Consider the following 45,552-nt stretch of genomic DNA (forward strand, 5'->3'; position numbering starts at 1 on the left):
CCGCGGCGCCACCCCCAGCCCCTCCGGCGCCGTTCGCCGTGGGCACGCCGGCCCCGCTCGGGCCGCCCCCCGGGAGGCCACCAGGGCGGCCGACGCTCCCGCCGGGCGATTGACCCTGGCCCCCGCCGGGCGCGCCTCCCGACGGTGCGCCAGACCCTGCGCCGGGCGCACTACCCGGACCGGAGTTCTCCATCATCCGAGACCGCAGCGACGCGGCACCCATCGCGCCCATCGCGCCCATCGCCAGCGCCCCGCCCGCTCCGCTGCCGCCTGTCGCGGCCACTTGGGACCACGAGAAGAAGCGCATCATCGCGGGCATGGCGATGACGGCCAGCACCATGATGAGCAGCCCGATCATCATCGTGGACAGGTCGTCGCTCTCGCCGAACAGCTTGAAACCGATGAGGTAGATCAGGGCGGCGATCGGCTTGTAGAAGATGAGTGTCAGAAGCCATGGGGTGATGCGCTGCATCCACACCTTCGTCGAGTCATTGATCGAGCCGGATGCCGCAAGCGGGAGCAGGACGGCCAGAACGACAATGCCCGCTTGTCGAATAAACGCAATGGCCCATTGGATGGCGGCAAGTATCACGCCGATGAGGGCCAGGACCAGGAAAAGGAACGGGTTCGTCGCCAGCCCGACGGCGAATATCTGCTTCATTCGTTCGGTGTAGGCGTCGACGCCCTGGTCGACCAGGTATCCGGCGAACTGATCTCCGGCGGTCAGTGCCGCGGCGATCAAGCCGACGCCAATAGTGGTGATGACGGCATAACGGATCAGGCCGAGACCAACAGCGACGGCCGGGTCTTTCTTGCGGGACACGGTCATGCGAATAGCCTGAAACAGCACGGAGCCGACTAGAACAGCTGCGGCGATCGGCAGCGTGTAGTTCTGGAGTTTCTCGACTTCGCCGACGTCGAGGCCCGTCGTGGGTGTTTTGATCCACCATGTGAAGGCCTTGCCGATGAGGTCCGCCGCCGCCTCGCCTGCTCGGGATGCGATCTTCTCGAAGGCGTCCTGCGCGACCTGCTCGGCGTGGCAGCCGACGTCGACACCGCAGCCGCCGAAGGGGCTGACCTTGTCCTTCAGCTGCTGCACCGCCTGGGTGCACTGCTCGAAATAGGGTTTGGTCGGATCGCACTCAGGCATGGGGTTGGCCTGCCAGCGGCGTGTAGCCGTCCGTGGAGTTGACGATGCGAGGTCGCGGGGTGGGGACCTGCAGTTTCCAGTCGCCCTGGTACCAGTAGACGGTCCGGGTGAGCTCGGCGTATCCACCGAGCTGCGTAGCCTGCGGCGTAGCGGCGACGATCGAGATATCGAGGGCCCTGGCCGCGACGGAGCCATCGATGATCTTGTAGTAGTACTGCGTGGGGAATGTCGAATCAGGAGTCCCCTGGCGGACGACGGTTGGCAGCGCCTGAAGCACTCCGTCGATATCACCGACGCACTGCTGCCGCAGGGTCGGCTCGTACACTGCCGGGCCGAGAGCGGGCGAAAGACGCGCATCGATATTGATGGCCGCGATCACGGCACCGAGCTCGTCGTCGCTGAAGCCGGACGCGAGACCGTCGGAGATCATTCGCGGTCCGTGATCGCTTGAGACGGGAACAGGTTGAGTGCCGGCCATCTCCCATGAAATGGACTCGGCCTGGTCGCCCTGCTCGGCACGCGGCAGCGTTGCGCTCGAGGTCCCGCGATGGCCAAGAACGAACGCGCCGGCCACGATGACGACCACAGCGACTACCGCGAGGACGATGAGTAGCGGCCGTCGACGGCGAGGCTTCCCGCCGTATTCTCCTACGATGTATGCCACCCGTGCACTCCGTTCGATTCCGCCCAGGGGCTGGCTAGATGGTGAAGACACCCACGAGCGTGGCGGCAGCAGAGGCGAGGGCGAGCCCAGCAATCACCCACATCGATCCGGTCAGTCCTTCTGCTGCGTACTGATTCCTGTTGCGGCGGCCGATGATGATCTGAATCGCGCAGATCAGCAGGCCGGCGACCCCGCCGACGAGCGCGCCGTACTTGAGCCAGCCCAGAACGGTGTTGGTAATAGAGCCCAGTCCCGGAGGTTCGGTTGCTGGCGGATTGGGGACCTGGGAAAGAATGGTGTGCCACAGCGACATGAAGGGTGCTCCTCAGGGGAATGCCGGGTGGTGGAGTGAGGCGAACGGAGGCGGAGAGTTCCGCGTGGAAGCCGCGCGCTCCTGAGCGGATACGAGGTACTCGACGAGGTGCTCGACGGCATCGGTGAACGCGCGCAGGTGCCTGGCCCCATCGGTGGCCAAGACGTCGCGGGCCTGCTCGTATGGGGCGTCCGTATCTCGCCACTCGCTGACGAACGGCACGACGACGATCCCTTGGACGTGGGGCTCGGTCATGCGCAGGCGGGACCGGGTGTTGGGGCCCACTCCCGCGGGGGTGTCACTGACGACCGCCAGGACGGGAGGTCGTGGGGCGGCGGTGATCGCGCGCTGTGCACACCCGGCGGAGTAGAGGGTCGACCGGCAGACCATCACGTCGACGGGCGCTCCGCCTCGGTAGATGCCGCAGTCTTCGGCGCGGAGCGCGGTCGCGATCGTCGATGTACCCACACCGCCTGCGACGCCCGCAACCTGCGGGATGTGGAGCCGTGGCATCAACGACGACCCTCCTTGGGTACGGATTAGTGTGAAGAAAGACTATACAGTTGGGGGCATACAGAGGAGCTGACTTCGAGCATGAGGCGGAACATGGGCACGGATCACGCACGGCCTGGACGGTCCAGATGGCGCGGCCCGGTGGTGTGCGTGCTCGTTGTCGGCGCCCTCGCGGTCGCCGCCTACTTCGTCGGGGTGGCCAGTTCTGGCAGCTCCGCTGCAAGCTCCGGCGATACGGCCGCGTCAGTTCCGCAGAGCGACGGCCCTCTCCAAGCCGCGTTCCCGCGCTCTGATCCGGTGACCAGTGCGATCGCGTGGCTGCGCGCATCGCGGGAGCTGAGTTACCGGGACGCCAGCCCGACCGAGTGGATCGACCGGGCGTTGCCGGTGGTCACAGGCGAGCTGCAGAGGCAGTATCAGCAGGCTCGCACCGGGTCTGTTGGCGCAGACTGGGATGACTTCGTCGCGGATCACTGCAGGACCACGGTGGAGGGGCCGGCCGGGGTGATTCCAGCCGAGGCGCCACGGACTGCGAGCGTCGTGTCCGTCCAGGTGACTGGGAACCTTCGGACCAGCTGCGACGTGCAGAGTGCGGCGGTCCCCCCGGTCGAATCGGTCGCCGCGACGATCGAGCTCACGCGAAGCAGTGATGGGCTGTGGCGAGTTCGCCAACGACTCTACTGAGTACGATCGTACGGGTACCACGACGACGTCTCCTCTGATTTGTCGCAGCGCCTGACCGCTCCGCAGTCAGGCAGCAGAGCCCACGCGGCTGAGCGCCACCGCGTGCTGCATCTCGGCCAAGGCTCCGATCAACCGGGGGCTGCAGTCCTGGTCTGCGTCGAGCTCGCCCATCGCAAGCACGATCTGGGTCGCCGTCGCCACGAGCGCCGCGCGAAGCTGGAGACGCCGCACCTCATCCTGCCGCTCGGCGGGCGTGATGCCGGGATCGTCGACCGCGGGGGAGAGGGCGACCGTAGCGGGTCTCGACTCGTCTCGGATCCCGGCTTGCGGCATCAGGTCGTCCGTAGTCGGATACCGCATGAGTTGCTCCTTCGGGTTCACGAGTTCTTCCCGGGCTGCTGCTGGGGGCGAGTGGTCATTTCTCGATGGGCGGGTCGAGGTCAACGGGTGACTGCTGTTGCTCGGCGGCCGCGGGCGACACGTCGCTCGTGTCGGGGTACGAGGTTGCCGAGGACCGGACGAGGGCAGCGCGGCGCGCCGCGACCAGCTGGCCGAGGTGCGCTAGCCAAGCGCTGCGGTAGGCCTCTGGCTCGTCCCCGCGACCGTCCCAGGGGCAGGTCTGCTCGGCCAGAGCGGTGGCCTCGAACGTGACCTCGTCGACGAACTGGCGACCGCCGACGGCCATGGCGTCGCCGATGAGCTCGTCTTGGAGGTCGGGCTCATAGGGCTCACTGATGTCCATCGGATCATCCCACCGGTGCCCCGGAGGCCCCCGCAATGAAGCCGGCCATCCGGCCCTGCGGGGTGTTCATCGCGTAGTCATAGGCCTGCTGCGCGGACGACCCACTCGATGTGCCCCCCGAGCTCGACCCGCTCGAGCGCCGCGATGCAGACGCGGAGCGGGGAGCCGGAGCATCCGAGTCGCTGTCCGAACGGGAAGCGTCCGAGCTGTCGCGTTCCGGTGGAGGCGACGGGTTGCGCGACGAGGCTTTCCCGGTTCCTGCGGTGTCGGACCTGCTCGATGAGCTGCTGTTTGCATGCGTCGGCGTCGCCTGCCGGTTCACAGCACGGACCGGTTTGGTGACTGCCTCAACCACACCGCTAGGGGGGCGAAGACCAGCCGAGGCCGGTGCCTGAGCCGACCTGGGTACATCCTCGCTGGCGAGGATCGTCTGGTCCCGTCGGGCGCCGGAGTTGGTGGACGGGGGTGCCGGCTGGGGCGAGGGCGGTGCTGGCGCTGGCGGATGATTGCGCAAGTCGAGGACCTGTTGCGTCAGAGGAGTGGTCTGGTCGACCGGATCGGGAACCGGGCTGAGCTGAGCGGCCACGACACCTTGCTGTAGCCGATCGATGTCGGCTTGTCGGGCCGCACGTTCCTGCAGGAGCAGGTCACGCCGCGCGGTAAGCGCGTCGCGTACATAGAGTTGATCGGGACTCAACCGGCCAGCGGGCGGCAGGCTGTTGAGTGTGGCGGTCACCTGTGCGATCTGCCGATCCAGGTCGGCAATCGCTGCGCGCGCCTCTGCGAGCTGATTCAGGGTTGCAAGCTGGCTCTGAAGCGCGGCGCGCTGCTGCTCGAGCATCGTCTTCCGCGTCAGCATCGCCCGGACCTGTTCCGGCGTTCCCGCGTACAGCTGGGCGATCTGCGTGTTCCACACGGCCTCCGTTGTCGCGATCGTGGCGAGCTGTCGGTCGATCGAGCTCAGCGCCACGCGAGCCTGGGATTCCCAGGACGCAGGGGCGACGGGTCGGGGTACGTGGTCGGAGTTGAAGGAGTCGACGCGTTCGTGGATCACGAACAGGCCGCAGGTGGCGAGTACTGCAGCGGCTCCCGCGACCGCAACGAGACGTCGCGCTGGACGAGGGCGCAGCCTGTGGACCACTCCGGAATCGGAGAGGCTCAGGGATGCCTGCTCAACGGATGCGGCGCGCGGTCCAGCGTCCGTGGACGACAGCGGTGGCACGGAGTCCTCGACCGCGGTGGAGGCGGCCGCCCGTGCCCGATCGCGTGCGTGGTGCTCCGGTGAGCAGTATCGGCGCGGTGGACGCCCATCCAGCGACCTGGGGACACTGGTCTCACACCCCGGAAGGGCGCACTTGGGTGTCCTCTCGCCAGCTCGCGACTCATCTTCCAACATCGTGGCCCTCACCCCCGATCAGCGCGAACAGCACGAAACCTGCGTGAACGACGTTCCGCCCTCGGCAGGGGACCCGTCGCCAAGCGGCAGCGGAGCAGGATTTGCCCCTGTCTTTCCGTGACCGTTCGACTACGCTGGCGAACATAGCAGACGTCAGCGAACACTAGGTAGCGAACGAACATGTCAGCGAACACTCGTGGCCTATGTGTTCGCTCTGACGCTCACAGCGGGAGTGGTGGCATGCGAGTCGAGGGAGCCGATGACTGACGGGAGCGCCTCAGCGCGCCGGCCGAGTACGTTCGCCGAGAAGCTCAACAGGCTCTTCGAGGTGATGCATCCGGTGGGCGCCGGCCCGTTCAGTACGAGGGAGATTGCTGCGCGAGTGAAGGAGCAGGGCGGGTCGATCTCGCCCGCATACCTCTCTGAGCTGCGCAATGGCATCAAAACCAGTCCAACGCTGGACCGAGTGATCCAGCTCGCACAGGCGTTCGGGGTTAGCGCGGGCTACTTCACCGACCCTGAGGTGGCTGCACGGGTCGACGCCGAACTCGACAAGATCGAGGCCCGACATCGCGACCGGCACCTGATCGAGCTGGCCGAGCGGACCGCTAGCCTCGACGACGGCGATCGTGCGGCGCTGGCTTCACTCGTTGAGGCGCACCTCCAGAAACGCCGACAGGCGCGCGGCGACGGCGCGAGCTCGTAGAACGGACCGTCGATGGCTCCGGAGCCAGGGGGACTGTCCGGTAGCATAGCGAACGATTAGCAAAGTTGTTCGCTGAAGCGAACGCGGACCCTGCCGGTACCGTCCTACTTCTCTGCCGGTACTTCGCGCTTCTGCCAGCGCGGCGGAGGTGAGCCACATGAGCGCTAACACTCGACTCAGGGAGAAGGTCTCGCGCCTGCTCCGAGAGAGGGCTCCCGGATGGACCTGGCGCGACCTCAACGCCGCTCTCCGCGCTGCAGGAGTCCGGCTGGGCTGGCTCGACGAGGCAATCGCTGGGCGTACTGAGACGCGCGATGGAGACGCGCTCGAAGCCCTCGCGGGCCTCTTTCGAGTCCCGGTCCAGTACCTCGACGATGACGACTTCGAGCTCCGCGTTCTGCGGTTCTGCGGCCCGTGCCGGGTTGGAGAGGTCGGGACGAGTGACCTCGAAGCGATCCTCGTGCCTTTGGCGCGCGCGGTCGCCCGCCACTCACAGTGAGGCCGAGTGGCGACTGGCAATCCGCCTCACCTGAACGACCTAGATCAACGGCAGACGCCGAGCGCGTCGAGTAGCGACTGATAATCCTTCTGGTGGTTTTGGCGCACCTCCGCCCTTCTGGCCGTCAGCGGCGATCAGAATAGTTCGCCGCGATTTGTACGTGCCCGCGCGAGAGGAAGACTTGAGAGCGTAATGAACAGACGATCGCTACATAGGCTCGCGCGCGCGACCGTGGCTGCGCTGGACTTGCGACCGCCGCTGGACATCGAGCTGTTAGCTGAGCGCTTCGGCGCGCACCGCGGAAAGGCGCTCGATCTGGTTCCAGCCGACCTGCCAGTCGATGCGGCGTTCGGAATCACCGGTGGTGACGAGTACTGCGACGTGATCATGTATCAGCAGCAGACAACACGGACGCATCAGGTGCACATCATCCTTCATGAGATGGCCCACCTTATATGCGGGCATCCGCGCCTAGCCGTAAACCACACGTTCAAGGCGCCATCCCGAGATGAATTCCACGAAGTCTCCGGAGATATGATCGATTTGATCTTCGGCCCTGTTCCGAAGAAGCCGGGAGCAGTGCGTTCGGGCACGCCTACCGTCTACGACGACCCGATCGAGTGGGAGGCCGAAACTATGGCAACTCTGCTGATGAGGTGGGTTGAACTCCCGAGGGAAACGTCCTGGGGGGCCACGAACAAGCGCCTGGAATCAGCGCTCGGAGACCCTGGAGTCTGGGCGTGAGGACGGCGCCTGCGATCCTCGTCGTAGGCGTTCTCGTCCTGGTCTGGCAGGGCTACCGGCTGCGCCACCGTGCCGCGAGCCTGGGATCATGGGCCATCACCATTGCTTTGTTTGCGGTCTGCGGTTCCGTGGCGTTGCGAATCCTTGCTGAGCCCGGAAAACTCCTCGCCACGCTCAACCCGGCAATTCGCATTCTGCTCGTCAACCTCGTCATCGTTGCGGCGACCCTGGCCTTGCATCTGTTCTGGCTCCACATGGCGCGCGAGGTCGTTGATAGCCACAAGGTTCGGATGGCCATCGGGACCGCTGCCGCGGTTGCTCTCCTGCTGACTGTCCTAGTGATTGGGATAGTCGCGTCCGGCTCTAACTTGAACTACGAGAGAACGAGCCTGCAGGGACTGCCTGCTGCGCTGTTCTATGTCAGCGCTGGTACCTATTTTAGTTGCATCCTGATCGGATGTAGCGTGTGGATGTTCAGGCAGTCTCGCAGAGCAGCGGGGCATATCCGGGTCGGGTTCGCACTGACCGGAATCGGCAACGCTTTGGGCGGCGCCTTTTGTGTAGTAAACGCTATCTTCGTCGTGATTGTCTACTTCGGTGGACCACACCTCAGAGTCCCGGCGATGGTGGCAACGGCCGTGAACTCGATCGCGGCGCCTTCCATCGTGCTCGGGTTCATGCTGCCGACCCTCGTCGGGCGGTTGAAAGCTTTCAGCTACTGGTGTTGGCAGCTCCGGTCCTACGTCGGGCTCCGGCCCCTGTGGGAGGCGGCAATGGCGCTGCACCCTGAGTTCAAGCTCAAGCCCAAGCCCTCCGGTCCACAAGGCGGAGGCCAGGCCACCGAATCCGAGACAGAGACCACGAGCCGACGGCTGCGAGGTGTCGATGTCGATTACCGCCTGCATCGACGACGGGCCGAGTGCTACGACGCCCTGACTAAGGTCCGCGATCATCTTCGCGGCGACGACACGACCAGTCCAGCGGCGCTTGCTCTCGTCGAGGTCCTCAAGCAGCACCCAGACCTCGGCCACCTGGCAGAGCAGGAACAAGTGTCGACCAGCGCAGCAGTCCGTAGAGACACAGACCGGCTCGTAGAGATCTCCAGGGCGCTCGGCCGAGTAGGGTCGGCACAGCGTCCACAATCTCGGGGGAGTGGAGCGACGCGATGACAGACATGCTGATTCTGGGCGGCCGGGTGTTGATTGGCCCGCCCGGCGCCTCGATCGAGGACGGTGCTGTCCTCATCCGTGGGGAGAAGATCGCTGCCGTGGGGCCGCGGGCGGCGGTCCTCGCGGCGGCGGGCGGCGCCGAGACGGTGATCGACTGCTCGGCTTCCACCCTGCTTCCCGGACTTATCGACGCCCACGCCCACCTCGTGCTCGACGGCGGTGCAGATCCTGTCAAGGCCCTGTCGGCTGTCCGAGGAAACCGCGCACAGCTGCTAGCCACAGCAGCAAAGCACGCGGAGGAGGCCCTGCTCGCCGGAGTGACAACCATGCGCGACGCCGGCGACGTGGAGGGTGTCGCCGTCGAGCTGCGTGACGAGATCCTCACCGGCGCACGCCGCGGACCCCGCCTTCTCGCTTGCGGCGCACCGGTGACCACGCAAGGCGGGGACGGGGCCTTCTTCGGCGGTGAAGCGACAGGAGAAGTTGGTGTCCGTAAGGCGGTCGAGGCTCGAGCGGGCCTCGGGGCCGACCACATCTCCCTGATTGCCAGCGGCGGTCACCTCAGCCCCGACAGCCCACCGACGTGGCAGGCCACATACAGCCAGGCAGAAATGGTCGCCGCCGTCGACGAAGCCCATCGCGCCGGCCTGCCGATAACGGCCCAGGCGCACGCATCCGACGCGATCGAGCGCGCGGTACTAGCAGGAGCCGACATCATCGGACACTGCAGCTGGGTAAGCGGCGAGCGGCAGGTGACGCGTAGCTCTGCTGTCGCTGCGAAGATGGCAGCCCTGGGCACCTCGGTGTGCATCGTCGGTTCTCGACGATGGCGCCTGGTTGTCGAGAACATGGGCGAGGCGCGCGCCCGTGAGGCCTTCTACGACCGCTTGCCCTGGCTCGACAGCCTGGGGGTCAGGCTGCTCATCGGGACCCGCGCCGGCACAGCGAACGCGCCCTTCGGGGACATCGTCAGCGCGCTGGAGATGTACGAATGGGCTGGTCTCCCTAGAGAGCGCATTCTCGAACTCGCCACGGTCGGGGCTGCGGCTGCACTCGGGCTCGCCGACATCACCGGCCGCCTTGAGCCAGGCCTGTGCGCGGACCTCATCGCGGTAGATGGTGATCCACGATTGGCCCTCGACTCATTGCGCACCCCACGCCTTGTCATTGCCCGCGGCGAGCTGTCTGCTCTCCAAACCGCCGGGTGACGAATACCAAGGCGAGCACGCCCTCGTCGGCTGGCGGACATGCACTCCGGCAAGGCCGCCAGTCGACGATAGCGATCGCGGTGACACCAGCGCGGTGCGCGAGGACCCCACCGCGGGCCTACCCGCCCACGCGCGAGCGCGGCTGTGGAGGGCGGTTCACCGGGTGCCTGCCTGGTCGGCGGCCTGGTAGAGCGCGGCCGCGAAGCCGCCGATCGGGATGCCGGACAGCCGCCCGCTGGTGCGGTCGACGTAGCTGGTGACCGCGGTGACGGTGCCGGCGCCGGTGGCCGGGTCGAACCGGGTCAGCCACGGCCCGCCGGAGGCGCCCGGGGTCATCGCGCACGGCATCTGCAGCGCACCCCACTGGTCGTGGTTGATCGTGACCGCGCTCGACGCGCAGCGACGCAGGCTCAGCCCGTCGAACGGGGCCTCGGCGGGATACCCGAGCACCGTCACCGGCGCGCCCGGGGTGGGCCGGGTGAACGTGATGGTCTGCGACCCGGCGACGGCGGCCACGGACCGCCCGTCGCGCGGGGCCAGGCGCAGGAACGCCACATCGAAGGTCGGGTCACCGGTCTGGGTCCAGCGCGGGTCGACCCAGGCCCGCTGCACCGGCCACCGCCCGTAGGGGGTGGTGTCGCCGGCGCGGCCGGGGATGAGCTGGCCGAGCGGGAGCCACCCGGGCGGGCCGGGCAGTTCCGCGGCCATCGGCCCGGCCGCGGGCCAGTACACGCAGTGGGCCGCGGTGACCGCGACGTTCCCGGTGCGCGAGCCCACGACGGTGGCCGTGCATGACGTCGTGGCCGACAGCAGCTGCCCCACCGACGCCGAGCGCGGCGCCCGGTACAGCGCGCCACGCGAGTCGTCCCCGCCCGCGCCCGCGGCCGCGGCGGCGTCGAGGGCCGGCCGGTGAGTGCTGTCCGCTGGGACCGTCCCGTCGCGCACGGGGCGGGCCTGCGGCGGCCCGTACCGGCCCGACGGCGAGGCCAGCGGCGCCACGACGCCGTCGGCGTGGGCAACTCGGACCGGACCGGCAGCATGGAGCTGAGTGGAGGGGGCAGCGGCGGCGACGAGGGCCGACCCGCCGACCGTGAAGGCGGTTAGGGCCGTTAGCGCGGCGCGGCGCGGGTCGAGCGCCGGCGGGGGCGAGACGCGGTCACTGATCCTCCGCCGAGGATCCCGGCCGCGACCCCGGGCCGCTCGATGTCCCCGGGCCGCTCGATGTCCCTGAGCCCAGGGCGGTGGTGACCTGGGGGAAGACGCCGGTGACGTTGCCGAGCAGGGTCACGCCGGGGTGCGCGGCGGGTGGGGTGTTGCCGTCGCCGAAGGTGTTGGCGCGCACGGTGATCGCGCTGAGGGAGTCGGTGTTGTAGGTGATCGCGCCGCGCTTGTTGCCGCCGAGCTTGTTGCTGGTGATCGTGACGTCGGAGAGCTGCCCGCTGGACTCGACCCAGAAGTCGATCCCGGCGCCGACGTTGTCGCGCACCACGTTGTCGCTGATCGTGATCCCGGACAGGCGGCGGGTGGTGGAGTAGTTCTCCACGGCCAGCCCGATGCCGGACTTGCTGGCTTCGGTGGCCCCCCACACCTGGTTGTGCGCGACGGTGAGGTCGTGGGCGGAGTCGAGGTAGATGTTGGGGCCGCGGTTGGCCCAGACCTGGTTGTCGTGGATGAGGCCGTCGGCGGCTTCGTACTTTGCGTCGATGCCTTCCTCGCCGTTGTCGTGCACGGCTGAGCCGACGATCTCGAAGGTCTTCGTGCCGACGATGGAGATGGCCTCGTTGCTGGCCGAGGTGCCGCGGGCGTTGTTGCCGTGCACGTTGGCGTCCTGGACGAGCACGTCCTGGCCGTTCGACAAGACGATGCCGCCGTCCTGGGAGTCGGCGACCTCGCAGCTCCGCACGACGATGTGGTCGATCTTGTCGCCGTAGATGCCGTGGCTGGCCGAGCCCTTGATGGTCAGCCCGACCAGCCGGACCCAGGAGCGCCCGTCGAGGGAGACCAGCCCGTTGCCCTCACCGCCGGTGATCACCACGCTCGCGCCGGGTGCGGCGGCGATGGTGAGCCACTTGCCCGGCGCGCCGTCGCGGGACACGGCAAAGCCGGGATAGGTACCCGCAGAGACCTGCACGGTGTCACCAGGCTGAGCCGCGGCGACCGCGGAGCTGATGTCGCGGTAGGTCCCGCCGGCGCCGACCGTCAGTGTGCGGCCGCCACCGGGAGCCCCGTCGTCGATGCCCTTCGTCGGCGCCGTCCCCGTGCTGGTCCCGGTGTCGCTGCCGGTGCCCGCGCCGCTGCTGCAGGTGGCGGGCGCGCTGAGCCCAGCCTTGACGAGCGCGTCGTGAATGGCCTTCGCGCGCGGGTCGGTGGCAGTGGCGGTGGCCGCGGCGAGGTCGGCAGCCGCCGCACGCCACCCACACGACGCCGCGGAGGTGTTGAGGATGGCCAACGGCGAGTTCTCGGTCGCGCCTGCGGGCCCGGCGCCGGTAACGAGCCCGAGCGCCACCAGGCTGGCGATCACCCCGGTGCGGGTGACGTGGCCTGACCGATCTGCCGTTTCCGCGCTGCTGCAGCCGCGGCGCACGCGCACTCGCATCACAGACCGAGGCCAAGCACGACGAGGTCGAGAAGGAGCAGCACGATCAGCGGGCCGACCATGGCCATGCTGAGTCCACTTGATCGGGATGGGGTCACTGCAGACCCAGCTTGCGAGAGCATGCGGGCCACGCCGAGTAGCCGCCGCGGTCGGCCTTGACCTTCTCCGCCACCGCGATCTGCTGCTCACGGGTGGCCTGGTCCGCGCTCGGCGCGTACTGGTCACCGCCGTAGGCCTTCCAGGTGGCGGCGTTATCTGTAGGTGGCGAGAGTTTCCGCAGGTCGTTCGGGTTTTGCCGCGTGGGGCAAGTCCGTTCTGTGCGGTGGTGGTGATCCGCGCGCTCCTTCCTCGGGCGACCCGAGGTCGTCGTGGAGTTCACCCATTGGGACGAGGTCTTCCCTATGCACGGATGGGACCTGTACGACGACGCTGCCGCTGTGGTCGGGACGGAGACTGCTACCGGTCTTATCACCGACACGCGTGACCTACTCCAGTACAGACAGCTCTTCGACCGGCTGGAAGCCTTGGCGTCTAAGGGCGACGCGCTGACGGCAGCGCTTGCCCGCCTGCGCTCCGACTACGCCAGCCTCGGCTGAGTAGCAACATGCAGTCCTGCAACGACGCTGCGAGGTCGGGCTACAAGGTCAGATCGGTGGCGGCACCGCCGGGCACCAGGTCACGCAGCAGCGCATGGAGCTGGTTGATCAGCCGGGTCCGGTGCGAGACCAGGTTGGCGCGACGCTCATCGAGCAGGGCCAGCGCGGTGCAGAGGTCCTTACCGGTGATGGGTCGGGCATCCCCGGCCAGCGCGGCCACGCTCGCCGCGGCGGCGGCGTCGATTCACACCGTTCTTGCGTCGTCCACCGCGGGACAGCTCCCGCACCCGGGCGGTGGCCGTGCACGGCACGTCCTCGACCTGTTCCTCGCGGGCGACCAGCCATTGCGCCAGGTGTCGGCCCAGGCCGCGGGCGTTCTCCACGGCCCATCGACGGGCCTCGAACCGGGTCGCCCATCGCAGCAGCTGTCGGTAGCCGGCCAACGTGGCGTCGACCTGCAGCGACGCCAGAACGCGGTGGGTGGCGGGGCCCAGCGCGCTCGCTGTATGAGTTCGTGTGTGGGGGGTCGATTCCGATGATGACCGTGACGTCCTCCGATCCAGCGCGACGGGCGGTGGGACCGCGGACGACATGCCGACTTCCAGCTCCGTCGACACGGGGAGCACACCTCTGTCGAGTCAGACCGCAGCCCCGTGGACGCGGGTCTTCTCCTCAAGTGAGGTAACAGATCCGGGGCCGCCCGGCCTCCGATCTGCTCAACCGCCGGAGGGCGACGACATCCGGCCAGTGCGCGGCATCGCCACGGCTTTCCCGCCCCTCCCGTTTAGCCGCTCGTTGCGCAGCTCCCCGCGGCGGACCTTGCCGGCGTCGCTCCGCAGTGGATGGTCGACGTATTCGACACTGCGGGGGACCTTGTAGGCGATGAGGCGCTCCCGGAGGAATGTCGCCAGATCCTCTGGGGGGACTTCCCGCGGATCGGCCTCCAAGACGGCGTGCACCACATTGCCGCGGTCGTCGTCTGGCAGCCCAATGACCGCCACCGACCGAACCGCCGGGTGCTCGAGGATCGCCGCTTCCACCTCCGCCGGATAGACGTTGACCCCGCCGCTCAGGACCATGTCCTGGAGCCTGTCCGCCATGTACAGGTAGCCGTCGTCGTCGAACCAACCGACGTCGCCGAGAGACTCCCAGCCGTCCTCGGTCGATCGTGCCTCGGCGCCGATGTAGCGGTACATCGGTGTCGCGCGTGCCGGGTCACCCCGCAGCCACACCTCGCCCCGCTCGCCCGTCCCGAGCGGTTCGCCCCGCTCGTTTCCGATCCGCATCTGACCGACGACCACCCGCCCGACCGATCCCGGACGCTCGAGCCATTCGGACCCGGTGATGAGAGTGAGCGCCTGCTGCTCGGCAGCCGAGTAGATCTCGACGATTCGCTCCGGCCCCAACCAGTCGATCCAGCGACGCTTCAGCCAGGCGGGGCAGGGCTCGGCCATGTGCCAAACCGACTCAAGGGACGATATGTCATACCGGAGCCGGGCCTCGTCGTCCAGGTTGATGATCCTCTTCATCATCGTCGGCACGGTGTAGAGCACGTCGGCGCCGAACTCCTCGACGGCCGCGAGTGTGCGCTCCGGTTCGAACCGCTCGAGGACGACGACGAGGCTGCCCGCGATCAACGCCTCGCACGCCCACAGCACAGGACCGTTGTGATGGAGCGGGCCGGGCACCACGACCACACCGCCATCACGGAAGCCACGGCCCCACATCCTCGGGACACGGGGATCGAAGAGTGCCGGGTCTCCCGAGACGATCAACTTGGGGCGCCCCGTCGAACCGCCCGAGGTCGCGATCTTCCATGCGGGCGAGACCACGTCTGGCAGCCCCGGCACAGGACTCCCGTCGAGGAGATCCCGGTGGTCGATCCCCACATGGGGACACCCCGCCACACCTGCCGGCCAACGGCTGATTACGGCCCGCGGCGCCGCCAGAGCGACGATCGCCTCCAGCTCGGTCCGGGGGAGCTGCTCGGAGACCGCCTGCGGGATCGCTCCCGCCTTCCAGCACGCCACGTACGCGACGAACCACTCGACACAGTTCGGCAAGGCCACCGTGACGACGTCACCGACCACGACCCCCTGCGCGAGGAGCCGGTGGGCGAGCCGGGTGCTGGCCTCGTCCAGCTGCGCCCGTGTGAGTGATTCTGGTCCGCAGACGACAGCGAGCCGATCTGGATCGGCGATGGCCAGGTCGGAGAGCCGCCGGGGGTACGACACAGTGCTCACGATCGGTTCTCACCTTCGGTTTGACGGACGGAGAGCCACGATGTCAGCGTGGCGAGGTCCGCAGCCAGCTGTTCGGGTCGGTCGTCCTTGACGTGCTCGATCAACGCGAAGCGGTCGCGGCCCCACAACCCGGGCTCCCGGGAATGCCGCAGGATCTCGCGCCAGAGGTACCGCCACGCGACGAGCGGGTAGCGGTCCTCGTAGCTGCGCCACGCGAACAGATGCAGGTGCGATACCCGAGCCGCTACCGACCGGTACTCGGCGACCAGGTCCGCCACCGACCCCGGCCCATCCGGCTGCCAGTAGACGAAGAAGCGCGGGTCGTCGATCTGCCGCAACAGCGCGGCGGCAGACTCCGCCGTCGCCGTGATGGTCTGGCGATGGTATTCGAGCGACGCCGTGAAACCCCGACCGGTGATCAGCGGAACGACCGCGCGGACGCCGTCCACGACCCGGCGGCGCTCGTCCGACGCCGCGTCCGGGGTGATCCCGAGCTCTCCCCAGATCCGGATGTTGCCGACGCCCAGCGCCTCGGCCACATCCAGGACGGGCCCCAGCTGGTGGAGAACATCGGCGGTGCCGGCCTGCAGGTACGTTCCGTAGGAGACGCACTCGATGCCCGCGTCGCGGCACCGCTCGGCGAGCCGTTCCGCACCGGCAGCGTCGCCCGGTGGGACGTGGACGTCGGCTCCCCACTCGATGCCCGCCGCACCGCTGCTCTCGGCGAGACGCACCACCTCGTCGCTGGACAGCTGCCGCAATGCGATTGAACAGACCCCCGGCCGGACCGCGACCGACTCCCGCATCCCGTCTGCCACGTCTTACCTAGCCTTCCCGGCGGATTGCGGTACGGCCGCTGCAACGTCAGGATCGATCGGCGGGTAGTGACAGGCGGTGAAGTGCCCGGAGGACACCTCCCTTACCTGTGGTTCCTCCTCGGAGCAGCGCGACTGGGCAGCGGGGCACCGGGTACGGAAACGACAGCCGCTCGGTGGCGCGATCGGTGAGGGCAGCTGACCCTCGACGAGCGGCACAGGCTGCCGTTCGTGGCCCGGGTCGGCGACCGGGATGGCCGAAAGCAGAGCCGAGGTGTAGTGGTGCGCCGGGCGGGCGTATACCGCCTCGGCCGGTCCGACCTCGCACACCTTGCCCAGGTACATCACCATGACCCGATCACTGATGTTCTTCACGACGGCCAGGTCGTGCGCAATGAACACCAGGGTAAGGCGATAGCGCGCCTTCATATCCTCGAGCAGATTCAGGATCTGCGCCTGCACCGAGACGTCGAGGGCCGAGACCGGCTCGTCGCAGATGACCAGCTTCGGGTCCAGTACGAGCGCGCGGGCGATCGAGATCCGTTGGCATTGCCCACCGGAGAACTGGTGCCGGCGACGTGACACCACGGAGTCGGGGTCGAGGCCCACTGCGGCCAGTACTTCCCAGACCTTCTCGGTCTGGCCGGCGGCGTTCCCGCGCCGCCAGATTCTCAGCGCCTCGACCACGATGTCCCCGATCCGGCGCCGGGGATTGAGCGACGACACCGGGTCCTGGAAGATCATTTGGAGGCGAGGCCGTACGCGGCGCAGGTCCTGGCCCCTTAACGACGTGAGCTCCTCCCCCTCGAAGACCACAGATCCCGAGGTCGGGCGGCGGAGCTGCATCACAGCCCACCCGGTGGTGGACTTGCCGCAGCCGGACTCGCCGACGATACCGAGGGTCTCGCCCTCCTGGACGTCGAAGCTGACGCCGGACACCGCGTGAACCGTTCGACCACCTGCCGAGGGGAACTCGACGACCAGGTCCTGCACCCTCAGGAGCGCGTCCTCACGCAGGTGCGCCGTACCGCTGCCGGCCATCAGGTCGTCGCCGACGGCATCGGAACGCGGCCCGAGACGGTGTCATGGGCGTTCCCGGGCGGCCCTGCTTGTTCCGCCTCGGCACCCAGCGGGAACCAGCAGCGATAGCGGTGGCCGGGGTCGACCCCTCCGACCAGCGGAGGTGCGTCCTGTCGGCACCGGTCCTGCGCCGACGGACAGCGTGGCGCGAAACGGCAGCCCGGCGGACGGTCGAGGAGGGCAGGAGGTCGACCGGCGATGGCCGCTAACCGCGTGTGGCTCGGGTCGTCGACCCGCGGAATCGATCGCAGCAGTGCGTCGGTATAGGGCATGCGGGGCGTTCGGAACACCGACCGTGCCGGACCCTGCTCCACGATCTGGCCAGCGTACATCACTGCGATGTCGTCGGCCCGACCTGCGACGACTCCGAGGTCGTGCGTCACCAGGATCATCGCCATGAACCGCTCCGACTGCTGCTGCTGGAGCAAATCGAGGATCTGACTCTGCACCGTGACGTCCAGTGCCGTCGTCGGCTCGTCGGCGATGAGGAGCCGCGGGCCGCAGGCGAGCGCGATCGCGATACCGATCCGCTGCCGCATGCCGCCCGACAGCTGGTGCGGGTACTCCCGTGCGCGACGCTCCGGCTCAGGGATCCGGACGGACCGCATGAGCTCGACAGCTGCGTCGTCGGCCGCGGATCTCGTCATCCGGCGATGCGCGCGCAAGACCTCGGTGATCTGGCGGCCCACCCGCACGACCGGGTTGAGCGACGTCATCGGGTCTTGGAACACCATCGACATCTCGGTGCCCCAGATTCTGCGCAGCTCCGACGGCTGCATCTGGTCCAGCCGTAGACCGCGGAACAGCACCTGGCCGCTGCACTCGATATTCGCACGGGGAAGCAGCCCCATGATCGAGCGAGCGAGCATCGTCTTGCCCGAGCCGGACTCTCCGACGATACCCAGCGTCCTGCCCTGTTCGAGCTGAAAGGAGACGTCGTCCACCGCCCAGGCTGTTCCTTCCGACGAGCGGAATCCGGTGCGGAGTCCGTCGACCTGCAGGAGAGGACCTGTATCCCCCGGCGCCGAATCGTCGGCGGCCGCGTCGTCGGTCAGCGACACAGGGTCGGCCGCGACTGGTGTGTTCCTCATGGCGCCCGCCGTCCCTATCCCGCGAGCCACATGCGGTCGAAGAGAGGGCAGGTGTCGGTCACCGGGGTGTAGCCCTGCACGTCGTCCTTCATGTTCAGCACCTGTATGTACTGCGCCCAAATGATGGCGGGCTGGTCCGCGATGATGACTTTCGCAACATCCTGGTAGATCGTGCGACGCTGATCCGGGTCCTGGGTGGATCGCCCAGCCGCCAGCAGCCTGTCGACCTCCGGGTTGCAGTACTTGATGTAGTTCCGCGCCGATCCGCACTGGTAGGTGTCGGACAGGCTGGGCTCGGGCGAGATGAACGGCCGGTAGAGACTGAACATCTGGTAGTCGCCGCCCGGCAGCCCCGCGACGTACGCCGTGCCGTCGAGGATCTGGATGTCGACCACCAGGTTGCGGTACCCGGCGAGCTGCGACTGCACGGCCTCAGCCGACTGCCTGTCCGGAGCATCGAAGGTGATGGTGAATGTGAGGGGTCCACCGTTCTTCGCCGCGTACTCGTCAAACATGCGCTGAGCCGCCTCCCGATCGAACTGCGGCCATGAGAGGGCGGGATCGAAGAGCTGCGACGACGTCGCGAAGAATGGTCCCGGTGCCAGGTCGGCGTTCTGGAAGCGGATGTCGTTGAGCGTCCGGTAGTCCAGCGCCGACGCCACCGCCTTGCGCGCGAGAACGTCGTTGAACGGCGCCTTCGCATTGTTCAGCGCCAGCAGCCGGCCTCCGCTCTGGTCGGTCAGCCGGGTGACGACGCCGGGAGTCTGCTTCGCCTGTGCCAGGTACTGGGGCGTGGACAGGTCCAGGTCGGCCTGTCCGGCAGCGAGTGTCTGGAACCGCTGCTGGGCGTCCGCGACCGTGCGGATCTCCACCTCGTCCAGGTACGGGTAGGGCGCATTCCAGTACGCGGGGTTGCGCTCCAACGTCATGGTGCCGTTCTTCACCCACTGCTTGAGCACGAAGGGACCGGCACCGACGGGCTGGTTTCCGAAGGCGGTGGCATCGGCCTGGATGGCTGTCGGAGACCCGATGAGGGTCAGCGGCGATCCGGCGACGAACGACGGGAAGGTGCTGTTGGGCTGCTTCAGGACGACGCTGACGGTAGTGGGGCCCGCGACGGTGATCGAGTCGATCTTGGATGCGGTGTCGAGGCTGCCTGCGGCGTTCTGCGGGTCACGGAGCCGGTCCCAGTTGAACTTGACCGCCTCGGCGTCGTACGCCGTACCGTCGGTGAACGTGATGCCGGGCTTGAGCGTGAGGGTCCACCTGATGTTGTCGCTCGACGTCAAGGACTCCGCTGTCTGCATGACGGCCTCACCCGTCTTACCGTCCGCGTACACGAGAGCGTCGAAGATCGGGAGGGCGCGCACGGCCTCGTAGTTCTGGCTGTTGATGACGGTGAGCCGCAGCGGGTCGAGGCTCTTGACGTCGAACGCCGTCAGGTACGAGACCGATCCTCCCCTCTGGGGCTCACCCCCCGCCTGTGTCGCACGGGAGTCGGAGGGTTCACCGCCGCCGCACCCCGCGAGCAGGAGTGCGACGACGAGCATCAGGACGGCGAACGTCCCGCGCATGCGTTGAGGAGAGAACATCGTCGGCCTTTCCGGGTGAATCGCTGCTGGGACGCGGCGAAGGTCAGGTGTCGGTGGGGCGCCCGAGCCCGAACCGGCCTTGAAAGTGGTCCCCGATGACGTTGAAGGCGAAGATCGTCGCGAGCAGGACGGCAGCAGGCAGGAAGACGAGCTGCGGGTCGGTGGCGAGGTAGCCCTGGCCGGATGCGATCGAGCCACCCCAGCTCGGGTTCGGCGGTGGCACACCGAGACCGAGGAAGCTCAGCGAGCCCTCGGTCACCATGAGCCAGGCGACGACGACGAACGCGTACGACCCGACGGGGAGCACCAGGTTCGGGAGGATCTCCCGGAAGAGGGTCCGCACACTGCGGGCACCGAGCACCTTCGAGGCGACCACGAACTCACGGTCGGCGTAGGAGAGGGTGATGGCGCGCGCCAACCGCGCAAACGGTGGCACGGAGATGATCGCCAGTCCCAGGCCCAGGGTCCACAGATCGGGTCCGAGGACCGCGGTCATCGCCAGCAGCAACACAAGCCCGGGAACGGCCAGGGCGGCATCGAGCACGAGGTCGATGACCTTCGCCGCACGGACGTAGAAACCTGCTATCAGGCCCAGAACACAGCCGGCGGTGATGCTGAGCAGCACCGCCCCGACGCTCACGGCCAGTGACACGCGGGCCCCGACCATCAGCCGCACGAGCTGGCTCCGCCCGAACTCGTCGGTACCCAGCAGGTACACGGCATCCGCACCGGGAGGCTGTCTCGGCGGTCCGACCGGGATGTCGTAGTGGGGCAGCGGGAGCCAGTCGACCACAACGGCGGCGAGGACGACGAGCGCCAGCCATGTCGCCGCGAGCACGACGGGGAGCCGCGCACCGCCCGCGCGACGGGCCTTCCCACGCCCCACCACCGTCGCCGCCCGGCTGATCCGTGCGGCGGAAGTCCAGACACTCATGCCGCTGCCCTGTTCCTGAGTCGGGGGTCGATGACGGTGTAGAGCACGTCGACCAGTGCGTTCACCAGGACGTAGCCCAGTGCCACGAAGACCACGACACCCTGGAGCAGGGTGAAGTCTCGCGACTGGATCGACGTGATGAGGAGGTTCCCGATGCCAGGTAGGGCGAAGAGGACCTCGACGATGATCGTGCCCCCGATCAGCCGCGCGAGGATCAGCCCGACGACGGTGAACAGCGGGATCAGCGACGGGCGCAGTGCGTGTCGGAGAAGCACGTAGGTGCGGGAGAGCCCCCGCGCGTGCGCGGCGAAGACGTAGTCCTCACTGAGGGTCGAGATCATGGCCGATCGGAGGACTCGGGCCACGACGCCGGTCTCGTAGATCGACAACGCGACGCCGGGCAGGAGCGCGGATCGGAGGTTGTCGGACAGACCTTCGCTGATCGGTACCCATCCCGTCACTGGAAGGAGATGGAGCCGGACGGCGAACACGTACGCCAGCAGCAGGCCGGTCAGGAACGCGGGAGGGGAGATCATCAGTGACGTCGCCAGGAGGCCTGCCCGGTCGACCCAGGTGTTCGCGCGGGAGGCCGTCCAGATCCCCAGCGGAACCCCGACCACCAGGGCGATGACGAGAGCGATGGCCGCGATCTCGAGTGTGACGGGCAGCCGCTCGAGGATCGTGTCGAGAACCGAGTCGTTCGTGATGACGGAGGTCCCGAGATCTCCCCGCACGAGGTCGGCCAGCGACTCCACGTAGCGGAGGAGGAGCGGATCGTCGAGGTTCCACTGCTGCCGGAGCTGATCCAACTGCTCGCTGGTGGCGCCCTCCCCGAGGACGACCGACGCGGGATCACCCGGGATCAGATCGACCATGATCATCGTCACGAAGCTGACGATGAAGACGACGCCGAGAAGATGGAGAGCTCGACTGGTGACGGCGCGCAGCATTCTCACCTCGTGACGGGCAACCGGAGCACAGCCCCGCACGAGGTCGCGACCGCTGAGTTCGGAGAGCACTCGCGACCCGGGGGGACGGGAAGAAGAGAGCGCTAGGCCCAGGCGCCGTAGCGGCGGAACGCGCTCGTGTAGTCGATGTCATGGTCGCGGTAGCGCTCCGCGACCTGGAGCTCGGAACTGTCGAGCGGGGTGCTCAGCTGTGCGGCCGTCGGCGCGCCGATCCGCTTCGCCACATCGACAAGCGTCTCCCGACTGAGCCGGAACAGACGCACCCCGTTCTCACCGGCCATGCCCCGGGCCACCCCGACGTCCAGGCCGGACAAGGCGTCACGGAGTGCGAGATGCGTGCGATTGGGCTCGGCCGGGTCCTCACTGAAGGCCCACGTACCTTCCCGGTGCGGGTAGTCGCGGCCCCACACGACGTTGTCCGCGTACCCCTCAACAAGGGCGTCCTCGGCCTCGAAGTGAGCCATGAAGCTCGCTCCGATGAACACGTTGCGCTTCATGTAAGCGCTGGGCAACTGCGGAACGGCGTCCCGCATCATCGGCGGCCCTGCCATCCACGCGGTGTCCATGTCGGCGATCGTCGGACCCCACCACTTCCCCGGCTGCTCGGTAAGCATCAGCCGCACGCCCGGATGACGCTCGAAGACCCCGCCGATGACCATGCGTTGCATACCCCGCCGCGACGGCCATCCGCACTGCTCGAGCTGAGCCAGGGCGAGAGAGTGCGGCAGGGACTCGGAAAAGCCGGGTACCGCCGCGCCCGCGTGGGTGTTCAGCACGATCCCCGACTCCTCGCACACGCGCCAGAACGGCGTCCACGCCGGCGAGTCGTACTGCGGACCGTCCGAGGGCGCCATGGCGGGGAAGTTCACCGTGCGGATCCCCACCCCGGCAAGCCACTCCAGCTCGGCGACCGCCGCCTCGATGTCCCACATCGGCAGATGACCCGCACCGATCAGGCGCTCGGGTGCCTGTGAACACGACTCCGCCAACCAGCGGTTGTAGAGCCGGATGCCTACCGCGTTCAGTTCGAACTCCCGCGCCGACCGGGCCGTCTGGGACGACTTCGCCACCCCGGACAATCCAACGAAGTGAAACGGGAACGGGTCGCGACTGAAGCTGCCGTGAAAGACGACCTCGGCCGCCACGCCGTCGGCGTCCATGTCGGCCAGTCTCACGGCCATGTCGTAGTGCCCGGCCGTCAGTCCGTTGAGCTCCTGGCGCCGCCGCCGACCCGGCGACTCACCCTGCATGCTCCCGTCGCCCTGGTTCGTGCGCATATATTCGGCGAGGTCGTCCTGGTACTCCGCCGGGCAGTAGTCGCGCAGATCCTCGAATCGAGGACTGACGTGGCTGTCGGATGAGACGATGATCGCGGCATCGTGCGCTTCCGGAGTAGGCGTCACCGCCGATTCGTCGAGCAGGCTCGTCATCGAACTCCCTCTCCCGTTTTCTCAGGCAAGCGGTTTCCAACACTGTGACAGCAGGTACGTGTGACGTCAAGCGCTCAGATTCAGCGAGCTTTCCGGGCAGGTCAGGCCTAAATAGGGGCTCTCAGCTGCTGATATGACGCGCGTTACGTCCTGGTGAGAGATGCTCTGGATCGCGCGGCCGAAACCTCTCGTCCGCGTGCTGATGCCGAGTCCTGGCGCGCGGAGCAGCAGGAAAGCGCTACACTGATGGCGATCGATGCGCCGGAGACCGCGCCAGTCATGCCGATCGGGGGAGGTGTCGATGACTGACCGGCTGGACGGATCGGTCCGGCTGGAGGACGTCGCGAAGCTCGCAGGGGTGTCCTTGGCGACGGCGTCGCGCGCCCTGAACGGCAGTACCCGCCGGGTGCGTGACGATCTTCGGGAGCGTGTACTCGACGCAGCGATTGCGTTGCAGTACACCGCGAACGCCCACGCGCAAGCCGTCGCCCGCGGTCGCAGCGACGTCGTCGGACTGTTGGTTCACGACATCGGCGACCCGTTTTTCTCCTCCATCGCGGCCGGGGTCATCCAGGCCGCCGACCGTGAGGGCCTCCTGGTGACGCTGGCCAGCACCGGCCGGGACCCAGCGCGCGAGCTCCAGTTCGTCCGGGCCCTACGCGGTCAGCGCGCGCGGGCGGTGATCATCGCCGGGAGCCGAGTCGATGAGCCGGCACAGATGGCCCAGCTCGCCCGCGAAGTGGCGAGTTACCGTGCCGGCGGGGGGCGCGTGGCCATGATCAGTCAGAACCGGCTCCCCGTCGACACCGTGATGCTGGAGAACCGCGCGAGCGGAAAGGCGCTGGCCAAAGCACTGGTCGGGCTGGGCCACCGCAGGTTCGCCGTGCTCGCCGGTCCTGCCGAGCTGTTCACCGCCCGGGACCGGCTCGACGGCTTCCGCCAAGGATTGACCGGGGCAGGAGTCTCGCTCCCCGCACGGCACATCATCCGCTCGGACTTCACGCGCGACGGCGGATACGAGGCGCTGCAACAGGTGCTCGACGCGGACCTGGATGTCACCTGCGTCGTGGCTGTCAACGACGTCATGGCGGTCGGGGCGATGGCGGCCCTGCGAGCCCGCGGGCTTCGATGCCCCGCAGACCTCGCCGTCGCCGGCTTCGACGACATCGTCACGCTGCGCGACGTCACACCCTCACTCACGACGGTGCGGTTCCCCCTCGAGGAGATGGGCAGCACCGCCCTGTCCCTGGTCGTCGGGGCCGAAGGCGTGAGACCCCGACTCCATGCTGTCGAGGGCCAGGTCATGATCCGGGAGAGCACCCCGTCGTTGGGCTAGCAGCCCGCGTCGTGGCCACCCGAAGCCGATCGTCTGTCGCGACTGTGAGTGCCTTCCAAAATGCGGGAAGCGCTTGCCTCCGACGCGGGGCCGCACCCGCTGAAGGCGGCGCCCCGCCCCACCCCGCCATTCCCCACGGGACGCCCCTTGTCGCCGCGACGACGCTGCTGCATCACCTACATCCTGAGCCCACCCGACCAGCGGCCCTTGGGTTGACATCGCTCTTCCTGTCTCGGCTGCTTCGGGCATCGCCTCCCCCGTCCCGCCCCTTCCGGCGCCCGGCACCCCCTCTGTCAACACCCAGTTTCCCAAGTGTGATTGAGGTTCTGCCGCGTATCACCTACGGTTGGCGGAGAGCGCTTTCCTAACCAGGACGGGATTCCACATGACTCAACGGTCCTTGGGCGTCGTCATGAACGGCGTGACCGGACGGATGGGACTCCGCCAGCACCTCACGCGGTCGGTGCTGGCGATCCGCGACCAGGGTGGCGTCGAGCTGTCCGACGGCAGCCGCATCATGCTGGAGCCGCTCCTCGTCGGCCGCAACAAGACGAGGGTCGCTGAGATCGCGGCGGCCTACGGCCTCAGCCGGTGGACGACCGACCTCGACGGCGCGCTCGCCGACGACACCTACCCGATCTACTTCGACGCGCAGCTGACCAGCGTGCGCGAGGAGTCCCTCACTAAGGCCATCGCCGCCGGACGTCACATCTACACCGAAAAGCCGACCTCCGACTCGCTCGAGGGTGCCCTGCGCCTCGCGCACCTGGCTCAGGACGCCGGCGTGAAGAACGGCGTCGTGCACGACAAGCTGTACCTGCCGGGCCTTCTGAAGCTCAGGCGGCTCGTCGAGAGCGACTTCTTCGGCAGGATCCTCTCGGTCCGCGGAGAGTTCGGCTACTGGGTGTTCGACGGGCGCGGTCAGGCCGCGCAGCGCCCGAGCTGGAACTACCGCAGCAAGGACGGTGGCGGGATCGTCTCGGACATGTTCTGCCACTGGAACTACGTGCTAGAGAATCTCTTCGGCCGTGTCGAGGCGGTGACGGCTAAAACAGCGACACACATCCCCGAGCGCTGGGACGAGAACGGCGAGCGCTACGACGCCACAGCCGACGACGCGGCGTACGCCATCTTCGAACTCGCCGGCGGGGTCGTCGCGCAGCTCAACTCGTCGTGGTGCGTTCGCGTGCACCGTGACGAGCTCGTCGAGTTCCAGGTCGACGGCACGCTGGGGAGCGCGGTCGCGGGGCTGCACCGCTGCGTCGCACAGTCCCACGCCCACACCCCGCGGCCCGTATGGAATCCGGACCTGGTCGAGACACAGCGCTACCGGGATCAGTGGCAGGAGGTGCCGGCGAACGCTGTCATGGACAACGGCTTCAAGGCACAGTGGGAGCAGTTCGTCCGCCACGTCGTGGAGGACGCACCCAACCCGTACGACCTGTTCGCCGGCGCGCGTGGCGTCCAGCTCGCCGAGGCCGGCCTGGAATCCTCGGCATCCGGCTGCCGGGTCGAGCTGAAGCAGCTCGTCTGATGGACACGGTCATGCTTCCCCGCTGCGACGGAACCGTCGTGGAGCACGTGCTCCACGACCCGGTCCCCTGGGCGCGGCCGAGTACGCCGCTGCAGAGCCGCATTGCGTTCGCGGCCGCGCACGTCGTTGCGGATCCCTTGCGCGACAACGGACCGGGCAGACCGGTCTGCCTCGACTGGGACAGCACGCTGGCATTCCGGAGGCACCTGTGGTCCTACGGACTCGGTGTCGCGGAGGCGATGGACACCGCGCAGCGCGGCATGGGCCTCGACTGGCACACGGCGCAGGAGCTCATCACACGCAGCGCCGCGGAGGCGCGTTCGGTCGGCGGCCGGATAGCCGCCGGTGCCGGCACCGACCATCTGTCGTCCCCGCCGTCCGGCCTCAGCGAGGTCACCGCAGGCTACGAGCAGCAGCTGAAGGTCGTCCAGGAGGCCGGCGCCCAGGTGATCCTCATGGCCAGCAGGCAGCTGGCGGCCCTTGCGACCACCCCTGAGCACTATCGGGCCGTCTACGACCGCGTTCTGTCCCGGGTGGACGGGCCGGTGATCCTGCACTGGCTTGGGCAGGCGTTCGACCCCCGGCTCGAGGGCTACTGGGGCTCGTCGGACATCGGCGTCGCCACCGATGTCGTGCTCGACCTGATCCGCGACCACAAGGCGCAGGTGGACGGCATCAAGGTGTCGCTGCTGGACGCCGAGCACGAGGTACGCCTGCGGGCGGCGCTGCCGGAGGGGGTGCGCCTCTACACCGGCGACGACTTTCACTATCCCGAGCTGATCTGGGGAGACGGGTCTCACGCCAGCGACGCGCTCCTCGGCATCTTTGCGGCCATCGCGCCCGCGGCCTCCGCGGCGCTCCAGGCGCTCGACGCAGCCGATGACGCGGCGTACGACGCGGCGTTCGGACCGACTCTGGCCCTGGCCCGGCACGTCTTCGGCGTGCCCACCTTCCACTACAAGACCGGGATCGCCTTCCTCGCGTGGCTCTCGGGCCACCAGCCGGGATTCACCATGGTCGCTGGCCTGCAGAGCGCCCGCAGCGTGCTGCACCTGGTCGAGGTGTTCCGGCTCGCCGACGAAGCCGGACTGCTGCCCGACCCGTCGCTCGCGGCGGGCCGGCTGCGCTGCTGGCTTGAGGTGAACGGGGTGCACACATGACCGGCGGCCGGGGATCCGGGCTGGCTCGCCTGTCGCTCAACCAGAAGACGACAAACCGGTGGTCCGTGGCCGAGGCGGTGCAGGGCTGCGTGCGCGCGGGACTCCCGGCCATCGGGTTGTGGCGCGAGCCCGTCCACGAGATCGGGGTGCTGGCGGCGGTCCAGCTGGTCACCGACGCCGGGCTGCGTGTCTCCTCGCTGTGCCGCGGCGGGTTCCTCACCGACCCCACGGCCACCGGCCGGCAGGCGGCGCTGGACGACAACCGCCGCGCGATCGACGAGGCCGCGGCGCTGGGCACCGACTGCCTGGTGATGGTGGTCGGCGGGCTGCCCACGGGTTCGCGCGATCTCCCGGGGGCGCGTCACTCGGTCGTCGACGGTATCGCTGCTCTCGTGCCCTACGCCCGGGAGCGCCGGGTGCGCCTGGCGCTCGAGCCGATGCATCCGATCTTCTGTGCGGACCGCGGGGTGCTCTCTACGCTCTCCCAGGCACTCGACATCGCCGAGTGCTTCGCCGCCGACGAGGTCGGGGTCGTCGTCGACACCTTCCACGTGTGGTGGGACCCCGAGGTCATGACGCAGATCGCGCGGGCGACCGGGCGCATCGCGAGCTTTCAGGTGTGCGACTGGATCACACCCTTGCCCCCCGACGCCCTGCTCTCCCGGGGAATCATGGGCGATGGGCACATCGACTTCCGCGGACTGCGTCGGGCCGTCGAGGCGGCAAACTACCTCGGCGATGTCGAGGTCGAGATCTTCAACGCCGACGTCTGGGACGCCGATCCCGACGAGGTGGTCGCGACCGTGACGCAGCGCTACCTCGACGTCGTCCTGGACGGCTGACATGCGCATCGTCATCGCGCCCGACTCCTTTAAGGGCTCCGTCTCGGCGAGCGCTGTCGCCGCGGCAGTGGGCCACGGGTGGAGGGAGGTGCGGTCCGGTGACGAGATCGTCCACATCCCGCTCGCGGACGGGGGCGAGGGCACCCTCGACACGATCGCGTCGAACGACCGCGGTGCGCTCCGTCGCACGCGGACGGTGACCGGGCCCGACGGACGGCCCGTCGACGCCGGGTGGCTCGAGCTCGACGACGGCACCGCCGTCGTCGAGCTCGCCACGGCCTGCGGCCTGCCCCTGATGGGACGGCTCGACCCGCTCGGAGCCGACACCACCGGCCTCGGCGAGCTCCTCTATGCGGCCACCGACGCAGGTGCGTGCCGGTTGATCGTCGCGCTGGGCGGATCCGCCTCCACCGACGGTGGTACTGGAGCACTCACCGCCCTGGGCGCCCGCTTCCTCGACGCCCACGGCGATCCTCTGCCTCCCGGCGGAGGTGCGCTCGCGGCCCTCGCCGACGTGGATCTGTCAGGCCTGCGACCGGCGCCCGCCGGTGGCGTTCTCTGCCTCGTGGACGTCACCGCTCCGCTGTTGGGGCCGTTCGGGGCAGCCGCCGTGTTCGGACCGCAGAAGGGTGCGACACCGGACGACATCACCACGTTGGAGCAGGGGCTGGGCCGGCTCGCCGCCTTCTTCAGGGGTGCGCCGGCCGCGCCCGGCAGCGGCGCCGCGGGCGGGACGGCCTACGGCCTGGCCAGTGCCTGGGACGCCCGGCTGTCGGGAGGCGCAACCACGATCGCCGAGTTCGCCGGGCTTCGGCGGGCCCTGGAGGGTGCCGATCTCGTCGTCACCGGAGAGGGGCGACTTGACACCCAGTCTTTGATGGGAAAGGTCGTCGGCCACGTCCTCGACACCGCGACGGGTCTCGGCGTCGCCGCCGCACTCGTGGTCGGGCAGGTCGCCGTGCCACCCCCGCCCGGTGTGCGCAGGTGCGTGGAACTAGCCCAACTCGCGGGCACCGCGGCGGCTGCACAGGACGAACCTGTCCGCTGGCTCACGGCGGCAGGACGACAGCTCGCCGCCTCGGTACCCATGGGCAAGGGGTAGCCGTGTCGGGCCTGCTCGTTACGCTGACGCTGAGCTTCGGGGTCGCCTTCGTCGCAGAGCTGGGAGACAAGTCCCAACTCATGGCGATGATGCTCGCTACTCGTGATCGAGCTCGGACAGTGCTCCGGCGTCACGCTCGCGACAACCGCCGTCCAAACCGTGTCCGTCACGATCGGCTACGGCCTGGGATCCGTACTCCCGATGGGATCGATCTCCGTCGCGGCCGCGGCGCTGTTCCTCGGCTTGGGCATGTGGATGTCGGGAACATGTCGCACGTTGCTGCTCCGACGGGCGTCACTACCGTCGCCGAAGTCGCTGACCAACGCCGTCTTCGTCGCGTTCTTCGTCGCAGAACTCGGTGACCGAACGATGATCGCGACGATCACCCTGACGGCGCAGTACGACTGGCTCGGGGTCTGGCCGGACTCGACGCTCGGGATGGTCACCGCCGACGCCCTGGCGATCGCGGTAAGCCGCCGGCTGGGTCGAAGGCTTCCGCAACGGATGGTCATCGCAGCCGCCGGAATCCTCTTCGGCGGCTTCGGGGTGTGGCTGGCACTGGACGCCAGCGGTCAGCTCGGCGCGACCCATCCGTTGGTAGGCGCCATCGCGCTCCTCGCTCTCGGGGCCGTCGCGGTAGGTGTTGCGAGCATCGCGATCGTCGTCACAGCCCGGATGCGCTCACCGCATCCGGCCGAGGCGCGCCCGGGTCCGTCACCGGACAACGAGTGGCCGGTAGGCACTCCCGTACCTCGCCTCCACGCCCTGTGAATTCGCCAACGGCGTGCGACCAACTCTGTCAACAGACGAGGGGAACACTGAACGATGAATGGTGCCGAGATCGCTGGGCTGGTCCTGAGGGCCAGCGTCGGCTCGACGATGGTGGCTCATGGGATCAGGCACGGCCGGAGCCTCGAGGGCACAACGCGGTGGTTCGGCTCGATCGGATTCGCACAGCCGAGACTGCAGGCCGTGGCGTCGGCAGCCGTCGAGGTCGGCGCCGGGAGCCTGCTGCTCGTCGGAGCGGCGACTCCGGTGGCGGCGGCCGCAGTGGTCGGCACCATGGCCGTCGCCATGCGGTCGGTCCATGCCGAGAACGGGTTCTTCATCACCGCAGAGGGCTACGAGTACGTGCTGACTCTCGCCGCCGCGTCCACCGCGGTGAGCGCCCTCGGCGCCGGAACCGCCAGCGTGGACCGCTGGTGGGGCCACGGGAGCAGCTCCTCCGGACTGCGGCGGGCGGTCTTCACCGTGGGGCTGGGGCTCGGCGCGGCCGCCGTACAGCTACGGCTCTTCTGGCGACGTCCTTCGCGTCCCGCGGTCGCCAAGCAGCGCGCGACCACTGAGACACACGTCGAACCACTCATGCCGACACCCGGAGTCTGCGGGTGACGACTGGCATCATCCCAGCCCGGCCGGACCACGGGCCGCCCTGCTCCCCCTGACCGAGGACTGACACCGATGGACACCTCGAAGATCGAGAGCGCGATACGAGCGCTGGCCGACGACGCCGAACTGCTTCGCCGGTTCCAGGACGATCCGCGCGCGATAGCATCCCAGATCGGGCTCGACGTCGAGTGGGCCGAGACGATCGCGCTCGGCGACCGGTACCGTCTTCAGGCCGCCGGCGTGGGCGCCGCGATGAGTCTGCGGGTCGCACAGTGGTTCATCGACCGCCTGAACGACTCGGCTCTCACTCGACGCACCCGACAGGAACTCAGCCAGTCACCAGCGCGCCTGCCGGTCCCCGCCGAGGTCGTCTTCGCCGGAGGGTGCTCGCACGTACCCGCGCCACCGACGTCTCTCGGTTCGGCCGGCTCGGAGGCCATCAGGCGGCGAAGGGCCGCATACGACCGGCTGGCAGCGGACATCCGCGCAGCCGATCCAGAAGTCATGATCGTCGTCGCAGAGTCTCGGGCACCCGGCTTCATCACCGGTGCATTCGTCATCGGAACGGGTTCGACGATCGGCGCGTCGACCACAACGTCTGATCCAGCACTGGCACTGTGCGGGGATCCCACCTACGCACGCGCCCTGGTCGACGCCGTTCGGGCCGAGGGACTGGAGGTCGAGGAGTCCAACCGCGTCGGGCTGGACAAGGACCTCCTCAGTCCTCTGCACATCCTGCTGCCCGAACCGGAGCTACCTGTTATCCCGATCATCACCCAGCCTGAACGGGGCTTCTCGCCGTTCGGCGCCCGGGCGTTCGGCGAGGTCCTCCGGATCGTCGTCGAGATGGCAGGACGACGCGTCGCGATCCTGGCGACGGGCGGCCCGTCGCGCAGATCCGACCGCGCCAGTTTTGGACAGCTCGCCCCTGAGTTCGACAGGTTCGTCCTGGACATGCTGAGGACCGGGAGAGGCGTCGAGCTCGGCGACCTCGAGCCGTACGCGCTGCTAGCCAACGGACGTCATGAATTCCAGAACTGGTTGGTGATGCTGGGACTCGTCGGGCCAGGAGTTGCGGCCGAGATCTACGCCTACGAGCCGGCCGGACGCGGTGACGACGAAGGCGGGTGGACCGTCGTGAACATGATCCTTCCGCCGAAGAAGTGACAAGGGCAAAGGAGTGACGGGGCGGCCACGAAGGCCGGAGCCCTCGGGAGCCGGATGCTCACCAGTCGACATCGATGTATTGCGTCTTGAGGTATTCGGAGATCCCTCGTACTCGCCCTCACGTCCGAGCCCGACTGCCTCATGCCGCGGAACGGGGCTGCCGGGTCGGACACCAGCAACTGTCTGGCCGACATCATGACTGGTGCGGGCCGAGCCGGGCGTGTTCGGGCTGGTGGCCTCGGACCCGACGGTGTCGCGCACGATCGATTGGCTCGCCGCCGACGCGGATCGGCCTTGGACAAGGCGGAGTCGAGACCAGTAGCCCGCATGGTCTCGGTCAGCACCACCGCCCCGGCGTGCGACACGACCTACGTTCCGGCCCCAATCGGCATCGGGACGCGGGTAGAACCCACTACTGTTGCTCACCTGGAGGGGTGCTGCTGATCGCGGCGGATATGGACCTTCGACAAGTCGCATCCTCGCTGCTCAGGAGCACCCTGCAGCCGCTCGACACACCCTCCGCCGAAATCACCCGTGAAAGCCCCGGGTTAGTCGGCAAGCTCAGGGCGAGACGAGCTCGGGCTGGCCTGCGGGCGAGCCGGCGTGGATCCACCGGCCGAGCCGGTCGCGGGAGAACAGCTCGTCGACGACCATGAACCCGGCGCCCCGAAGGCCCGCCCGGTCGTTCAGCGGCGATCGCGCGATGCGGAGGTCTCTGGTGGCCAGGGGCAGGGACCGGCCGTAGACCGCCTGGCGGATGGCGGCGATTAGCAGGTCGCCCGAGTCCGCGACGCCACCCCCGACGAGGACGAGCGAGGGATTATAGAAGTTGACCAGAGTGGCCAGCACCTCGCCAATCCGGCGCCCGGCCCCGGCCAGGAGCTCCACCGACTGCGGGTCGCCGAAATCAGCGCCGCGGGACAGGTCACGAGCCGTTAGCTCGCCGGACCCGGCCAGCTGATCGGCCAACCAGGCGCTGCGACCCTCCTGGGCAGCGGTCGCGGCGTCGCGGGCCAGCGCGCTCCCGCCGGCGAGCGCCTCCAGGCAGCCGGTATTCCCGCACCGGCACACAGTGGTCGTGTCATCGCTGACGGCGATGTGGCCGATGTCGCCGGCGCAGCCCTCCGCGCCGCGGTGCAGCCTGCCCGCGGAGATCAGGCCTGCCCCGATCCCGGTGCCGACCTTCACGAAGATCTGGTTGGCCACGCCGCGCCCGAGCCCGGCCCGGTACTCGCCCAGCGCCATCAGGTTGACCTCGTTGTCCACCCACACCGGACTGGCGTAGCGGCCGGACAGCCGGTCCCGGATCGGATAGGCGTCCCAGCCCGGCATGATCGGCGGGGCGACCGGCCGCCCGGAGGCGAACTCGACGGGACCGGGCACCCCGATCCCGATACCCCAGACCGGGCCGCTCTGGAGCCGGTCGAACAGCACCTCGAGCCTGCCGATTGTTGCGTCCGGGCCCCGTGCGACGTCCCACGGCTCTTCGTAGTGTTGGAGGAGCCTGCCCGCCAGGTCAGTCAGTCCGGCGCCGATGCTGGTGGCACCCAGCTCCGCAACGAGGACGGTGCCGAGCTCGGCGCGGAATTGCAGCTCGCGTGGCGCCCGGCCGCCGGTGGACGGCCCCAGGTTGCTGTCGCTCAACAGGCCGCTGCTGATGAGCTGGCCGACCCGCTGAGCAATGACCGTGCGGCCGAGGCCGGTTGCGCGGCTGAGCTCCGGTCGCGTGCGGAACTCACCCGCCCTGACGTGATCGAGGACAGTTACGAGCGTGTCGATCTGGTCGAACGCGACGCCCGTGTCACCGGTGGCGGTGCTCATGGGGTACCTCGGTCCTCCTGCAGGCGGGCGGTCGTACTCTACGACATCGAGCGATCACTCAGGCCTCATCGAGCCACAGCGCGGCCACCGGGCAGCTGGCCACGGCCTCGGCGACGTAGACCCGCTGGTCGTCGAGGACGTTGACCCGCAGCACCCGCACCACCCCGTCGTCGTCAAGGCCAAAGACGTCGGGAGCCGCGGCGAGGCAGTTGGCGTGGCCCTCGCACCGCTCGGCATCGGCCCGTACGGACGAGGTCATAGCTTCCCCTGTCCGCCGGGTACGGTGTCGCGACCGAGCACGACCTGCCCGTCCTCGACCGCGACGGGGTAGGTCCGCAGGCGCAGGCGGGCCGGATCGGCAGGGCAGCGTCCGGACTCGACGTCGAACTCGTAGCCGTGCCACGGGCAGCGCAGGACCTCGCGGTCGGCGGCGGGCTCGTACTGGCCGACCGCCGAGCCGTCGACCATGGGTCCGAGCGTTCCCTTGGAAAGTGGTGCCCCCTGGTGGAGACACGCGTTGCGTAACGCGTGATACCGGCCGTGCCGGTCCCGCAGCACGACGACGCTCATCGCTCCGTATTGCACAGCGCGCATCTCACCGGGGGCCAGCTCGTCGGCGCCGAACACGACCTGTCTCACGGGAGCAACCTCGGCCCGAACGCCGCAACGGCGTTGCCGCTGAGGATCTTCTGCTGTAGCCCGTCCGGCAGGCCGGCGGGCAGGGCTCGGCTCGGGGAGTCGGAGTCCCAGTGCGGGTAGTCGGTGGAGAACACGAGCATGTCCTCGGTCTCCATCTGGTCGAGCAGGCCGAGGAACTGACGCTTGGACAGGGTCTCGGCCGGCTGGGTGGACACGCGCACCTGGGCGCGCAGTATGTCGCTGGGCTTGCGCTTGACCCAGGGAATTTCCACGCGCAACGAGCGGAAGTGCTCGTCCATCCGCCACATGAAGTGCGGGATCCAGGTGAAGCCGGACTCCAGCACGACGACCTTGAGCTCGGGGAAGCGGTCGAAGACGCCGTTGCAGATCATGCTTGCCAGCTGGCACATCATGGTCTGGGGGATAGCGGTTGCGTGCCACTCGATCTGGTAACGCGGATAGCCCAGCGCGCTGCGGGTGTGGCCGCAGTGGTGCAGCGTGACGGCGAGGTCATTGCGTACCGCCGCCTCGAAGATGGGCAGGTAGTACGGATCGCCGTACTCCCGGTCGTTGATCGCGGGCAGGAAGGCCTGGACGATCTGCGGGTGCTGGCCCAACCGGTCAATCTCGCGCGCCGCGATCTGCGGATCGTGCGAAGCGACGTGGATCGCCCCGCGCAGGCGCGGCTCAGGATCAAGCCACACGGCGATCTGCCAGTCGTTGTACGCGGCGGCGAGGTCGGCGGCGAACTCATGCCAGCCCTGCATCGTCGACGGCCGGAAGTCGCCGTTGAGGATTCCCACGGTGATCTGCTCGCCCTCGAAGAGGTGCTTGCGCATAAGGTTGAGGTCGGAGCCCCGCATGGACTTGTCTTCGAGCATCCAGTCGATGCGGGTGCCGTCCTCGCCGCTGAGCACCACGTAGGGTAGCGGGTTGGCCGGACCCTGCCATCCGTACTGCGTGATGTGGTTGTGCCACTTCGGGTCCAGGTGCGGCAGCAGGTCCCGGATCGACTTCAGGCCCTCGTGAACGTCGGCGTCGACGATGGTCGGCCCGCCGACTACGGATCCTGACTGGCTCATGAGCTCGCTCTCCTCGGTACGGTCGGTCGGTGCGTTCTCATCGTGCGCCCTCGGCCTCCCCGGTGGAGGGCGCCCCGTGCGGCCCGCCCTCCACCGGGGCGAGCGCTGCGATGTCGGTCTGGTAGGTCTCCCTGGCGACGTACATCGAGATGACGCTGATCATTGCCATCAGGCTGATGTAGACGGCGACGGGCCATAGCGAACCGCCGGACCAGGCGACGAGTGCGGTGGCGATGATCGGTGCGAGCCCGCTGGTGAGCACCGGCCCGATGTGCGTCCCGAGGGACGCACCGGTGTAGCGGACGGCGGGGCTGAACAACTCGCAGAACAACGCGCCCTGGACCCCGTAGGTCGCGCCCACACCGACGGCGTACCCGACGATGATCGCGATCCACAGCGCCCAGAGCGATCCGCTCTCGAGCAGCCAGGTGAAGGGAAAGGCGAACAGCAGCAGGAAGATCGCACCGCCCAGGTAGACGGGACGGCGTCCAATGCGGTCGGACAAGGAGCCGAACAGCACGTAGGTGATCATGGCGAAAATTGCGGCAACCATCGTGGCCAGCAGGACCTGGGTGTGTTGCAGGCCGCGCTCGGCAGTGGAGTAGGCGAGCACGAAGGTCAGCAGGATGTAGGAGAACACGCTCTCGCTGGCCCGGATTCCGATGGTGAGCAGCACGCTGCGCCAATGGACGCGGAACACCTCGACGATCGGGAGCTTCACCTGGGCGCGTTCCTTCTGCACCTTCTCGAAGACCGGCGACTCCGTTACCTGGGTCCGTATGTAGGTCCCGATCGCGAGCAGAACGATGCTGACGAGGAATGGGATCCGCCATCCCCACGAGAGGAACTGCTCCTCGGGGAGCGTCGCGCTGAGCGCCGAGACGCCAGTGGCCAGCACAAGGCCCAGCGACACCCCGACGAGCGGGAGACTGCCCCAGAACCCGCGCCGGTCCGGCGGCGCGGACTCGACCACCATCAGCACTGCGCCGCCCCATTCGCCGCCGGCACCGAGCCCCTGAACGATACGCAGGAACACCAGGAGGATCGGGGCCCAGGCCCCGATCGCGTCGTAGGTCGGGAGTAGCCCGATGAGGAACGTGGCCGCGCCCATCAGGACGACGGTCACCACGAGCATCGCCTTGCGGCCGATCCGGTCGCCGAAGTGACCGAACGCGATCGCGCCGAGCGGGCGGGCCACGAAGCCCACCCCGAACGTTGCGAATGCCGCGATCGTCCCAGCCAGCGGATCGAACGTCGGGAAGAAGAGCTTGTTGAACACGAGCGCCGCAGCGGTGCCGAAGATGAAGTAGTCGTACCACTCGGCCATCGTTCCGACGCCGCTCGCGAAGGCGACGCGGGACAGTGGTGTTCTCTGGGAAGTGACCTGCGGGGGCTCGTGCATCGTTGCACCTCGGTTTCGTCGGCCGCCGTCGCGCGCTCGGCGAGCGCGGGGGAGCACACGCTGCGGTCAGCCGCAGCGCGGCAGCGGAATCACGGAGCCGACGGGTCGTTCGGGGCCGACACCGGGTTCGGTGGACGGCGGCCGGTCGAGGCGGACCGGAGGAGCGGATCGTCGCTCCGCCCGGGCCGAGCCCACTTTGGCTCATTGACACCGCACTTTGCCGTGCAATGTGCAGATGTTAGGGCTGAGCATGCCGACCGTCAATGGCATTCGCCATAGATCGACCCCGGTCCTCTCGTGGATCCGGTGGTGTCACGCGCAGTGGTCGGGCCCGAAGCGTTACTCGCTTCCGCTTGCGACGCGTTGACTTTTGTGTGTTATCGACCATACGGTCAGCTGCGGCTGGCTTCGCCCGCCTGGCGGAGCCGCGCCAGATAGCTGCGGCAGCGCCGTACCACCTGACCCTTCGTACCTGGAGCTGCCCGGCATGAGTGACGAACTGCGTGCGGGAATCATCGGCGCCGGATTCATCGGCATGGTCCACGCACACGCGGTCCGCGCCGCCGGCGGGATCGTCCGGCGGGCAGCCGCGTCCACTCCTGAGCGCTCGCTCGACGCCGCGGGCCGGCTCGGCGCCGAGGGGGCGGCGGCGACCGCCGAGGAACTAATCGACGCCGAGGACGTCGACGTTGTGCACATCTGCGCCCCCAACTCCCGGCACGCTGAGCTCGCCCTGCGGGCGATCGCGGCCGGCAAGCACCTGATCTGTGAGAAGCCGCTCGCCGTGCACCTGGAGGGCGCCCGCAGGCTGGCCGAGGCCGCAGCGAGGGCCGACGTCGTCGCGACCGTGCCTTTCGTCTACCGCTTCTACCCCACGGTGCGCGAGGCGCGGGTGCGCCTCGCAGCGGGCGAGGGCGGGCCGCTGCGACTCGTGCACGGGTCCTACCTGCAGGACTGGCAGGCGGCCGGGGCGCCGGCGGGATGGCGGGGAGAGCCGGGGGAGGGTGGGGAGATACGGGCCTTCATCGACATCGGGGTGCACTGGTGCGATCTCGTCGAGTTCGTGAGTGGGCAGCGAATCGCCCGGCTGGTCGCCGACATCACCGACGGGGGGCGGCAGAGCTCGGTGCAGTTCCGTACCGACGGGGGTGCGGCCGGGTCGGTCGTGGTCAGCCAGGTCTCGCCAGGACGGAAGAACCGCTTGGCGTTCTCGCTGGAGACCCACGAACTGTCGTACTCGTTCAACCAGGAGGAACCGGAGACACTGACCATCGGCGGGGTGGATGAGACCCGGCACCTGCAGCGGGGCGCGGGAGCGGCGGGGCGGCTGTCGGTGCTGCCGCCTGGCCATCCGCAGGGTTATCAGGACTGCTTCAACGCCTTCGTCTCCGATTCCTACGCCGCCATCGGCGGCGACCAGCCGGAGGGACTTCCTGGATTCGACGACGGAGTCCGTGCTGCAGCATTGACCCACGCCGTCGGCGAGTCCGCACGGGTCGGTCGATGGGTGGAGGTGCCCTCATGAAGCTCGGATTCCTGACCGCCTGCCTGCCCAACCGATCGCTGCCGGAGATCGCTGCGTGGGCGGCCGAGCACGGCTACGAGGCGCTCGAGGTGGCGGCGTGGCCCGATCTCGGCGCCCGGCCGTTCACCGCCACCCACCTGGAGGCGGCGGCGTTCGGCGAGCAGCAGGCCGACGAGACCCGCGCGCTGTTCGATCGGCACGGGCTGACGCTGAGCTCGTTGGCCTTCTACGACAACAACCTGCACCCCGACCCCGCCGAGCGGAAGGCAGTCAACAACCACGTGCGGGCCTGCATCGATGCCGCGGCGCTGGTCGGCTGCCCGACGGTGGGCACCTTCGTGGGCCGGCACCCGGGGCTGAGCGTCGCGGAGAACCTGGCCGAGGCCGAGCAGGTGTTCGCCCCGCTGGTCGATTGGGCCGGGGAGCGCGGCGTCAAGCTCGTCATCGAGAACTGCGTGATGGAGGGCTGGCACCCGGACGGCTACCCGGGCAACCTCGCCTACTCCCCCGAGCTGTGGGAATGGATGTTCTCCCTCGGGCTCTACCTGAACTACGACCCGTCGCACCTGGTGTGGATGGGGATCGACCCGGTCGCGGCGCTGCGCCCCTACATCGACCGGATCGCGCACGCCCAGGCCAAGGACATCCAGCAGTTCCCGGACAAGCGCAACCGCTACGGCTGGCCGGGCAAGGCCGCCGTCCGCGAGGACCCGTTCGACGTGGGCTGGTGGCGCTACCGCGTGCCCGGCCTCGGCGACGTCGACTGGCGCGCTGTGGTGGACGCGCTCTACGAGGGCGGGTTCGACGGTGTGCTGTCGGTCGAGCACGAGGACCCGGTGTGGGGCGGCACCGAGGACAAGGTCCACACGGGGCTGCGGGTCGCGCACCGCACGCTGCGCCCACTGATCGTCGCTTAGGAGGACCCGAATGTCCGCACTGCCCTACCGACTCGCCGCAGAGATCCTCCCATACCACGACTTCCCGCTCGAGGTGGCTCTCGAGCAGCTCGCCGGCCTCGGGTTCAGCGAGATCAACCTGTGGTCGTCCGCGCATCCGCTGGCCGCGCACGTGAACCCGGGAGACGACCCGACCCGGATCCGATCCCTGCTGGAGCGGTTCGGGATGCGCGCCTGCGGGCTCACGATGTACGGCAAGAGCCAGGACGAGATGGCCGAGCGCATCGAGTTCGCGGTCGAGCTAGGGATCGACACCGTGATCTTCGACTGCGAGGCCAACTACCCCGACTTCGTCGCGAAGTTTCTGCCGCCGTTGGTCGAGGTTGCCTCGCGCAACGGCGTCCGGATCGCCGTCGAGAACCACCTTACTGTGCCGTTCAGCGCCGACTTCGAGTCGGGGGTCGGCGAAGAGCAGCGCTGGGACGAGGGCGTGGACACGCTTGCCCAGATCAAGCGGTTGGTCACCGACATCGACCACCCGAACCTTGGGGTCTGCCTTGCGCCGCCGCATCTGTGGGTGGTCGGCGTCAGCGTCAGCGAGGCGATCACGTTCCTGGCCGAACGCAAGCGGCTCTTCTACTACTACATCTGGGACATCGACCGGGCCTATCGGCGCGACGTCGATGGGCTGAACTTCGGTCCGGGCGAGCAACAGCTTCCGCGTCCGGACGGCACGCTGGACCACAGCATCCCGCTCGGCACCCTGGCGCGGGTCGGCTACCGGGGTGCGGCCGGCCTCAAGTGCCACGGCACTGCGGGCTGGCCTCTCGAAAAGGTCACCGAACAGCTGGCGACATCCAGCGCGTACGTCCGGTCGGTGCTGCCCGGGGCCTGAGCCGGGCGTTCGAGGGACCCGTGCGCAGCGGCAGCCGTCGGGTGCGCACGGGCCTCTCGTCATTCTTCTTGGACCGAGCGGCACCTGCGGTTTCGATGAATCTTGGTTCGGTCGGACGCTCGCAGGTTCCGTTCGAAACCGTTGTACTTCTGCACGCACATGCTAACTTCCGCTTGGCATACGAGAGGGTCTTTCTCGATCGATGCCACAAGCCTCTCCAGGCAGCGTCCAACTCGCGGTCGGACGAATCCGACCGGACCGGATTTCCGTCATCTGCTCTGAACGGTCCGTTCGGCGCGGCTTCTGAAGTTGCCCGCGAGACGTCGCCAGCGGTACCACTCCGAGGCCACCCGGCAGTACAGCGAGGGAGGGAACACACGATGATTCGTGTCAAGGCTGATGTCCCCAAGTGCGAAGGCCATGCGAATTGCATGCTCAGCGCCCCGGACCTCTTTGACTTGGACGCCGACGATAGTGTGATCGTGCTTCGTCCGGAGATCGAGGAATCGCACCGCGGCCGGGCGCACGAGGCCGTTCTGAGCTATCCCGTCAACGCGGTGTGGCTGGAAGACGAGAAGTGAGCGAGCCCGCCACTCCCCGGCACGTTGCCATCGTCGGGGCATCGCTGGCCGGAAGTCGAACCGCCGCGGCGCTGCGGACGCTCGGGTTCACCGGTGAGCTGACTGTCATCGGCGACGAGCGACATGTCCCCTACGACCGCCCTCCGCTGTCGAAGGACGTGCTCGTCGACGAGGGGGAACCCATGCTCCCGGTGCTGCCGTCCGGCCTCGACGCGATGGGCGCTGCCACGCGGCTCGGTTGTGCCGCGACCGGTCTGGATCTGCGGCGGCGGCGCGTCGACCTCGCCGACGGCACGTCGGTCGAGGCCGATGCAGTCGTCGTGGCCACCGGCGCCCAGCCGCGGCGGCTCGCCGTCGGTCCCGAACTCGAGGGCGTCCACCACCTGCGAACGTGGGAGGACGCGCTCGGCATCCGTGAGAGCTTTCGGCGCGGGGCGCGGGTGGTCGTCGTCGGCGCCGGCTTCATCGGCGGGGAGGTCGCGGCGGCGGCCCGACGCTACGGACTCGAGGTGACCATCGTCGAGTTCGGCTCCGCGCCCTTCTCCACCGGCGTGGGCCCGCAGGTCGGGGAGCTGCTGCGGGAGATCCACATCGATCACGGCGTGCGCGTGCTTAGCGGTGTCGCGGTCGTTCACGTGATCGGTGCGGAACGCGTCGAGCAGGTGCTGCTGAGCGACGGCCGGACGCTCGACGTCGATCTCCTGGTCGTTGGGATCGGGGTGGTGCCCAGCACTGCGTGGTTGGCGTCGTCGGGACTTGACTTGCAGGACGGCGTCCGGTGCGACGCCGTCGGCGCCGCGTGCGACGCCCCGGGCGTCTTTGCCGTGGGCGACGTCGCTTCCTGGTGGGATCCGCGCCGGAGCAGGCACAGCCGGGATCAGCACTGGACGGCCGCCACCGAGCAGGCGACCACGGCCGCGCGAGCGATCCTCGGCGAGGCCAGGGGGGATGAGCCGGCGCCGGTTCCGTACTTCTGGTCGGACCAGTACCAGCACAAGATCCAGATGGTCGGTGTGTACCGCGAGGACGCGACCGTCGAGCTCGCGCAGGGGCGTCCGGCCGATCGGAAGTTCGTGGTCACGTTCAGGGTCGGTGACGTCCTCGTCGGCGCGGTCGGCGTCGACTCGGGGCGCGCGATCGCCGAGTACCGGCAGCTGCTGAAGCGGAGCCGCGAGATCGCGACGCCGTGAGGCCTGGCGTAGCAGGTAGATCAACTTGGACGAGCGATCGGAAGCCCGATGTCGTGACGGGATCGAGAGGGTTCTCCCGCCGTGGCTTCATTGGTGCGGCCCTACGACCAGCCCTGCGGCGGGCGCCGCTGGGCGCTAGCAGTGGGCCCGGCGTTGCACCGGGTTCGAGGAGCTTCCCGCTGACATTCGCGAGGGTCGCCCGACGGTCTCTCACCTACCGAGCGGATACCAGACCTTGCCCTCTTGCTCGGCTGCGTCGATCTTGGCAATAAGGGCGTCGACCAGAGCGAGACGGCCTTCAAAGATCATGATCAGGTCCTGGCCATCCACCAGCACGAGGTTGTTCGGGCTTCGCCGGAAGACTTCGACCATGTGCTCAAGAACGTTGTCGTCGTAGCCAGCCATCGCGACGAACAGTCCGCGGGTGCTCTCAGCCTTGCCATCCAGATTCGCCTTGAGCTTGGCGATGTCACTGAAGGTGGGCGGGTTAGCCTCCCACTTCGCCTCTACGAGGTAGGTAAAGCCTCTAAAGTGAAACGAGCCGTCGATCTGCTCATGGGCCAGGCGGTACGCGCGGCGGTACTGGAAGTCGTGTAGCTCGAAGAGGTCGGCGATGAGGCCTTCCAGCGCATAGCCGCGCTGCTGGATCTCCGCCGTGGACCGGGGGCGTTCCTTAAGGTGCTCGTAGAACCGCTGACGTATTTCCCCGAGTTGCTCCTGACGACGTGCCTGTGCGCGCTGCTGTTGCTCGGCCTTCGCCCTGCGTTGCTTGGCTGCTGCCTGCTCTGAGTCGACGAGGAGCCTGATCTTGGTTGCCTCGCGCTTGAGCTCGGCGATCGCTTCACGCCCCCCAACGGGGTCAGCCTCCGGGCGGGGGCGGTCCATCTGACACAGCTCCTGTACGAGTTTGCGCTGGATTGCCTGGCCCTGGCCACCGAGAGAGCGCAGGTCATTGAGCACGAACCTGGCGATCTTCGCCTTGCTGTTGTCCAAGACGTCGTACCGGTCGTACATCGCTGCTGGGCAGCCCGCGTCGAGGAAGATCGCCCGAACGTCGTCCCGGTAGTAGAAGGCGTCACGACACACTCGGATGACTGCCGCGCGTACACCCTCAGGCACAGACTGATCCACGTGACGAATTGTGACTGAGCAGCCACGGTTGAGCGGTGCGGGTCCTCCTCCGACGTAACACACTCATGATCAAGCGCGAGCCAAGGGTTCAGGTCGCACAGGGCCTCGGAGACTTGCACGTTCGGTCGTAAGCGGCCCCTGCCGAGGCCGAGTTCAACCGCATGTCGCCCGCGCAACAGGTCGATCTCTATTCCTCGAAGCTGCGCCGCGTAGCCGAGCTTGAACGAGAGATCGCGCCCTACCCCAACGATCCTCAGTGCTCGTCAGCACTGGACCGCAAACCTCAGCACCGCACCTGGCGCAGTTACGTTTCGCGCATGCTTGTGCCCGCCCGCACGGCGGTACAGAGCATGCAGGGCCAGGATCAATTGCCAAAGGTGGCCTTCCTGCAGCTAGGAAAGGGGAGCATCGCATTCGGGCCTACTAGCTCTGCCGGGCTTCATCGCCGTCGTGTGACAGGCCGAAGCGCTTCCGTGCCGCTTGGCGGCGAACCTCCTTGTCTAGCGCCTTCGCAGCCTGGTCGCGCCAGCGGGGACTGTTTCAAGATCGGTGTTTTCGGCCCGACACGCCGGGCGGAGGTCCGGCGGGATGGGCACTGTGAGTGATGACATCAGACCTTGTGAGTCCACGCAGGGGTGAGTCCAAGCCGGCGCGGGAGCTGTCGGCGGAGCAGGCGGCAGCGGCAGCGATGGTGGCCGAAGCCAAGGCGCGAGGCCTGGCGTTGACCGGCCCGGACGGCCTACTGAAGCTGTTCACCAAGAATGTGTTGGAAACGGCATTGAACGAGGAGATGACCGAGCACCTCGGGCACGCCAAGAATCGGGCGGCCCCGGAGCGGGAGTCCACGAACGTGCGGAACGGGTCACGGCCGAAGACAGTGATCTCGGACGCGGCCGGTGAAGTCAAGATCGACGTGCCGAGGGATCGGGAGGGCACGTTCGAGCCACAGATCGTGCGTAAGCGTCAACGGCGCCTCACTGACGTGGACGAGATTGTGCTGTCGCTGTACGCGAAAGGAATGACGACCGGAGAGATCTCTGCGCATTTCGCCGACATCTACGGGGCGTCGGTGTCGAAGGAGACGGTCTCGCGGATCACCGACAAGGTCGTCGCCGAGATGAACGACTGGGCCACTCGCCCGCTGGATGCGGTGTACGCGGCGGTGTTCATCGACGCTATCCACGTGAAGGTCCGGGACGGACAGGTCGCCAACCGGCCCGTCTACGCCGCCATCGGGGTCACCGTTGACGGCTGTAAGGACGTGCTCGGCCTGTGGATGGGTGTCGGCGGGGAGGGCGCGAAGTTCTGGATGAGCGTGCTGGTCGATCTGAAGAACCGCGGCGTGCGCGACGCGTTTTTCGTGGTCTGCGACGGCCTCAAGGGCCTACCGGAGGTCGTGGCGAACGTGTGGCCACAGTCTGTTGTCCAGACCTGCGTCGTTCATCTTATCCGGAACACGTTCCGACTGGTCGGCCGGCAGGACTGGGATGCGGTAAAACGAGACGTCAAACTGATCTACGCGGCGCCCGGCCCCGACGCCGCACTGGTCGCCATGGACGAACTCGAACAGAAATGGCAGCGCAAGTACGGGGCGATGATCCGACTGTGGCGCAACGCCTGGGAAGAATTCGTGCCGTTCCTCGACTACGACGTCGAGATCCGGAAGGTCATCTGCTCGACAAATGCGATCGAGTCACTCAACGCCCGCTACCGGCGAGCTGTCCGAGCACGAGGCCATTTCCCGACCGAGCAGGCCGCAATGAAATGCCTGTATCTTGTGACCCGCAGCCTCGACCCGACCGGGAAGGGCGGGGTCCGGTGGACGATGCGATGGAAGCCTGTGATCAACGCGTTCGCCATCACGTTCGGTGACCGCTGGCCGGGAGCCGAGACCTACTGAACACGACGCCGGAAACACCGATCACGAGACAGACCCCGCCAGCGCTCCATGTCCTTCACCTCGACGCCGTCGTCGTACGTCTCGCCGGTGAAGTAGCGCGTGTCGATCTCGGACGAGAGCTCAGCGATGCCTCGCTCCATCTCTTCGAGTCGCTCTTCGTCTGTCAGAGGCCCGCCATCAGGGTCGTCGAAGGGAGGTGGCTCGTGGGCAACGATGTAGTCGATCAGGAAGTCGGTCGCCTCCTTGGCCTCGGCGCGTGCCGTGGCGACCTCGACCCGCAGCGTGGCGATCTCAGTCTCTAGCGCCTCGACCCGCGGGTGCTTGTCGACCTGGGGCCACTCGACGTTCCCCTCCTTGAAGCTGCCCTTGGGCATGGCGCCCACGATGGCACCGAGCAATACGAAGACTCCGGCGGTGAACATCGCAGCGAGGCCGACGCCTGACCAGTCGAAGGCAGTCCCAGCGCCCCCGCCGGCAAGCAGAACCAGGCCAACGAACGCCAGGATGAGACGCTGCCACCACCGCATTCGCATGGGCTAAGACCGTACCGACGCTCGGCTGACGGTAGGCGCGGCGGCGCGCGGTCCGGACCAAGGATGCGACGCTCCCTTCCCCACTCGAAAGGTGATCGTCATCTGGGTTCGACCCGTAGGGCGGCAGAAACGCCGGGATCACGGCGAGCTGCTGCTTGACACCTGTTGGTCCTGGTCTCGCCGCCAGACCAGGTCGGCCTGCATGGCCTGGGTGAAGTACCCGCCCCAGTAGTCGGCCCGGATCACTTCCTGTTCTGCCCAGTCCGGCGATCGTCGCTCTGGCGGCGCCGCGTA

43 protein-coding genes and 4 pseudogenes are annotated in these 45,552 nt (G+C 68.1%); 21 read left to right on the forward strand and 26 right to left on the reverse strand.

The genetic code is table 11. The annotated features are described in order from the left end of the window. The 4 genes from PSED_RS34635 to PSED_RS34650 form a co-directional block, all read right to left on the reverse strand. The coding region (locus PSED_RS34635) for a TrbL/VirB6 family protein (RefSeq protein ID WP_014203860.1) at window positions 1-1,150 on the reverse strand (1,150 nt) is incomplete at its 3' end. After that, complete coding sequence (locus tag PSED_RS34640) at window positions 1,143-1,736, reverse strand: DUF8175 domain-containg protein (RefSeq protein ID WP_181391856.1); 594 nt, start codon at window positions 1,734-1,736, stop codon at window positions 1,143-1,145. The genes PSED_RS34635 and PSED_RS34640, both read right to left, overlap by 8 nt. 112 nt (window positions 1,737-1,848) lie before the next feature. Then, on the reverse strand, window positions 1,849-2,127 hold the full coding sequence (locus tag PSED_RS34645; protein ID WP_014203862.1) for a hypothetical protein: 279 nt from the start codon (window positions 2,125-2,127) through the stop codon (window positions 1,849-1,851). 12 nt (window positions 2,128-2,139) lie between these two features. Next, entirely contained in the window at window positions 2,140-2,640 is a 501-nt protein-coding gene (locus tag PSED_RS34650; RefSeq protein ID WP_014203863.1) for a hypothetical protein, read from the reverse strand. A gap of 297 nt (window positions 2,641-2,937) precedes the next feature. On the opposite strand from PSED_RS34650, the gene PSED_RS34655 reads away from it, so the two are divergent. After that, window positions 2,938-3,324 carry a hypothetical protein gene (locus PSED_RS34655; protein ID WP_233899525.1) on the forward strand — a complete coding sequence of 129 codons (387 nt, stop codon included), beginning with the start codon at window positions 2,938-2,940 and terminating at the stop codon, window positions 3,322-3,324. A 66-nt stretch (window positions 3,325-3,390) separates the two neighbouring features. Here the strand turns inward: PSED_RS34655 and PSED_RS34660 are convergent, their stop codons facing one another. From PSED_RS34660 to PSED_RS34670, 3 genes are read right to left on the reverse strand one after another with little or no spacing between them, the layout of a single operon-like run. Further along, complete coding sequence (locus PSED_RS34660; protein WP_181391858.1) at window positions 3,391-3,705, reverse strand: hypothetical protein; 315 nt, start codon at window positions 3,703-3,705, stop codon at window positions 3,391-3,393. 34 nt (window positions 3,706-3,739) lie between these two features. After that, complete coding sequence (locus PSED_RS34665; protein ID WP_014203865.1) at window positions 3,740-4,066, reverse strand: hypothetical protein; 327 nt, start codon at window positions 4,064-4,066, stop codon at window positions 3,740-3,742. Between the two features lie 4 nt (window positions 4,067-4,070). Next, a complete protein-coding gene (locus tag PSED_RS34670; RefSeq protein WP_233899526.1) occupies window positions 4,071-5,036 on the reverse strand; it encodes a hypothetical protein in 966 nt (321 codons plus the stop codon). Window positions 5,037-5,721: 685 nt separating this feature from the next. On the opposite strand from PSED_RS34670, the gene PSED_RS34675 reads away from it, so the two are divergent. The 5 genes from PSED_RS34675 to PSED_RS34695 all read left to right on the forward strand — a co-directional run bounded on the left by PSED_RS34675 (window position 5,722) and on the right by PSED_RS34695 (window position 9,788). Beyond that, window positions 5,722-6,168, forward strand: a complete 447-nt coding sequence (locus PSED_RS34675; RefSeq protein ID WP_014203867.1) for a helix-turn-helix domain-containing protein — start codon at window positions 5,722-5,724, stop codon at window positions 6,166-6,168. Between the two features lie 157 nt (window positions 6,169-6,325). Further along, entirely contained in the window at window positions 6,326-6,667 is a 342-nt protein-coding gene (locus PSED_RS34680; RefSeq protein ID WP_014203868.1) for a hypothetical protein, read from the forward strand. Between the two features lie 231 nt (window positions 6,668-6,898). Further along, complete coding sequence (locus tag PSED_RS34685; protein WP_233899527.1) at window positions 6,899-7,411, forward strand: hypothetical protein; 513 nt, start codon at window positions 6,899-6,901, stop codon at window positions 7,409-7,411. Then, complete coding sequence (locus PSED_RS34690; protein WP_014203870.1) at window positions 7,408-8,580, forward strand: MAB_1171c family putative transporter; 1,173 nt, start codon at window positions 7,408-7,410, stop codon at window positions 8,578-8,580. Before PSED_RS34685 ends, PSED_RS34690 begins: the two co-directional genes overlap by 4 nt. Beyond that, on the forward strand, window positions 8,577-9,788 hold the full coding sequence (locus PSED_RS34695; RefSeq protein WP_014203871.1) for an amidohydrolase family protein: 1,212 nt from the start codon (window positions 8,577-8,579) through the stop codon (window positions 9,786-9,788). The genes PSED_RS34690 and PSED_RS34695 overlap by 4 nt, the downstream gene beginning before the upstream one ends. A gap of 156 nt (window positions 9,789-9,944) precedes the next feature. On the opposite strand, the gene PSED_RS34700 is transcribed toward PSED_RS34695, so the two are convergent. The 3 genes and pseudogenes from PSED_RS34700 to PSED_RS34710 form a co-directional block, all read right to left on the reverse strand. Further along, complete coding sequence (locus tag PSED_RS34700; protein ID WP_014203872.1) at window positions 9,945-10,787, reverse strand: trypsin-like serine peptidase; 843 nt, start codon at window positions 10,785-10,787, stop codon at window positions 9,945-9,947. A 157-nt stretch (window positions 10,788-10,944) separates the two neighbouring features. Then, window positions 10,945-12,309, reverse strand: coding sequence for a right-handed parallel beta-helix repeat-containing protein (locus tag PSED_RS34705; protein WP_233899528.1), 1,365 nt, complete (start codon window positions 12,307-12,309; stop codon window positions 10,945-10,947). A gap of 169 nt (window positions 12,310-12,478) precedes the next feature. After that, a pseudogene (locus tag PSED_RS34710) lies at window positions 12,479-12,637 on the reverse strand (transglycosylase family protein); the annotation flags it as partial. 115 nt (window positions 12,638-12,752) lie between these two features. On the opposite strand from PSED_RS34710, the gene PSED_RS34715 reads away from it, so the two are divergent. Next, window positions 12,753-12,980 carry a hypothetical protein gene (locus PSED_RS34715; RefSeq protein WP_014203874.1) on the forward strand — a complete coding sequence of 76 codons (228 nt, stop codon included), beginning with the start codon at window positions 12,753-12,755 and terminating at the stop codon, window positions 12,978-12,980. 46 nt (window positions 12,981-13,026) lie between these two features. Here the strand turns inward: PSED_RS34715 and PSED_RS35860 are convergent. From PSED_RS35860 to PSED_RS34760, 9 genes and pseudogenes are all read right to left on the reverse strand, one after another. Next, window positions 13,027-13,520, reverse strand: a pseudogene (locus PSED_RS35860) (IS110 family transposase); the annotation flags it as partial. Between the two features lie 176 nt (window positions 13,521-13,696). Beyond that, the gene (locus tag PSED_RS34725) at window positions 13,697-15,223 is read right to left on the reverse strand and encodes an AMP-binding protein (protein ID WP_014203875.1); all 1,527 of its coding nucleotides are present in this window, start codon (window positions 15,221-15,223) and stop codon (window positions 13,697-13,699) included. Then, window positions 15,220-16,041: a sugar phosphate isomerase/epimerase family protein gene (locus tag PSED_RS34730; RefSeq protein ID WP_014203876.1), complete on the reverse strand. Its 822-nt coding sequence runs from the start codon at window positions 16,039-16,041 to the stop codon at window positions 15,220-15,222. The genes PSED_RS34725 and PSED_RS34730 overlap by 4 nt, the downstream gene beginning before the upstream one ends. A 3-nt stretch (window positions 16,042-16,044) precedes the next feature. Next, window positions 16,045-17,079 carry an ABC transporter ATP-binding protein gene (locus PSED_RS34735; protein ID WP_014203877.1) on the reverse strand — a complete coding sequence of 345 codons (1,035 nt, stop codon included), beginning with the start codon at window positions 17,077-17,079 and terminating at the stop codon, window positions 16,045-16,047. Beyond that, window positions 17,079-18,062 (reverse strand): ABC transporter ATP-binding protein, encoded by a 984-nt coding sequence (locus tag PSED_RS34740; RefSeq protein WP_325176154.1) that lies wholly within the window; start codon window positions 18,060-18,062, stop codon window positions 17,079-17,081. The genes PSED_RS34735 and PSED_RS34740 overlap by 1 nt, the downstream gene beginning before the upstream one ends. Window positions 18,063-18,223: 161 nt before the next feature. Beyond that, the gene (locus PSED_RS34745) at window positions 18,224-19,783 is read right to left on the reverse strand and encodes an ABC transporter substrate-binding protein (protein WP_233899529.1); all 1,560 of its coding nucleotides are present in this window, start codon (window positions 19,781-19,783) and stop codon (window positions 18,224-18,226) included. Between the two features lie 61 nt (window positions 19,784-19,844). After that, a complete protein-coding gene (locus PSED_RS34750) occupies window positions 19,845-20,735 on the reverse strand; it encodes an ABC transporter permease (RefSeq protein ID WP_014203880.1) in 891 nt (296 codons plus the stop codon). After that, the gene (locus tag PSED_RS34755; RefSeq protein WP_014203881.1) at window positions 20,732-21,685 is read right to left on the reverse strand and encodes an ABC transporter permease; all 954 of its coding nucleotides are present in this window, start codon (window positions 21,683-21,685) and stop codon (window positions 20,732-20,734) included. Before PSED_RS34755 ends, PSED_RS34750 begins: the two co-directional genes overlap by 4 nt. A 101-nt stretch (window positions 21,686-21,786) precedes the next feature. Next, window positions 21,787-23,133: an amidohydrolase family protein gene (locus tag PSED_RS34760; protein ID WP_014203882.1), complete on the reverse strand. Its 1,347-nt coding sequence runs from the start codon at window positions 23,131-23,133 to the stop codon at window positions 21,787-21,789. A 301-nt stretch (window positions 23,134-23,434) separates the two neighbouring features. Between PSED_RS34760 and PSED_RS34765 the strand changes: the two genes are divergently transcribed. The 8 genes and pseudogenes from PSED_RS34765 to PSED_RS34800 all read left to right on the forward strand — a co-directional run bounded on the left by PSED_RS34765 (window position 23,435) and on the right by PSED_RS34800 (window position 31,663). Continuing rightward, window positions 23,435-24,469 carry a LacI family DNA-binding transcriptional regulator gene (locus PSED_RS34765; protein WP_014203883.1) on the forward strand — a complete coding sequence of 345 codons (1,035 nt, stop codon included), beginning with the start codon at window positions 23,435-23,437 and terminating at the stop codon, window positions 24,467-24,469. 385 nt (window positions 24,470-24,854) lie between these two features. Further along, complete coding sequence (locus PSED_RS34770) at window positions 24,855-26,003, forward strand: Gfo/Idh/MocA family protein (protein WP_014203884.1); 1,149 nt, start codon at window positions 24,855-24,857, stop codon at window positions 26,001-26,003. Next, complete coding sequence (locus PSED_RS34775) at window positions 26,003-27,163, forward strand: dihydrodipicolinate synthase family protein (protein WP_181391863.1); 1,161 nt, start codon at window positions 26,003-26,005, stop codon at window positions 27,161-27,163. The genes PSED_RS34770 and PSED_RS34775 overlap by 1 nt, the downstream gene beginning before the upstream one ends. Further along, window positions 27,164-28,005 (forward strand): annotated as a pseudogene (locus PSED_RS34780) (sugar phosphate isomerase/epimerase family protein); the annotation flags it as partial. Between the two features lies 1 nt (window position 28,006). Further along, window positions 28,007-29,107 carry a glycerate kinase gene (locus tag PSED_RS34785; protein WP_014203887.1) on the forward strand — a complete coding sequence of 367 codons (1,101 nt, stop codon included), beginning with the start codon at window positions 28,007-28,009 and terminating at the stop codon, window positions 29,105-29,107. A gap of 2 nt (window positions 29,108-29,109) precedes the next feature. Next, window positions 29,110-29,689 (forward strand): annotated as a pseudogene (locus tag PSED_RS34790) (TMEM165/GDT1 family protein); the annotation flags it as partial. A gap of 243 nt (window positions 29,690-29,932) precedes the next feature. Next, the gene (locus PSED_RS34795; protein WP_014203888.1) at window positions 29,933-30,499 is read left to right on the forward strand and encodes a DoxX family protein; all 567 of its coding nucleotides are present in this window, start codon (window positions 29,933-29,935) and stop codon (window positions 30,497-30,499) included. 69 nt (window positions 30,500-30,568) lie between these two features. Then, complete coding sequence (locus PSED_RS34800; protein WP_014203889.1) at window positions 30,569-31,663, forward strand: DODA-type extradiol aromatic ring-opening family dioxygenase; 1,095 nt, start codon at window positions 30,569-30,571, stop codon at window positions 31,661-31,663. A 561-nt stretch (window positions 31,664-32,224) separates the two neighbouring features. Here PSED_RS34800 and PSED_RS34810 read toward each other — a convergent pair. Genes PSED_RS34810 through PSED_RS34830 form a run of 5 tightly spaced genes read right to left on the reverse strand, consistent with a single transcriptional unit; the run spans window position 32,225 to window position 36,607 of the window. Beyond that, entirely contained in the window at window positions 32,225-33,484 is a 1,260-nt protein-coding gene (locus PSED_RS34810; RefSeq protein WP_014203890.1) for an ROK family protein, read from the reverse strand. 58 nt (window positions 33,485-33,542) lie between these two features. After that, window positions 33,543-33,743, reverse strand: coding sequence for a ferredoxin (locus PSED_RS34815; RefSeq protein ID WP_014203891.1), 201 nt, complete (start codon window positions 33,741-33,743; stop codon window positions 33,543-33,545). Continuing rightward, window positions 33,740-34,123, reverse strand: coding sequence for a Rieske (2Fe-2S) protein (locus PSED_RS34820; RefSeq protein WP_014203892.1), 384 nt, complete (start codon window positions 34,121-34,123; stop codon window positions 33,740-33,742). The genes PSED_RS34815 and PSED_RS34820 overlap by 4 nt, the downstream gene beginning before the upstream one ends. Beyond that, window positions 34,120-35,205, reverse strand: coding sequence for an amidohydrolase family protein (locus PSED_RS34825; protein WP_014203893.1), 1,086 nt, complete (start codon window positions 35,203-35,205; stop codon window positions 34,120-34,122). The genes PSED_RS34820 and PSED_RS34825 overlap by 4 nt, the downstream gene beginning before the upstream one ends. 37 nt (window positions 35,206-35,242) lie before the next feature. After that, window positions 35,243-36,607 (reverse strand): MFS transporter, encoded by a 1,365-nt coding sequence (locus PSED_RS34830; RefSeq protein WP_014203894.1) that lies wholly within the window; start codon window positions 36,605-36,607, stop codon window positions 35,243-35,245. Window positions 36,608-37,094: 487 nt separating this feature from the next. On the opposite strand from PSED_RS34830, the gene PSED_RS34835 reads away from it, so the two are divergent. The 5 genes from PSED_RS34835 to PSED_RS34855 all read left to right on the forward strand — a co-directional run bounded on the left by PSED_RS34835 (window position 37,095) and on the right by PSED_RS34855 (window position 41,694). After that, window positions 37,095-38,132 carry a Gfo/Idh/MocA family protein gene (locus PSED_RS34835; RefSeq protein ID WP_014203895.1) on the forward strand — a complete coding sequence of 346 codons (1,038 nt, stop codon included), beginning with the start codon at window positions 37,095-37,097 and terminating at the stop codon, window positions 38,130-38,132. After that, entirely contained in the window at window positions 38,129-39,049 is a 921-nt protein-coding gene (locus PSED_RS34840) for a sugar phosphate isomerase/epimerase family protein (RefSeq protein WP_014203896.1), read from the forward strand. The genes PSED_RS34835 and PSED_RS34840 overlap by 4 nt, the downstream gene beginning before the upstream one ends. Before the next feature lie 10 nt (window positions 39,050-39,059). Beyond that, window positions 39,060-39,923, forward strand: a complete 864-nt coding sequence (locus PSED_RS34845; RefSeq protein WP_014203897.1) for a sugar phosphate isomerase/epimerase family protein — start codon at window positions 39,060-39,062, stop codon at window positions 39,921-39,923. A gap of 380 nt (window positions 39,924-40,303) precedes the next feature. Further along, window positions 40,304-40,504 (forward strand): ferredoxin, encoded by a 201-nt coding sequence (locus tag PSED_RS34850; protein ID WP_014203898.1) that lies wholly within the window; start codon window positions 40,304-40,306, stop codon window positions 40,502-40,504. After that, window positions 40,501-41,694 carry an NAD(P)/FAD-dependent oxidoreductase gene (locus tag PSED_RS34855; protein ID WP_014203899.1) on the forward strand — a complete coding sequence of 398 codons (1,194 nt, stop codon included), beginning with the start codon at window positions 40,501-40,503 and terminating at the stop codon, window positions 41,692-41,694. The genes PSED_RS34850 and PSED_RS34855 overlap by 4 nt, the downstream gene beginning before the upstream one ends. A gap of 210 nt (window positions 41,695-41,904) precedes the next feature. Here the strand turns inward: PSED_RS34855 and PSED_RS34860 are convergent, their stop codons facing one another. Beyond that, window positions 41,905-42,825: a restriction endonuclease gene (locus PSED_RS34860; protein ID WP_233899530.1), complete on the reverse strand. Its 921-nt coding sequence runs from the start codon at window positions 42,823-42,825 to the stop codon at window positions 41,905-41,907. Between the two features lie 688 nt (window positions 42,826-43,513). Here PSED_RS34860 and PSED_RS34865 point away from each other — a divergent pair. After that, window positions 43,514-44,725 carry an IS256 family transposase gene (locus tag PSED_RS34865; protein WP_428993581.1) on the forward strand — a complete coding sequence of 404 codons (1,212 nt, stop codon included), beginning with the start codon at window positions 43,514-43,516 and terminating at the stop codon, window positions 44,723-44,725. Here the strand turns inward: PSED_RS34865 and PSED_RS34870 are convergent. Then, window positions 44,719-45,258, reverse strand: coding sequence for a hypothetical protein (locus tag PSED_RS34870; protein ID WP_014203902.1), 540 nt, complete (start codon window positions 45,256-45,258; stop codon window positions 44,719-44,721). The genes PSED_RS34865 and PSED_RS34870 overlap by 7 nt on opposite strands. Between the last annotated feature and the right edge of the window lie 294 nt (window positions 45,259-45,552).

Origin of the sequence: Pseudonocardia benzenivorans CB1190, from assembly GCF_000196675.2 — a bacterium.
Taxonomy (GTDB): domain Bacteria; phylum Actinomycetota; class Actinomycetes; order Mycobacteriales; family Pseudonocardiaceae; genus Pseudonocardia; species Pseudonocardia benzenivorans.

What these genes read in the sequence shown, in the direction of transcription:
- PSED_RS34850 (WP_014203898.1), top strand. Translation starts at nt 40,304, where the DNA reads ATGATTCGTGTCAAGGCTGATGTCCCCAAGTGCGAAGGCCATGCGAAT.
- PSED_RS34765 (WP_014203883.1), top strand. Translation starts at nt 23,435, where the DNA reads ATGACTGACCGGCTGGACGGATCGGTCCGGCTGGAGGACGTCGCGAAG.
- PSED_RS34750 (WP_014203880.1), bottom strand. Translation starts at nt 20,735, where the DNA reads ATGAGTGTCTGGACTTCCGCCGCACGGATCAGCCGGGCGGCGACGGTG.
- PSED_RS34795 (WP_014203888.1), top strand. Translation starts at nt 29,933, where the DNA reads ATGAATGGTGCCGAGATCGCTGGGCTGGTCCTGAGGGCCAGCGTCGGC.
- PSED_RS34760 (WP_014203882.1), bottom strand. Translation starts at nt 23,133, where the DNA reads ATGACGAGCCTGCTCGACGAATCGGCGGTGACGCCTACTCCGGAAGCG.
- PSED_RS34845 (WP_014203897.1), top strand. Translation starts at nt 39,060, where the DNA reads ATGTCCGCACTGCCCTACCGACTCGCCGCAGAGATCCTCCCATACCAC.
- PSED_RS34735 (WP_014203877.1), bottom strand. Translation starts at nt 17,079, where the DNA reads ATGGCCGGCAGCGGTACGGCGCACCTGCGTGAGGACGCGCTCCTGAGG.
- PSED_RS34835 (WP_014203895.1), top strand. Translation starts at nt 37,095, where the DNA reads ATGAGTGACGAACTGCGTGCGGGAATCATCGGCGCCGGATTCATCGGC.
- PSED_RS34770 (WP_014203884.1), top strand. Translation starts at nt 24,855, where the DNA reads ATGACTCAACGGTCCTTGGGCGTCGTCATGAACGGCGTGACCGGACGG.
- PSED_RS34695 (WP_014203871.1), top strand. Translation starts at nt 8,577, where the DNA reads ATGACAGACATGCTGATTCTGGGCGGCCGGGTGTTGATTGGCCCGCCC.
- PSED_RS34745 (WP_233899529.1), bottom strand. Translation starts at nt 19,783, where the DNA reads ATGCGCGGGACGTTCGCCGTCCTGATGCTCGTCGTCGCACTCCTGCTC.
- PSED_RS34650 (WP_014203863.1), bottom strand. Translation starts at nt 2,640, where the DNA reads ATGCCACGGCTCCACATCCCGCAGGTTGCGGGCGTCGCAGGCGGTGTG.
- PSED_RS34830 (WP_014203894.1), bottom strand. Translation starts at nt 36,607, where the DNA reads ATGCACGAGCCCCCGCAGGTCACTTCCCAGAGAACACCACTGTCCCGC.
- PSED_RS34840 (WP_014203896.1), top strand. Translation starts at nt 38,129, where the DNA reads ATGAAGCTCGGATTCCTGACCGCCTGCCTGCCCAACCGATCGCTGCCG.
- PSED_RS34785 (WP_014203887.1), top strand. Translation starts at nt 28,007, where the DNA reads ATGCGCATCGTCATCGCGCCCGACTCCTTTAAGGGCTCCGTCTCGGCG.
- PSED_RS34755 (WP_014203881.1), bottom strand. Translation starts at nt 21,685, where the DNA reads ATGCTGCGCGCCGTCACCAGTCGAGCTCTCCATCTTCTCGGCGTCGTC.
- PSED_RS34870 (WP_014203902.1), bottom strand. Translation starts at nt 45,258, where the DNA reads ATGCGAATGCGGTGGTGGCAGCGTCTCATCCTGGCGTTCGTTGGCCTG.
- PSED_RS34680 (WP_014203868.1), top strand. Translation starts at nt 6,326, where the DNA reads ATGAGCGCTAACACTCGACTCAGGGAGAAGGTCTCGCGCCTGCTCCGA.
- PSED_RS34815 (WP_014203891.1), bottom strand. Translation starts at nt 33,743, where the DNA reads ATGACCTCGTCCGTACGGGCCGATGCCGAGCGGTGCGAGGGCCACGCC.
- PSED_RS34865 (WP_428993581.1), top strand. Translation starts at nt 43,514, where the DNA reads ATGGTGGCCGAAGCCAAGGCGCGAGGCCTGGCGTTGACCGGCCCGGAC.
- PSED_RS34645 (WP_014203862.1), bottom strand. Translation starts at nt 2,127, where the DNA reads ATGTCGCTGTGGCACACCATTCTTTCCCAGGTCCCCAATCCGCCAGCA.
- PSED_RS34665 (WP_014203865.1), bottom strand. Translation starts at nt 4,066, where the DNA reads ATGGACATCAGTGAGCCCTATGAGCCCGACCTCCAAGACGAGCTCATC.
- PSED_RS34775 (WP_181391863.1), top strand. Translation starts at nt 26,003, where the DNA reads ATGGACACGGTCATGCTTCCCCGCTGCGACGGAACCGTCGTGGAGCAC.
- PSED_RS34825 (WP_014203893.1), bottom strand. Translation starts at nt 35,205, where the DNA reads ATGAGCCAGTCAGGATCCGTAGTCGGCGGGCCGACCATCGTCGACGCC.
- PSED_RS34675 (WP_014203867.1), top strand. Translation starts at nt 5,722, where the DNA reads ATGACTGACGGGAGCGCCTCAGCGCGCCGGCCGAGTACGTTCGCCGAG.
- PSED_RS34800 (WP_014203889.1), top strand. Translation starts at nt 30,569, where the DNA reads ATGGACACCTCGAAGATCGAGAGCGCGATACGAGCGCTGGCCGACGAC.
- PSED_RS34810 (WP_014203890.1), bottom strand. Translation starts at nt 33,484, where the DNA reads ATGAGCACCGCCACCGGTGACACGGGCGTCGCGTTCGACCAGATCGAC.